The following is a 46,857-nucleotide window of genomic DNA, read 5'->3' on the forward strand; positions in this document are numbered from 1 at the left end:
GCTGGGCGACCTGGGCGGGCGTGAACTATCTGGGCAGGTACTTCACCCTCGGCGTCATCTTCGTCATGCTCGCCTTCGGTATCCGGGCCCTGCATCTGACGCCGCGCGGCGATTCCTTCCGCGCCTGGGGTTTGTGTGTACTGCTGGCCGGCGGCGGCACCGTACTGATGGACCGCTGGCTCCCGGACTCCCCGTATTGGCTCCCGTTCGCCATCGGCCTCGGCGCACTCATCCATATCGTCGGCGACTGCCTCACCGACCGCGGCTGCCCCCTGCTGTGGCCGTTGAAGCCCCGCCTGGCCGTCCCGATCATCTCCCGCACCGGGAACAAGGTGGAGACGTGGGTGCTCACACCGGCGATGGGCCTGGTAACGATCGCTCTGTTCTACCTCTACGCAGTGCCCCAATAGTCTCGAGAGCAGGTTTCCCGAACCCGCATACCGCGACATGATCGCACTATGACATCGCCCCGGATAACCGTGACGCTCCCTTCGGCGCAGGTCGACGAGCTACGAAACATCACCGACAATGTGTCCGGCTACGTCGCGGCAGCTGTGGACCGGCAGATCCGGCACGACCTGCTGGCCGAAGACCTTCGCCGATACGAGGAGGAGCACGGCCTCTTCACCGACGAAGAGCTACGTTCGGCGCGAGCAGAACTCTACGGCGACGCCACGGACAGCACCGTGGCCTGAACGGGCCGATCGCCACGGTTGTCCTCGATTCCGAAGGTGATCCAGGTGGCTCTCGCGGGATCGCGCGTCAGCCGAACTTTTGTCATAGCCTTCAAGCATGACCGAGGCAGCGGAGGACCGGTATCTCCCACAAACAGGGTTCGCGGCCAAGCTCAATTGGCTGCGGGCCGGGGTGCTGGGCGCCAACGACGGGATCGTGTCGACCGCGGGCCTGGTGGTGGGTGTCGCGGCGGCTGCGTCCAGTACCAGCGCCATCGTCACCGCCGGAATCGCGGGGATCAGCGCGGGAGCCATATCCATGGCCGTCGGCGAGTACGTCTCGGTGAGCACTCAGCGTGATGCGGAGGCGGCCCTGCTCGCGCAGGAATACCGGGAACTGGAGGAGGACCCCGCAGACGAACTGGCCGAGCTCACCGCGATCTATCACGCGAAGGGCCTGTCCGCCGAGACCGCCCGGCAGGTGGCCGAGGAGCTGACCGCCTACGACGCGTTCGCCGCCCACGCCGAGGCCGAGCTCGGTTTGAATCCCGACGAGCTGACCAATCCGTGGCATGCGGCGTTCTCGTCGGCGGTGGCCTTCACCCTGGGTGCGCTGCTGCCACTGCTGGCGATCCTGCTGCCGCCTACCACGGCGCGGATCCCGGTCACCATGGTCGCGGTGCTGCTCGCGCTGGCGCTGACGGGTTCGGTGAGCGCCTGGCTCGGCGGCAGCAACCGGGTGCGGGCGGTGGCCCGCGTAGTGCTCGGCGGAGCGCTGGCCATGGCAGTCACCTACGGTATCGGGCAGCTGGCCGGTATCGCCGGCATTTGACAGGTATCCGAGATACGTTGCCCCGGTGCGGGTTTTATTTGAAGTGAACCAGCGACAATTCGCATATTTTGCTGTACTTGGCGGGTGAGTTCTCTGTTCGCCGTACTGCCGGCGGCCGCGCTCGATTCGGCCCAGCAGGCATACGAGCGGTATCTGTCCCTGGTAGAAGCACCCGAGCCCGGCCCACCGGAGCGGGCGGTGGGTGTGGTGTGCACCCTGATCCACCGCTCCGGAACAGGTTTGCGGGTCCACCGCCGCCCCGAGGCGCGCGGTGCGCTGCTGGAAGCCACCGTCCGGGACCGATTCGATTGCCTGCGCGCCCTGCTGGCGCTCACCGCCGACCGTGACCTGGCTGTCCTGGATGTCGCGACCCGCCGCCTCTACAATCCGCGCGGGGCCACCCGGATACAGGTAACCACAGGGAATTTCACCCTCCCCTACCTCACCGAGAGCATTCTCGACGAGATCCTGGAGACACCTCCGGACCCGCGCGACGCCGCCCTTCAGGTGACCCGCGCCCCGATGTGCCATATCCGGGCCCGCCGTCTGCCGGATGAGATCTTCGAACTCGAACACCGGGATCTCGATGCGTTCTTCCAGCTCTACACCGATAGCGCACCGCTGGTCCGCAAGACGATCTGGGCGTGGGCCATCCGCGACCCGTGGTGGCAGCAGGCCATTGCCTGGCAGCCTGTCGATACTGCCGGCGCGCGGCGTGGACGGCCGGTACCGGAGGACGATATCGACGCGGTGCTGGCCGAGTTACGTCAGATGGCCGACGAACCACCCCCGGAGCTCGGTGCCCTGGGACTGCTGTCCACTCTCGGAGATCTGGACAGCCGGACGCAGGCCATCCTCGACCGGCCGGAACCGGATGGCCCGGCACAGCAGTGATCCACCGGGCAGGCACAACGCGACCGGCCGCACAGTGCGATACCGGGCCACCGCTCGGAAAACGAACCCGCCGCAACGGGACCACGGTGCCCGAACCCGGGCGCTGTGGTGATTGCGCGGTGCGGTAGCGCCGGCGCGGCGAGCCGGCGCAAACTACCTCAGCCCGACTCGGACCTGCACGGAGTCCTCGTCGGTACTCGCCAGCGCCTGCTCGATCAAGCTACTGATGTTCACCTGCGGCGCAGTGTTGCCCAGACTCTCCGCGAGCGGAGCCAGACCGGGTTGCAGGGCGGCGAGTTCGGGGCCGATTTCGTCGAGTACGGTGCGCAGGCGCTCCAGTAGCGGGACGACCCCGCCGTCCGCCAGGTACTTCTCCGGCGACCCCTCGGCTCCGGTGACCCTGCCGACCGATTCCACGAAATCGTCGAGGACTTCGGCGAACCTGGTGAATTCGGTGGCGGCCGCAGAGGTGGCGGGTCCCGCCCATGCGGCGTCGGCGGCGGCGGTTTCGAAGTTGTCGAGCAATTCGGCGATCCGCGGTTCGCGGGACATGATGGCCGCGGCCAGCAGGTCGGCGGCGCGGGTGATTTCCGGGATCACCGCGTCGGTGCCGTGCAGGGCCTCGCTCATGGTGCGAACCAGCGAGCCCATCGTGGCCGGGTCGAGCTGGTTCATGGTCCGGGTCACCATACGGGCGGCCTCAGGGATGGACAGCGGGCTGTGAATATCTTCCGATTCCAGCCGCTGCCCGTCGGATATATAAGGCCCGGCACCGGTTTTCGGCGCGAACTGCACATAGGGTTCGCCGAGCGCGGACAGGTGCTCGATAGTGACGACGCTGTCGGCGGGCAGCCGGTGCGAATCCTGCACCCGGAAACCGACTTCCACGCCGCCGGCGACGCGGTCGACCGCGGTCACGCGGCCGACTTCGATACCGGTGAGCAGGACCGGTGAGCCGACGCCCAGACCGCCGGAATCCTCGAGGACCAGGGAGGCGTTCAGGTAGTCGCGGAACGGGTCGGCGCGCACCACACCGAAAGTCAGATAGCTCGCGCCGAGCACCGTAACGGCCGCGATACCGCCCAGCGACACCAATGGACCCAGTTTCATCGGACGGCTCCGATCATGCGCAGGGTTTCGATGATCCGGTTCACCTGATCGCCGGTGGACAGTCCCGGTGTGCGGACGGCACTGATATCGACCTTCGGGCCGTTCTCCACGAAGGGGATGATCTTGTCCCGTAGCAGCGCGACCAGCATGTTCAGATTCGAGGGTTGCCGCAGATCCAGCGGTCCCCCGGTGGCCAGCGGGACGAACGCCGCCGCGGCCGCACCTCCGGATTGCGCCAGCGGCGCCAGCCAGCTCAACGACTGTCCCACCGGGCCCAGGCCGCCGAAGATTTCGGTCACCCCGGCGATCGACGCCGTCGCGTCGTTCATCTGCTGCACCGATTCGGGACGCAGGATATTGTCCAGCTCGTCCTGGATCCCGTGCATGACCTCCGCGTTCTCGGCCACACCGTTGAGCAGCAGATCCACCTGGTCCAGATGTGCGGCCAAGTCCACCGCATCCGTGGCCAGCACCTGCGCGATCTGCTGGGTTTGCGCCGGGTCCTGCGGCAGCACCGAATTGATCCGGTGGACGATGTCCTGCAGATCCCCGACCGCGCCGCTGTTGACGAAGAAGGCGATCGCGGCCATCGTGTCCTCCAGTTGGACCGGTGGTTTCGTGCGGTCACGGGTGATGGTGTCTCCCGGGGACAGCAGTGTGTCGTAGCCGTCGGGCGGGGTGGTCAGCGCAACGTGGATATCGCCGAGCACGGTGTTCTGGCGCAGCTCCGCGATGGTGGTGGCCGGGAGTTCGACTTCGTCGCCGACCTCGATATCCACCACCACGTAGCCGGTGGCCGTCCCGTCGCCGGGCACCACCTCGACCTGTTCCACGTTGCCGACCTGCGCACCGTTGGCGATGACCTTCGCCCGCGCGGGCAGATTCAAGACATTGGCGAATTCGATACGCAGCGGATAACTCCCGCCGGTGACCGTGGCACCGGGAACCGGGATATCGGAGGGGTCGAATGCGCATCCGGAGACGGCCAGGGACGCGGCGAGTCCGCAGACCGCCAATCCGCGCCGCAGCCGGGTGCGATCGAAGGTGATGCGCCGCGCCGGATCGAAAAAAATTCTCGGTGTCATCGCGCACCCGCCGATCCCAGTACCAGCCGCACCAGATCCAGGTCCACCATGCCGTCGGCCGCCCCGGCGCAGCGGCCGGGCGAGAGCGCGTTCACCGCGGCGCACACTTGTTCCGCGTGCTGCTGCGGTATCGCGATCCGGGGCGGTGCATAGGTGAGGCCGGGCGCACCGGTCGCCGGATCGGCGACGGTGCGCAGCGCCGAGGTCAGTACCGGTGTGGTGGCGACGATCTCGCTCAGTGACCCCACGTTGGCGCGCAGTAGTTTCACCAGCGGCACCAGATTGTCCAGACCGGCCAGCAACGGGTCCGCCAGGATCACCGACAGATCGTTGAGCATCGGCAGGATTTCGTGCAGCCCGTCGAACAGCTCGATCCCCGGCGTGAGCAGCTCCGCATGCGACATCTCCAGTGTCGGCGCCAACCGGGTGAGCATGAGTTTCAGATCACCCCAGTGCTCGGCGACCTTGTTCGACACCGAGGCGTAGGCGTCGAAGATACCGGCCAGATGGGCGATATCGGCGTCCGGGGATTCCAGGACCCGGCCCAGCTGGTTGATGAGATCGTTGAGCTGCGGGCCGGTGCCGGCCGAGGCCGAATCCAGTGCGTCCAGGCCGCCCGCCAGTACATTCGGCCGGTTCTCGGTTCCGCCGATCTGATCGGAGAGCTCGGCCAGCGCGGTCACGGTCTGGGTGAGACTCTTCGGCGTCAGAGTGTTGGTGAGGCACTGCCCCGGATCGTGCTCGTCGGCGGTGTTCGCGCCCGGCAGCACCGCCAGTTCCCGGTCGGCGACCACGGTGTCCGACACGGTGGTAGCACCCGCGCCGGCGTACACCGGATGGTCGGCGTCGACCTCGAAATCGACGCGCACCTTCGCGCCGGCCGGCGCGATCCGGGTCACCGAACCGACCGTGATACCCCGCATCGACACCTGGTTGCCCTGGTACAGGCCGATACTGTCGGGCATGACAGCGCAATAAGCGCGGGTCTGTTTGAACGGTTCGACCGCGATCACATAGGCAGCGGACACCAGGAGCACCAGTACCACCGCTCCCGCGATCGACATCAGGGCCGGCGAGGCGAGTGCCCGTTTCAGCATCAGCACACCTTCCCGGGCAGCGGAACGCAGACAACGGCACCGGGATCCAGGCCGGGTGCGGTCACCGTGGTTCCCGACTGATCGACCTGCACACCGCCGGGCCCGGCCAGTTCGCGCAGTTTCGCACTCAGGCTCTGCGCCGCGTCGATCATCGGTTCCAGCTGGTTGCCGTACTCCTGGAGCCGCGGCAGAGCGTCGGCGAGCTGCTGCACCTTCGGTTTCAGTGTCTGATCCCAGCTCGGAGCCAGAGCCGTGACCCGCTGCACCACCGAGCTGAGCAAGCCCAGGGCCTGACGAAGTTCGGCGCGTTTGTCCAGCAGCACTGTCTCCATCAGAGTGACGTTGTCCATCAACCGGCCCAGATCGGTTTTCGCGCCGTCGTACATGGTCACGTATTCGTCGGCGGTCGCGATGGCGTTCGATACCTGGGTGCGCTGACGTTCGATGGCGTCGAGATAGCTGCCGACGGTGTCCAGCACGCTGCGCAGCGTTTCCGGTGCGCCGTCGATGGAGGTGTCGAGTGCGGCGAGGTTACGGCGCAGGGTGTCGCCGTCGGTTTCCCGCAGCGGCGCCGTGGCGTCCTGGAAGGTTTCCATCAGGCTGTACGGCAGGCGTACGCGGTCGGCGGGAATCGGGTGGTCGCCCAGTGGGGTGTCCCCGGCCGGGAACAGGGCGACGTAGTGGCCGCCGACCAGCGTGAGCATGCGGATATCCAGCGAACTCCGGTCGCCGACGAAAACATCGCGGTCCACGGTGAACCGCATCAGCACCCGATCCGGTTCCAGCTCGAGGGATTCCACCTCCCCCACCGGGACCCCGGCCAACCGGATATCGTCGCCGGCCCGCACCGACTGTGCCTCACTGAGTTCGGCGGTGTAGGTGTGCTTTCCCAGCGGGATCACATACAGCGCGCCGACCGCCACACCCAGCACCGCCACCGTGCAGATACCGGCGATCCCCAACCGCAGTTGTCTACGCAGATTCGTGGGTTCGTCGGTGATCGAGTGGTGCCGATCGAACCAGCGACCCGATGCCGACTTCAACCGGCCGAAGCTCATCCGTTGCATATCGCCACCTGCTGCCCACCGATCAGGACTCGCACCGGGGCCGGAACCTCGGCATCGCCCTTACTGCACTCCGGCCGGAAACCCGACGGGGTCCGCGGGAGCGCGGTATCCACCGCGGCCAGCAAACCGGGCAGCCGGCCGAACGTGTCGAGAGCCTGCTGCGGGTCCGGGAACAGGTTGCGGATCATCGCATCGATATCGGGGCCCATCTCCGGGCTCAGCCCCAGCGCGGCCAGCAGGCGATCCACCGGTTCCAGGACCGACGGCGCGCTCATCGCGAAATCCGCGAGCCCGCCGACATTGCGTTGCAGCGCCTCGAAGATATCGGTCAGCCGGGCCAGCAACGGCACCAGGTGATACAGCCGGCCGCCCACCCGTTCGGCGAGGTCGGACATGTTGCGCACCACGGTCCCGATGAGATGCTGGCGGTCCTCGACGTATTCGCTGAGTGTGCCGATAGCGTCCAGCGCCGGGCCGATTCCCGCGCCGTCGCCCTCGATCACCGCGAGCATGCTCTCGGTGAACTGGTTGATCGCTTCGGGCGACAAGGTCGCCAGGACCGGTTGCAGGCCGTTGAACAGGCTGGTCACGTCGAACGACGGAATGGTCTGCTGCGGCCCGATATCGGTGCCGCCGGCAAGCCGGGCCCCCGGGGCCGGCTGCTGCTGTAGGTCGATATAGCGCTGGCCGGTCAGATTCTGGTAGCGGATGGCGAGGATGCTGTTGTCGTAGACGGGAGTGTCGGTGGTGACGGTGAGCCGGATCTTCGCCCGGTCGCCATCCAGCGTCACGGCTTCGACTTTGCCGACCTGCACACCGAACATCCGCACATCGTCACCGGTTTTCAATCCGTTGGCGTCGGTGAACAGGGCGTGGTGGGTTTCGGTCTCGCCGTCCACCGGCCGTTCGATGGCCCCGATCACCAGGGCCAGCACCAACGCCATCACGCCGGCGAACAGGGCCAGCCGCCAGGCGGCGCGCCGCGCGGTCATCGCCGACCTCCCTCGACCCCGTCCACTTCGACCTCGAGGTCGAGCACCGGCCCGTCGGGCCCCTCCTTGAACGCGACCCCCAGCCGAGTGAGCAGGGTGCGCAGATCGGCGGCCGACTGCTGCGGGTCCGGCACGGCCAGGGCCAGCAGGTTCAGCGTGGGCGCGAGCATATCGGTGTATCCGGACAGCTGGCTCGCGCTGTTCATCGTGGCGGTCAGGGCGGGCAGGATATCGCCGGTCAGGGCCTTCACCCCGGCGTCGAAATCGGCCCGGTTCGTGCGCAGTACGTCGATATCCACGATCTGGTCCAGTACCTCGATGGTGGCGCCGGCGAACTGGCCGCCGCCCTCGAACGCCGGACCCAGCTGCCCCACCAGTTCGTTCGCCGGCATCGATTGGTGTTCGGCGATCACCCGGCCGGCCGTGATCAGCGCCTCCGCCAGCGGGGTGAACGCCTTGACATCCGCCGCGGCCTGGGAGATCACGCGCGCCATATCGGCGGTGAGCACGGTGCCGCTGGTCTGCGACATACTGCGCAGCAGGGCGCCCATGGTGGCGTCGTATACGTCGGCGGCCCGCCGGCCGGTCAGATCCACCACCGCACCGGAACGCAGCGGCGTACCACCGCCTCCGGGCCGTAGTTCGATCTCGCTGATACCGAAGAGGTTGGCCGGTGCGTAGTCCACCACCATGCTGTCGTCGATCCCGTGTAACCGGTTCTCGTCGAGAGAAAGGCTGATCCGCTGGGTGCCGCGGCCCGCCGGCGCGATATCGGTGACCTCCCCGACCTGCACGCCGTCCACCCGCACCAGCGTTCCGGTAACCACTCCGTCGCCGATCTGCTCGGTGCGCAACGCGACCCGCAGCCCGTCGTCGGAGGTGATCGACCGGTAGCCGTAGCCCGCGAGGGTGACGACCGTGAGCACCGCGACGACCAGTACGCCGACCCGCCGCGCACTACGCGGACCAGCGGCGACCCCGGGCATTCCGTACTTCGGCATCTGTCCCTATCCCGTGAAGCTGATCGCCGAGTCGAATCCCCACAGCACGATCGTCAGGACCATGTCGAGGGCGATGATGGCAACGAAACTGGCACGGACCGCACGGCCCGAGGCGATACCGACACCTTCGGGTCCACCGGTGGCGAAGAATCCGTAATAGCTGTGCACGCAGATCACCACGATGCCGAACACCGCGACCTTCACGGTGGCCGCGATGATGTCGAATCCCGCGATGAACTGGAAGAAGTAATGGTCGTAGACGCCGGCGGACTGCCCGTGTACCAGGGTGATCAGGCCGCGGCAGGCGAAGTAGGAGCCGATCAGCGCGATCAGGAAGGTCGGCACGATGGCAATGGCGCCGGCGATCACTCGGGTGGTCACCACGAACGGCACCGACCGCAGGCCCAGTGCCTCGATGGCATCGATCTCCTCGGAGATCCGCATCGATCCGATTTCCGCGGTGATCCGGCAGCCGGCCTGCGCGGCAAAACCCACTGCGGCGGCGATCGGCGCCAATTCACGTGTGGTCGCGAAGGCCGACACGATCCCGGTGACCGGCCCCATGCCGAGCATGTCGAGGGTGGCGAAGGATTCGACCCCGATCGACGCGCCGATCACGAGTCCCAGCACGATCATCATGGGCACCGTTCCGCCGCCGACGATGACCGAACCACGCCCCCACGTCATATTCGTGATGATCCGCAGTGTTTCGCCGCGGTAGCGGCGCAGTGCCAGCGGAATCGACGACAGCACCTGCCAGCAGAACACGGCGGCGAATCCCAGCGAATCCACCGCGCCCAGAATCCGGCTGCCGCGGCGGAAGTAGCGCGCGAGGAATCCGAGCCCCTTCGGGGCGTACGAGGTCGCGGCCATCACGCCAGCCTGGTGGGCAGGAACATGGCGGTCACCTGGGTCATGACCAGATTGACGATCACGATCGCGACGATCGAGAGGACCACTGCGGCGTTCACGGCATCGGCGACCCCGCGCGGCCCACCTTTTGCTTCCAGCCCGCGCTGGCAGGCGATGATCACCACGAGGAAGCCGAAGATCACCGCCTTGAGCAGCGAAACCCAGACATCGGCGGCGGTGGTGAACGATCCGAAAGCGGCCCAGTACGAGCCGGGTGTGACACCCTGACCGCCGATCGCCACCAGATAACCGGCGACGATCCCGACGAAGATCACCAGAATGTTCAGCAGCGGCGCGACCAGCAGCATCGCCACCATGCGCGGGATCACCAGCCGGTGCACCGGGCTGATCCCCATGGTGCTCAGGGCATCGATCTCCTCGCGGATCGTGCGGGCACCCAGATCGGCCGCGATCGCCGCCGCCCCGGCGCCGCCGAGCAGAAAGCCGGTGGCCAAGGGCGCGCCCTGTTTGATCACACCGAGGCCGCCGGTGGCACCGATCAGCGAATCGGCACCGAGGTTGTGGATCAGGTTGCCGACCTGAACGGACACGATCACGCCGAACGGCACCGCCATCAGGATGGCAGGCAACGCGGTGACCGTCACCAACCGCCATGCCTGCACCAGCATTTCCTGCCATTGGAAGTGGCCGCGGGCCAGGTCCGAGACCGCGCCGCCGACCGATTCCCGGGCCATTCCGACGCCCCGGCCGAAGGTCCTTACCGAGGACACGATGGTGCCCGAGAAGTTCTTACCGACGATTTCCCGCGCGGTTTCGGTGCGGCGGGTGGGTTGCGGTTCGGTGGAGCCGGAGGGCCGGTCCGTATCGATCGCCGCGGGTTGGCTCTCGGGAGTCATTGCCGAGATCCGTATACCGCCACGAGGGCACGCAATGTTGCGAAGTTCATGCGCTCAATCTCTCCGGTCCGGCATCGATGCCAATGGAGAGCAAGCTAATCGTTACGGGAGGTGACAAACAAATTTGCGGCAGTGTGACAGTGGACACGGAAAAATGCCGTTTCGCATGGCAGGTAATCGATTGTGTGTCGTGCCACTCGACACGACACACTGAATGAGAACAGGTTCTACCAGAATTTACACCCTGCAAACTCAGGCAATCACATACGCCGGTAATTCGCCCCGCACCCGCGCTCGGGCGGCCCCGGGAACCGATCGAGCGGAACATTCGACCGATACGCACACAATGGGCGACAATTCCCCCGTGCGAACTCAGTTCACCAACGAGCTCGTCGCGTTGACCGCGGATCTGACCCAGATGTGCCGCATCACCCACGAGGCGGCCGAACGTATGACCGCCGCCCTCGCCGGGGCAGACCTCACCGCGACCTACGAGGTCTTCGCCCTCGACGAACGCCTACAAACCATGCACGGCGCCTGCGAGGCCCGCACCGTCGTCCTACTGGCACTCCAGGCGCCGGTGGCGCGCGATCTGCGCCATGTTGTCACCGCCATCCAGATCGCCGGTGAATTGTCCCGGATCGGCCACCTTTTCAGCCGGGTTGCCGATCAGGTGTACCTGAGCCATCCCGAACCCGTCGCCGTCGCACCGATTCTCGACCCACTCTGCGCCATGGCGGAACTCGCCGCCGCGGCCACCGAACAGGCCGAGCGTGCGGTAACGAGCGGCCGGTCCAGCGTGGTCGACGAGGACGCCGCCGCGGCCATGCGGACACTGAACCGGAAGCTGCACACTGCACTCTCGAACACCGGCGATCCGACCGATACCGCCATCGCGCTCGCCCTGGCCGGACACCGGCTGGCGAGTAGCCTGGAGCACACCGACCGAATAGCGCGATTGATCCATTTCCTCGATACCGGCATCCCGCCGACCGCCCAGATCATCCCCGACGACGAGGCAGCGAGCTGAACCGAGCGGTAACCCACCCCCGGTTGGCTCCCAAACTTGGGAATTCCCTATGCTTTTCACGAACCACCGGCCGGTGCACACCAGCCTTCGGTGATTTACCACCACATCACACCACAAAACAGCCGGAAACCTTCCGGCCCACAGACGTCACGACGAGCACATCCGGTGCGCCGGCGACCACGGGGCTCCCCCTCATCAAGCCCCGCGGGCGGCGGCGCGGTACCCGGTCCGGACAACCGGGCCGCGAATCGCACCGGGACGCAAGCTCTCGTTCGTGACAGGCCCACTCCCGAGTCGGCGCCGGCACGGCGACTCGGGGGTGGTGCCGTGGATAGGCTATGCCGAATCTCACACCCGAGAGTAGCTTCAGGTTAGCTGGGCGAGGGGGTAGCTTGACGCTCGGCACATCCCGGCACCTCGGCAAGGAATTTCGTTGAAGCCCACAACATATGAACAATCGGGCGTTTCGCCCATCGGCGCCCGATTCGCGGAGGTGGCACGGTGAAATCGCTGCTGTCCGCACTGCCCGCCCCGGTTCGCAGATTCGCGACCGTCGCGGTACCGATCCTGATCGTGATCATCCTGGCCGGCGGCTATTTCCTCGAAGGACGCGACAGCACAACCGATCCCGCCGCCGGCGCGGCGGACGCCCCGAGCGCCGCGGCCGCCGACGTACAGTCCGCATTGGACCGTCTCCCCGTCGAGACCGAGGCCGCTATGGCCGGCTACAGCCGGGAGAAGTTCCCGCACTGGGACAACGCCGACGCCGAACACGGTTTCGGCACCGAATTCGCCCAGTACAGCAAATGCACCACCCGCGAGGTGATGATGCTGCGCGACGCCACCGGCGAGGTGACCCTGGACCCGAAGACCTGCGATCTGAAAATCGGCAAGGGCGGCGGCTGGCAGGACACCTACGGCGTCATGGATGCCAAGACCGGACAGCTGAAACCGTACAAATTCATCACCGAATCATCCGGTGTGGACGCTGAACATATCGTCCCACTCGCCGAAGCCTGGCGGTCCGGCGCCAAGGGCCTGGACACCGATACCCGGCGCCGCATCGCCAACGACGCGCAGAATCTCATCGCCTCCGATCCCTCCGCGAACCGCTCCAAAGGCGATCAGGACCCTGCCGACTATCTGCCGCCGGGAAGTTTCCGGTGTGGATATATCTCGCACTACGTGCAGGTCAAGCTAAAGTACGGACTGAGCGTCGACAAGGACGAGCAGACCGCACTCCGCACCGCCGTGGACGATTGCGTAGAACGAGGTGAGTTCAAATAGCCGAAGTCATCGAGTTGCCGAGTAAGACATCGGTCATGACCCGGGAAGCCGGGACGATATCCGGTGCCCTGGATATCACCCTCGACCCCGGCGGTTACGGTCTGGTCCGCTACCGCGAAACCGAGCAGTGGTACACGATCGGCAATCTCGATGACACCCCACCGCGCACCTGGAATTCGTGCACCGAACTGGCGGACGCGATCGCGAAAACCAGCGGGACCCGCGACGCCGCGGGCAACACGGTTCCGTTCGAGTGCTGAGGCGGCGGAGGTCATTCCCCTCCGCCGCCACCTCCACCCCCACCACAGCCGCTGCTTCCGCTGCAGCCACCGCCCCCGCCACCGACGAACCAGGAGCCGGCGCCCGCGCCCGCCGACCACTTCTTGGCGCGCAACGGCGCCCGGTTCCGCCGATATCTGCGCACCGCGGCCGTAATCGCCAGCACCACCGACACCACGAGAAGCCATGCCCCCGTGGCCGGGCCGACGGTATCCATCAGGATGAAGCCCATCAAGGCGGTGGCCACCACCAGAAGAACGAGCACGGTACCTCCCCGGAAAGAACGGCCCCTCGTAGAGAGATTAGTCGGTACCGACGGCGAAAGTCATTCCCCGCCACCTCCGCCGCCCCCACCACCACACCCCGCGCCCCATCTGCGGCCGCTGTCTCCGCCGCCGACGTCGCCGGCGAACCAGGAGCCGGCGCCCGCACCGCCCGCGAACGCCGACCACGACCTGGCCCGCCGGGACCTGCGGCGGGGCCGATACCGGCCCACGGCAGCCACCACCAGCATCGCGGCGACCGCGAACAGGCCGAGGCTCGCAGCGAATCCGAAGATTTCCCGAACAAGTAGCCCCAGCCCCAGCAATACAGCTGCCAAAGCCGTCCGGACGAGCACGGCACCTCCCCGAATCCACAGCGTATTGCAGTCGATCCAACGTATCGCCACGATCTGACCGGACCCGCCGATACCTGCGGTACGCACGATGTCTACACGTGTGCCTCCCAATCGATGCGGTAGCGCTGTTCGGTGCCGGCCAATTTCTCCGGGTTCATCGTCCGGGCCATGATCGGCATGATGAGCTGCATCATCTTGCGTGCGACGGGTCCGGGGGTCTTGCTGTGGTTGATCTTGGCGGCGCGAGCTGCCACCCCTTCCACCCGGGAGCGGCGTAACCGCTCGTAGGTCGCGAAAGCGGTGTCGGGATCGGGTAGATCGCGTAGGCAGCGGGCCAGCTGGATGGCGCTCTCGATCGCGAGCGAAGCGCCCTGCCCGGAACTGTTGGACGGAGCGTGCACCGCATCGCCGATCAACACCATGCGGTCCCGGTACCAGTGCGGTACGGGCGGCATGATGTGCAGCGCACCGGTGATTTCCAGCTGTTCCGGAGTGGTCGCCCGGGCGAGCGGGCCGCCCGGATGGTCCTCGCCGTAGGTGTCACGCAGGATCTCCAGCCAACGCTCCGGTGCGGTATCGCGCGCCTCGGTCAGCGAAAGATATTCCGCGCTCGGCAGATTCGCGCCCCAGCCGATGCGGCCGTCACCGAGCGGCCAATACAGGTAATAGGCACGTTTCCCGTAGGCGAAGACGATCGTTTCCGCCGGTGTCGCGATATCGCATCCGACCGTGGCACCGAAACCGAGCATCCCGGTGAAATCCGGGCCCGGGGCGGAGGGGTCGATCAGGCGGCGCACGGTGGACCGGATTCCGTCGGCCCCGACCAGTACGTCGGCGGTGGCGGTACTGCCGTCGGCGAACCGCGCGGTGACCCCCTCCGCTGTGTGGTCGGCCGCCACCAGGCGTTTGCCGTATTCGACCGGAACCCCGGCCGCCGCGGCCCGGTCGTGCAGCACCCGATGCAGTTCACCGCGATCGACCAACTGCAGTGGCGGCTGGTCCGGGAGGCTGGGTGCGGGCAGCAGTTTGCCGCCGACCGACAGGCACATCCGGGGTACCGGCACGGCGATATCGCGAACCGCGTCGCCGGCACCGATCACGTCCAGCGCGGCCACACCGTTGGGCGCCAGGGCCAGCCCGCTGCCGATCGTGAAGGCCGGCCCCGGATAGGACTCGTAGACATGGGCGTCGATGCCCGCTTTGCGCAGTGCGGTGGCCGCCACCGGCCCCGCAATCCCACCGCCGATCACCAGGGCGGTTTCTGTTCTGGACACAGGAGTACTCCTCGAGAGATGCAGAGTCGCCGGCACCGCCCGGTGGCGGCGCCGTACGTCACCGAACCGCCCTGCGTCCCGCCTCCCGGTTATCCTGTGTTCTGCCAAACTCGCGGCCGGGTGTGCGTTGTGCGGGCACGGTCCGAGACGGTGATCCGGTCTCGATGGTGGTGTTGGCGCACCACCATCGGGCCCGGTGTATGAATCAGTGGCCGGTATCAGCTCCTTCCACGTATTCGCGGGCACGCGCGGTATCCACGCCGCCGCGGCTGTGCCATGACTGCCATTCCGCCTGGCCGGGGAAGGTTCCGTCGAGAAGTTCGGCACGCAGGGCGCGAGTCCATTCGGCCTCGGCCTCCAGAACGGCCAGACCGTACTCCGATTCGATGAGGAACAGGCGCGGTAGCTTCGCGGAGAGGTCGGCGAATTCCTTCTTCACCTGCGCGATCTGCTCTCGCAGCACAGCAAGCCGGCGGCCCAGCAGCTCGGCCACCTCACCGGGCGGCAACACAGCAAGGATCGATAGACCGGCGACGTAGCGGCCGCGTTCGGGCTCCGGTTCGGCGATCAGTTCCCGAGTCCAGTCCACGAGTTCGGCCCGGCCGGCGTCGGTGATCCGGTATATCACTCGTTCGGGCCGTGTCCCCGCGCGCTCACTGCCTACCACCTCGAGGAAACCGGCCTTGGCCAGGTTCTGCACCACCGTGTACAGCGACCCCCATTTGATGTCCATGTCCTGGTCTTTGCCGTACTCACGTAGCCGCGCCGCGATCTGGTACCGGTGCATGGCCTCGTCCTGCATGACCGCGAGCACGGCCAGCGCCAGCAGATTGCCCACCTTGCGCTTCTTCGCCATACACCCTCCTTACTCGTCTACGAATATACGCACACGAGTATGAGGAGACAAGGAAACCCTTCCGGCACCGACATCGGAAACCGGACAGAAACGGTGCGCGTGAACGACCGGGAGACTCAGGAACTCGTCGAGTCCCGACGGCGCTCGTAGAGCGCGTCCGTGACGAGGCCCAGGAGGTGTTCGGGCCGGTCGGAGTCGGAGCCACGGGAGGTGGTCAAAGCGATGCCCACGATGAGCTGGACGACATCGCGGGCGTGGACATCGGCGCGCACGCTGCCCGCGTGCTGGGCATGGGCCACGACCGCATGGGCGGCTTCGTGAATCCTGGCGTGACAGTCGAACCCCAGGTCGACCGGCTCGGTCAGTGCGGCGCCCCCTAGGCCGTGGTCGGCTCGCGCGTGGGTAAGGAAGGCTCGCAACCATTCGCGGAGCGCGTTGTCCGGGTCGGTTGTCGACATCAGTTCCTCCGCCCGCGCGCCCAGTGCTTCGATGCGTTCGCGGAGTACGGCGGCCAACAGTGCCTGCCGGTTGGGGAAGTGCCGGTAGAGCGTGCCTGGCCCGACCTTCGCGCGACGGGCGATCTCGTTGAGCGAGGCGTCCGGCCCTTCCTCGGCGAACGTCTCAGCGGCGGCGCTCAACATGCGCTCATAGTTGCGCTGTGCGTCGGCTCGCATACCTACCCTTGTCATCCGGAGAAGTTCTCCGTATCGTACCTCGAGAAAATCGGAGAACCTCTCCGGAAAGGTCTGGGAGAAACTGTGACGGAACGACAACTGGGCAGCGTCGGAATCTGGACGTTCGCGTTCGAGAGCCAGCCCGCCGGGCGAGTCCGCGAGGCGGCGGCCGAACTCGAGGAACTCGGTTACGGCACACTGTGGTTCGGTGAGGCGTTCGGCCGGGAAGCGATGGGGCAGGCGTGGCTGCTACTCACCGCGACCGAGCGCATTACGGTCGCCGCGGGGATCGCCAATATCGCCTTCCGTGATCCGATCGCGATGGCGACCGCGGAACGCACTCTCGGCGACGCGTTTCCCGGTCGCTTCCTGCTCGGACTCGGCGGTCACCGGGTCGGTGGGCAAACCGGCATGGTCGATGGCTACCCGATGCCTGCGATCGGGAACCGGCCGTTGGCGGTGATGGGTGACTATCTGGATGCGATGGACGCCGTACCGCACCACGGCCCCGTTCCCGGCCCCGCGCCGCGCCGCGTACTCGCCGCGCTCGGACCGAAGATGCTCGGACTGGCCGCCGAACGTACCTGGGGCGCACATCCCTACTTCGTCCCCGTCGAACACACCGCGCTCGCGCGCGAAATCATGGGTCCGTACGCGGTCCTGGCCGTCGAGCAGGCCGTGGTCTTGGACACCGACCGGACCCGCGCACGTGCGCTGGCCCGGGCACATGTCGCCGGATATGTCGAGGCGGCGCCGCATCAGCAGGCGAATGTGCGGCGACTGGGCTTCGGCGACGCCGATATCGTCGGCGGCCCGAGTGATCGTCTTGTCGACGCGATCGTCGCCTACGGTGATGTCGACGCTATCGAGCGGCGGGTACGCGAGCACCTCGCGGCCGGCGCCGACCATGTATGTCTCCAGGTGCTGACTGCCACCCCTGCCGAGCTGCCGATGCCGGAATGGCGCGAGCTTGCGGGCCTGGGGGCCGCCGTGACTGCGTGAATGCGACACGGCTTCGAGATTTACGGAGCCATCCCGTCCAGAAAAAGACGTCGCGCCGGCTCGCCGGTAGCTCCTCGGCGCCGGATCGGGCGAAAATGCTCCTCACCCCCGTAGGGCAGGTCAGACAAGTTCCAGCACATGAGGTGGGGCTGCCTGGCGCCACGAATCGCGGATTATCGCCCGCAATTCGTCGTGATCGTCGAGAGCGGACAGCCGCACCCGGACCCACGCATTCCCCGCTTCGTGACCCGCAATCCAGAACTTGGCAGGTTCGGCGACCACCAGTTCGTCGCGGTCGACAATCGGGCAGCGCACCGCCATCGAAGTCTCGTCTTCGGGCAGAGTGAGGAACAACCGGCGCTCCACCCGGAAGATCGGCATCCCCCAGGCGAACTCCTCGCTGGTTTCCGGCAGCGAAAGAGCGTAGGCGCGTGCATCATCCCCGGAAGCAGTCATGAACGAATTGTGCCCCGGCGCACCGACAGACGTGACCGCACCGGGCGCGAATTCAGGCGCCCGCGACGGCACCCGCGAGCTCGACCCCGGCCCGATCGAGCTGGTGCAGGGCCGATTCCACCGTCGCCGGGGCGACGCCCGCGGTCAGGCCGAGCAGAACCCGGGTGGTCAACCCGGCCCCGACCGCGTCCAAGGCGGTGGCCCGGACGCAGTGGTCGGTGGCGATCCCGGCGATATCCACCGAGGTGATGCCGTGGGCACGCAACCATTCGGTGAGTGGTGTGCCGTCGGACGCGGCCCCCTCGAACCCCGAGTAGGCGGCCGAATACTCCCCCTTCGAGAAAACTTCCTGCACGGCACCGGTCTCGAAATCCGGATGGAATTCCGCACCGGGCGTTCCGACTCGGCAGTGCGGTGGCCAGCTGTCCACGAAATCCGGGGACTCGGAGAAATGCGCGCCCGGATCGATGTGGTGGTCTCGCGTAGCCACCACCGCGTCGTAGTCGGCGTCGCGCAGATATTCGCTGATCAACCCAGCGACACGGGCCCCACCGGTCACCGCGAGGGAACCGCCCTCGCAGAAATCGTTCTGCACATCCACCACGATCAGCGCACGTTTCATAGTGTCAGTTTCCTCCGCACCGGGCGGTCAGGCCACAAAGGTGGTGGAGACCGCCGGGTCGCCGTCGGACAGTTTGAGGCCCTCCCACGGCAAACTCACCAGACCGCGGGCCACCAAGCCACGGGATTCGACGAGCGTCGGATGGTCGAGCACCTCGCCGCCGCCGACCAGTGGAACCATCAGATCACGGACCTCGAGAGCACCGGGGTCCGGCGGATCGCCTGCCGCCCGGTAGACGATCTCCTCCACAATCGTCCCGGTGGGCCGGGCCAGTCGTATCGCCCGTTTCGCCCCACCCCGCGACTCCTTGTGGCTGGACCTCTTGGCCACTGGCAAACCCTCGACCTCGACCAGCTTGTACACCATGCCGGCGGTCGGGGCACCCGAACCGGTGACCAGCTGGGTACCGACGCCATAGGCATCCACGGGTTCTGCGCGCAGCGCCGCGATCGCATATTCGTCCAGATCGCCGGAGACCACGATACGGGTGTTCACCGCGCCCAGTTCATCCAGTTGCTGCCGGACCTGCCGGGCGAGCACGCCCAGATCACCGGAATCGATTCGCACCGCCCCCAGCTCCGGTCCGGCCACCTGCACCGCGAGCTCGACACCGCGGGTGATGTCGAAGGTATCGACCAGCAGTGTCGTTCCCGGGCCGAACGCCGCCACCTGACTGCGGAACGCTTCCACCTCATGCTCCCCGTCGGGTCCGCTGTGCACGAGAGTGAACGCGTGCGCGCTGGTGCCGGCACCCGGCACTCCGTAGCGGCGTACGGCCTCCAGATTCGAGGTCGCGTGGAAACCGGCCAGATAGGCCGCGCGGGCGCTGGCCGGTGCGGCCAGTTCGTGCGTGCGCCGCGACCCCATCTCGATCATGCGGCGCCCGCCCGCGGCGCTCACCATCCGGGCGGCCGCGGACGCGATCGCGCTGTCGTGGTTGAGGACCGACAACACCAAGGTCTCCAGTACGACGCATTCGGCGAAGGTCCCCGTCACCGACAGGATCGGTGATCCCGGGAAATACAGTTCCCCTTCGGGGTAGCCGTCGATATCGCCGGTGAAACGGTAATTCCGCAACCAGTCGATGGTGGCGGTGTCCAGGAACCCGGCGGCGATCTCCAGCTCCGCTTCGCCGAACCGGAAGCGGGTCAGGGCATCGAGGAAACGACCGGTCCCGGCCACCACGCCGTAGCGGCGGCCGTGTGGCAAACGCCGGGCGAACACCTCGAAGGTGCAGCGCCGCACCGCGGAACCGTCGGCCAGCGCGGCCGCCAGCATCGTGAGCTCGTATTGGTCGGTGAGCAGCGCGCTGCTGCCGGCGGTATCGCGCGGGTCCACGGTTGTCCACTGTAAACAGGCGCGGCCACCGATCAGGTGAACCACCCGCCACGCCCGGGACGAAGAGCAATCCGGCACCCGCTTTCCAGGGTGTACCGCGCGGACCTTCGCCGGGCCAGACGCAGCCGTATTGTTCCTGCTCCGGGTGTTGTGAATTACTCCGCGAGTCGTACCCTTGGTTTCATGGCCCTGTGCAACACAGCACCCCGCTCCCGGACGATCGAGGTCCGCGTAGGCGCCGCCGGCGCTACGTTGTCGGCGGCTCAGGCAACCCCCGAGGCCGTGGAAGCCACCGAGATCCTGGAGGCCGAGGACCGCCCATGGGTCACCGTGGTGTGGGACGATCCGGTCAACCTGATGCACTACGTCGCTTATATCTTCCAGAAGCTGTTCGGCTACAGCAAAGCCAAGGCGACCGAGCTGATGCTCAAAGTGCACAACGAGGGCAGAGCCGTCGTATCGTCCGGTTCGCGGGACAAAATGGAACAGGATGTCCGCAGGTTGCACGCGGCCGGACTGTGGGCGACCATGCAACGAGACGACTGATCGGACGGTTACCGTAGCGACGTGCGTAAATGGAGCCGGAAGAACTCATTGGGCGGTCTCAAGCTGCGGTCGGAGCTGGACGCGCGCGAAGCGAGCGTGCTGCGCTCGCTGGTCGGCGCGGTCTCCGGCCTGCTCGGTGAGCGCGCGTCGTCCGCCCCCGAGGACGAGCTCGCCGCACTCACCGGTCTGCGCAGCGGGAACACCCTCCCGCCGGACGATCCCCGGCTGGCCCGGCTGCTCCCCGATTTCCATCGTGCCGAACCCGGCTCCCCCGACGCCGATCGCGCCGATCTCAACAGCGCCCTGCGGGGATTGCACGAACCGGAGATCATCGACGAGAAACTGGCGGCCGCGGGCGTCGTCCTGCGCACCGTGCCGGAGGACGGCGGCAAGATCGCACTGACACCGGAGGAAGCGGACGCCTGGCTCGCCGCCCTCACCGATATCCGGCTGGCCCTGGGCGTGGTCCTGGAAATCGACGCCGACACCCCCGAACAGTTCCCGCCCGACGACCCCCGCGCCCCGCATCTGGACGTCTATCACTGGCTCACCTGGATGCAGGACTCCCTATTGCAGGCAATGGCCCCGTGACCGGCGCACCCGGACCGCTCAACGCGCTCACCGATATCGCCGGCCTGCTGGTCGGCCACCACCACGTCCTCGACCCCGACGCCACCCGGGGTTCCGGCGCCGCCACCGGCAGCACGGTGGTCCGCGCGCCGGGCGGGGCGGTCGCCGCGGTGGATGTGCGCGGTGGCGGCCCCGGCACCCGGGAAACCGATCTGCTCGACCCCGCCAATACCGTGCGGCACGCGCACGCGATCCTGCTCACCGGTGGAAGTGCCTACGGCCTGGCCGCCGCGGACGGTGTGATGCGCTGGCTGGAGGAACACGGCGAGGGCATCCCGATGGACCCGGCCGACCCCACCCGTGTGGTGCCGATCGTGCCGGGCGCCGTGATCTTCGATCTGCCGGTCGGCGATTGGTCCACCCGCCCGACTGCCGAGTTCGGCTATCACGCCGCGGAAGCAGCCGGACCCGATTTCCTGCGCGGGTCCGTCGGCGCGGGAGCCGGCGCGCAGGCCGGCGCGCTCAAAGGCGGTATCGGCAGCGCGAGTATCCGCTTCACCGACGGTATCGCCGCCGGCGTCACTGTCGGCGCGCTCGTGGTCGCGAACCCGGTCGGATCGGTTTTCGACCCCCGCACCGGGCTGCCGTGGGGTGTCGGCACCGACGGACCCGAGTTCGCCGGGTTCCGGCCGGCCACACCGGAACAGCTGGCCGCGGCCAATGCGCTCCCGGTGAAGAGCACCGTCCTCAACACCACGATCGGCGTGGTCGCCACGGACGCACCGCTCGACACTCTGGGCTGCCGCCGCCTCGCCACCACCGCGCACGATGGTTTGGCGCGGGCCGTACGACCGGCGCATTCCCCTCTCGACGGCGATACGTTCTTCGCTCTGGCCACCGGCACGGCGACACCCCCGGACCTTCCTGCCCTTCCGGCGACCTTCCCCGGCGACCTCCCGCTGCTCGACGAGTTGTGCACGGCCGCCGCGGTCTGCGTGGAGCGGGCGGTGGTCGACGCGATCCGTTCGGCAGTATCGGTGGCGGGTATCCCGTCCTACAGCGAGCTGTTCGGCAGCTGAACTCCAGGACTCGGGAATAGGCGAATATCGTCGACGGTTGTCGGCTGTGATGGGTCGGCGAGAGCCGAGACGATGTGTGGAGAGGTTCGATTGTGCTCGTGATCAGGGCCGACCTGGTGGATGCGATGGTTGCGCACGCCCGTGCCGACCATCCCGACGAAGCCTGCGGCATCATCGCGGGGCCCGAGGGAGCCGACCGTCCCGAGCGGTTCGTGGCGATGATCAACGCCGAGCGTTCCCCGACGTTCTACCGGTTCGACTCCGGTGAGCAGCTGAAGGTGTGGCGGGCGATGGACGACGCCGACGAGGAACCGGTGGTGATCTACCACTCACACACCGCCACCGAGGCCTATCCCAGCCGCACCGATATCTCCTTCGCCTCCGAGCCCGGCGCGCACTACGTCCTGATCTCGACCCGCGACCCGGAGCAGCACGAGTTGCGCAGCTACCGGATCCTCGACGGCGAAGTCACCGAGGAACCGGTGCGGATCGTCGCCGCCTACGAAACCGCCTGACCCCCACAATTTCCGACCGACTTCCGAGAAGACAACAAGCGAGGAGCACCCATGCCGGTCACCGTGTCCATCCCGACGATCATGCGCGCCCACACCGGGGGCGAGAAGCGCGTCGAGGCCAAGGGGTCCACGCTTGCCGCGGTGATCGAGGATCTGGAGGCCAACCATCCGGGTCTGGCCGAGCGCCTGCTCAACGAGGGCAAGCTGAACCGCTACGTCAATATCTATGTCGACGACGAGGATGTCCGGTTCTCCGGCGGCCTCGGCACCGCCGTGGGCGAAGGTGCGACGGTGACGATTCTGCCGGCCGTCGCGGGCGGGGCCTGACGGTCCGGTGGCACGCTACGAATCCCTGATCGCGACGCTGGGCAATACGCCGCTGGTCGGTCTGCGCAATCTCTCCCCACAGTGGGAGGGTGAGCTGCCGGTGCGGTTGTGGGCCAAGCTCGAGGACCGCAACCCCACCGGGTCCATCAAGGACCGCCCGGCTTTGCGCATGATCGAGCAGGCCGAAGCCGACGGCCGGCTCACCCCCGGCTGCACCATCCTGGAACCCACCAGCGGCAACACCGGCATCTCGCTGGCCATGGCGGCGAAGCTCAAGGGCTACCGCCTGGTGTGCGTGATGCCGGAGAACACTTCGGTGGAGCGGCGGCAGCTGCTCACCATGTTCGGCGCCGAGATCATCGATTCCCCCGCCGCGGGCGGTTCGAACCAGGCCGTGGCCAAGGCCAAGGAGATCGCCGCGGCGAACCCCGACTGGGTGATGCTCTACCAGTACGGCAACCCTGCGAACGCCCTCGCCCATTACGAGACCACCGGCCCGGAGATCCTCGCCGACCTACCGGAGATCACCCATTTCGTGGCCGGTCTGGGCACCACCGGCACGCTGATGGGTACCGGGCGGTTCCTGCGGGAGAAGGTCGCGGGTATCCAGATCGTCGCTGCCGAACCCCGGTACGGGGAGCTGGTCTACGGACTGCGCAATATCGACGAGGGCTTCATCCCGGAGCTGTACGACGAATCGGTGCTCACCAGCCGGTTCTCCGTCGGCCCCTACGATGCAGTCCGCCGGACCCGCGAGCTGGTGCTGGAAGAGGGCATCTTCGCCGGAATTTCCACCGGCGCGATCCTGCACGCGGCACTGGGCGTGGCGCGAAAGGTCGCCGCGGCCGGTGAACGAGCAGATATCGCTTTCGTCGTCGCCGACGGGGGCTGGAAATACCTGTCCACCGGCGCCTACGACGGCACCCTCGAGGAGGCCGAGGAACGCCTCGAAGGCCAGCTCTGGGCTTGAGTTCTACGGCGCGTCCGGCCTGCGGGTTCCGGCCCTCGGTTCCCGGCCGCCCGCCGGGATAGCCGACATCCCCGACCGAGACCGAGGGCACCGACTCGCACAGCCGAGTGCGGCGCCACGAACCCAGTACCCTCGAGGTAGGCGCGCGGAGCGGCTTCGGTGCGCCGAGGAGGAGGATCGTCATGACCGGTGGCGCACCCCTGGGCGCTTCGTTCGACCCCGATCGTATTTCCGCGCTCCGGCCGGCACCCGGTGGTGGAACGGGCGCCCCTGCCGGCCGGCCCCGGTTCACCACCGGACGAGCCTTCGGTCGGGCCGCGGTGGTGATGGCCGCGTTCGTCGTGCTGCTGTATCTGATCGAATCGGTGGATTCGATCATCGACTACTGCATCGACTGCACCGGGGGGATCGAACCGCGCGCCGTCGACGGCCTGGACGGCATCCTGTTCGCTCCGCTGCTGCACGGCAGCTGGGACCATCTGATCGGCAATACACTGCCGGTACTGATCCTGGGTTTCCTGACACTGGCCACCGGTATCGGCCGCGGGCTGGCCGCCACCGCGATCATCTGGGTCGTCGCGGGCGTGGGCACCTGGCTCACCGGCGGCGCGAACACCGTGCACATCGGCGCGTCATCGCTGGTCTTCGGCTGGCTCACCTATCTGATCTGCCGCGGCTGGTTCGCCCGCCGGATCGGACAGATCGTTCTCGGCGTGGTGATACTCGTCTTCTACGGCTCCCTACTGTGGGGCGTTCTCCCAGGTCAAGACGGAATCTCCTGGCAGGGGCACCTTTTCGGCGCAATGGGTGGACTGATCGCCGGCTGGGTACTCTCCACTGATGAACGTCGACACCGCCGGCAACTGCGCACCGGGACAACCGTTCCACCCCGGTGACCGTGAATGCGGCCAGGATTTTCGGGGGATGCAGTCTTGAATCGGGAAACATCGTGGCAGCATGGGAGCATGCGCCTCACGGTCCTCGGGTGCTCGGGCAGCGTGTCCGGCCCGGATTCCCCAGCGTCGGGTTACCTGCTCACCGGCCCGGATATGTCCCCGGTGGTCATCGATTTCGGTCCCGGGATCCTCGGCGCGCTGCAGCGATACGCCGATCCGGGCGAGGTCGAAATCTTCCTCACCCATCTCCACGCCGACCACTGCCTGGATCTGCCGGGGCTGCTGGTCTGGCGGCGCTACCACCCGACGCCGCCCGCCGGGCAGGCCATCGTCCGAGGTCCGTCGGACGCGCCGGTACGGATAGGTAACGCTTCCGCCGAAGTCGGCGGCGAATGCGACGACTGGTCCGATGTGATCGATTTCCGTCCGTGGGGCGAGGGAGAAACGGTCGAGTTCGGCCCCGGCCACACCATCACCGCGCGCCGCATGGTCCATCCACCGGAGTCATACGGCCTGCGGATCGTCACCGCCACCGGGCGCACCTTCGTCTATACCGGCGATACTGCCGTCTGCTCGGCCGTTCAGGAACTGGCCCAGGGCGCAGATGTCCTCATGGCCGAGGCCTCCTGGACCCACGATCCGGCGAATCGTCCCGAGGGCATCCATCTTTCGGGTACCGAAGCCGGCCGGATCGCGGCCGCGGCGGGGGCCGGGGAACTGCTTCTCACCCATATCCCGCCGTGGACTTCCCGGGAAGACGTCATCGCCGAAGCGAAGGCCGAATTCACCGGCCCCGTGCACGCCGTGACACCGGGCGAGACCTTCGAGCTGTAAAACGCCCGCGCCCGCGGCGCCGCATCGCGCCACGACCCGCGCGGATACGCACACGAGCTCCCCACTACGCTGAGCCCGTGTCGAGACGAGCCGATGGCAGGGCGGACGACGAGCTCCGCGAGGTACGGATAACCCGAGGTTTCACCACGCATCCGGCCGGTTCGGTGCTGGTCGAGTTCGGGCAGACGCGAGTGATGTGCACGGCCAGCGTCACCGAGGGCGTACCGCCGTGGCGGCGCGATTCCGGTTCGGGCTGGCTCACTGCCGAGTACGCGATGCTGCCGGCCGCCACTCATACCCGCAGCGGCCGGGAATCGGTCAAGGGGAAGGTCGGCGGGCGTACCCAGGAGATCAGCCGGTTGGTCGGCCGGTCCCTGCGTGCCTGTATCGACCTGGCGGCCATCGGCGAGAACACCATCGCCGTCGACTGCGATGTCCTGCAGGCCGACGGCGGCACCCGCACCGCCGCCATCACCGGCGCCTATGTCGCGCTGGCCGATGCCGTCACCTACCTCGGTGCAGCGGGCGGGCTGGCCGATCCGCAGCCCATTTCCTGCGGAATCGCCGCGGTCAGCGTCGGGGTCGTGGACGGCCGGGTCCGGCTGGATCTGCCGTACGAGGAGGATTCGCGCGCCGAGGTCGATATGAACGTTGTCGCCACCGATACCGGCACCCTGGTGGAAATCCAGGGCACCGGTGAAGGCGCGACTTTCCCGCGTTCCACCCTCGACAAGCTCCTGGACTCCGCGCTGGCCGGCTGCGAGCAACTGTTCGCGGTGCAGAAAGAAGCCCTGGCACTGCCCTATCCGGGTGTGCTGCCCGAAGCTCCGGAACCGGCGAAGAAGAAGTAGATGACCCGTCGCGTTCTGCTCGCCAGCCGCAACGCCAAGAAACTGGACGAGCTGCGCCGCATCCTGGACGAGGCCGGCGTCGCCGGGCTCGACATCGCCGGGCTCGACGATGTCCCGGAATACCCGGAGGCGCCCGAAATCGGAGCGACCTTCGAGGAGAATGCGCTGGCCAAGGCACGTGACGGGGCTCGGGCGACCGGATTGCCGTGTATCGCCGACGATTCCGGAATCGCCGTGGACGCGTTGAACGGGATGCCGGGGGTCCTGTCGGCCCGCTGGGCCGGGCGCCACGGCGACGATGCCGCGAACAACGCCTTGCTGCTCGCACAGCTCGCCGATGTCCCCGGCGATCGCCGCGGCGCGTACTTCGTCTCGGCGTGCGCGCTGGTGCTACCGGACGGCGCGGAGACCGTGGTGCGCGGCGAATGGCCCGGAACCATCGCGTACGCACCGCAGGGTGAGGGCGGCTTCGGCTATGACCCGCTGTTCCATCCGGAAGGCGGTGAGCTCAGCGCCGCTCAGCTCACCCCCGCTCAGAAGGACGCGGCCTCGCATCGCGGCCGCGCGCTGACCGAACTACTGCCCGCGCTCGCCCGGCTGGCCGACTGAGCGGAGAACGCCGCCCGATCAGACTCCGAAGTCGCGTTTGACCTGCTGAGTGTTGCGGTGCTCGACGAAGAACGACAGCAGCGGGATCGTGCCCGCCAGCAAAGTGCCGATGGTGCGCTTGATCGGCCAGCGCACTTTGACGGCGAGGTCGGCGGTGAGGATCAGGTAGATGAAGTACGCCCAGCCGTGCACCAGCGCGATCCACGACGGGGTGTCCACGCCGAACCCGTATTGCGCGATCATCTCGGCGGTGAGCAGCAGCAGCCACAGGCCGGTGATCCACGCGAGCGCACGGTAGCGCAGGAGCGCGCCCGCGATCTTGCGGTCTCCGGCGGGCCGGGCCGGCTCGGCGGCGACGGTGGTTTTCTCGCTGGCGGTCAACCGGCGCTCCTCTCGGGATCGCGGGCTTCGCTGCCCGCTTGGTCGCCGGCGTTCAACCGGGCGAGGTAGCTGTTGTATTCGGCGAGCACCGGGTCGGTGTCGCGGGCGGCTCGCGGCCGTTCCGGCAGAAAGCCCGCCGGGATCTCGCGCGGTTCCCGGACAGCGGTGGTGCCACGGCGGCCGGACCGTGCCGGTCCGTCGTTGCCGGCCGTTTCGGCATCGGTAGCTGTCGTTGTTCCCGCTTCGCCGACTGTGCCCGGCGAGCCCGTGGCCCGGTCCGGGGATTCGCCGTCGACAGCATCCGGCGCCCCGGCTTCCTGCTCCAACCGCACGAAGCGGAAGTAGGCGAAGAGCGCGAAGGCGCCGAACAGTGGCCACTGCATGGCATAGCCGAGGTTCTGCGCTGTCCCGCTGGCCGAGGAGAACCGCTCCATCTGCCACCAGCCCAACGCCAGCGCGGCCACCGCGAGCACAACCGCCAGGACGATCAGAGCCGGGCGGTGCACGGTCGGGCGGGGGGTTTCGGGCACGGCTACCACGGTACCCGTCTACTACATCGGCCGTAGTGTGAGGTGCACGTCGCGTGGCCGGCCGTCGGCGCCGGTCAGAGCTCGTAGACGACCCCGGTCATCCGCTCCGACTCTTCCCACAACCGCCGCCACAGGCCCGTGTTCTTCGACAACCTGGTCGACGGGGAGGCCGCCACCGGGCCCTGGGACTGGAACAGCCGGGTCGGGCCCCAGTAGGTCTGCGGATCGGCATCCGGCGTCGTCGCCGCGAACAATGTGGAATGCGCCGCCTTCGCCGGGGCGTGCCCGACCAGCCGGATCACCGGTTTACTGACCAGATCCAGCGGCGTTTCGGTGCGGGTGAACAGTTCGGTGGCCGATACCCCGGGATGTACCCCGTAGGACCGTTTCGGTGAGCCGGCCGCCGCCAGCCGGCGCTGCAGTTCGCGCGCGAACATCAGGTTGGACAGTTTGGCCTGCGCATAGGCGAGGTTTCGCTGGTAACGACGGTTTTCGTAGTTCAGGTCGTCGACCCACAGTTTGGGTGTCTGCTTGTGGGCGATGCTGGCGAGGGTCACGACCCGGTCGCGCATCCGGTCCAGCAGCAAACCGGTGAGGGCGAAGTGCCCGAGGTGGTTCACTCCGAACTGCGTTTCGAAACCGTCCACGGTGCGCGAGAACGGTACGTTCATCAGACCCGCGTTGTTGACCAGCACGTCGAATTCGCCGGTGGCCTCCGCGAATTCGCGGATCGAGGACATATCGGCCAGGTCGAGCCGGCGGACCTGGAGATCGCCGCCGATGGTATCGGCGGCCTCGCGGGCCTTCTCGGTATTGCGGCAGGCCATCACCACGGTGGCCCCTTTACCGGCCAGGACCTTGGTGGTCTCGGCACCGAGACCACCGTTGGCTCCGGTGACGACATAAGTACGCCCACGCTGGTCGGGCATCTGATCGGGTTTCCATGCCATGATCCGACCTTACTGCCGAGTAAGATCACTGTGAAGGGCGACACCCGCCACTCGACACCGCGACGGACCGCACGGTTCGCGACTGCGCGCACGGGTGTCGGTGGGGCGCAGTAGGCTGCCCGAGTGCCCGAACTCCCGCCCGTATCGACCCTGCTGGCGAACGCCGTAACCGCACTCGGCGGCAAGGAGCGCCCTGGTCAGATGACCATGGTGGCCGCGGTGGACGACGCCATCGACACCAAACGCCATCTCGCGGTCCAGGCCGGTACGGGCACCGGAAAATCCCTCGCCTATCTGGTACCCAGCCTGCGGCACGCGGTCCGGACCGGACGCACGGTGGTGGTCTCCACCGCCACCATCGCCCTACAGCGGCAGCTGGTGGACCGGGATCTGCCCCGGCTGGCCCAAGCCCTGGCGAAACCACTCGGGCGGCCACCGGAATTCGCGATCCTCAAGGGCCGCAACAACTATCTCTGCCTGAACAAAATCAACAGCGCTATCCCGGAGGAGCCGGCCGAAGCCGAATTGTTCGACGCTTTCGCGGTCTCGCGGCTCGGCCGCGAGGTCAAACGGCTCAACGAATGGGCCTCCGACACCGAAACCGGCGACCGCGACGAACTGGCCCCCGGTGTCAGCGACCGCGCCTGGCGGCAGGTCAGCGTCTCGTCGCGCGAATGCCTGGGTAAATCCCGCTGCCCGTTCGGTCAGGATTGTTTCGCCGAGCGCGCCCGCGCCGAATCCGCGCAGGCCGATGTGGTCGTCACCAATCACGCGCTGCTGGCCATCGACGCCATCAGCGGTATCCAGGTACTACCGGAACACGATGTGGTGGTCGTTGACGAGGCACACGAACTGGTCGACCGGGTCACCGGCGTCGCCACCGCCGAACTGTCGGCGACGGCCATCAGTGCCGCCGCCAGGCGCTGTGCCAAACTCATCGACGAGCAGGAGGTCGATCGGCTCGAGGCGGCCGCCGAAGCCTGGCACAGCGCCCTCGAGGATCTCGGCCCGAGCCGCTGGGAGGCACTACCCGACGGGATCGGCCAGGTGCTCGCCCTGATCCGGGATGCCGCATGGAACGCGCGTACCGCGCTCAACCCCCAGGGTTCCGCCGCGCCGGGTTCCGATCCCGAGGCCGCCGCCGGCCGGAACATGGCCGTGGCCGCGGTCGAGGAGGTCCACGACAGCGCAGTCCGTGCCCTCACCGCTTTCGACGAACCCGATCCGGCCGCGCGCCGCGATGTGGTGTGGTTGTCGGCCGCCGAGATCCGCGATGTCACCCGCCGCTCGCTGCATATGGCACCGCTGGCCGTCGGCGGATTGCTACGAAGCCAGTTGTTCGGAACGGCCACGGTCATCCTGACCTCGGCGACCCTGCAGATCGGCGGCACGTTCGACGGCCTGGCCCGCACCTGGGGGCTGCCGCCCGAATCCGGCGGCAAGGTCGACCCGGTGCAGGCCAACGGCGCCGAGGCCCCCGCGGATACCGATACCGTCCGCTGGTCCTCGCTGGATGTGGGCTCGCCGTTCGACCACGCGAAATCCGGGATTCTCTACGTCGCGAAACATCTGCCCGCCCCCGGCCGGGACGGCCTGCCCCCGGCCTATCTCGACGAGATCGAACGGCTGGTGTCGGCCGCGGGCGGGCGAACGCTGGGACTCTTCTCGTCCATGCGCGCCGCGAAATCGGCCACGGAAGCCCTGCGTTCCCGGCTGAACACACCGATCCTGTGCCAGGGAGAAGATTCCACCGGCGCCTTGGTACGCAAATTCGCCGACGACCCGGAAACCTCGCTGTTCGGCACCCTTTCCCTGTGGCAAGGGGTCGATGTTCCCGGCCCGTCGCTGAGCCTGGTGATCCTGGACCGGATCCCGTTCCCCCGCCCCGATGATCCGCTCCTGGCGGCCCGTCAGCGCGCGGTCGAATCCCGTGGTGGTAACGGCTTTCTCACGATCGCCGCCAGTCACGCCGCCCTCCTGCTGGCCCAGGGCACCGGGCGGCTGTTGCGCAGCGTCGACGATCGCGGCGTGGTGGCCATCCTCGACCCACGTCTGGCCACCGCCCGCTATGGCGGTTACCTCCGCGCCTCGCTGCCCCCGTACTGGGAAACCGCGGACCCGGAAGTGGTGTTGAAGGCCCTGCACCGCTTGGACGCCGCCGCGACGGTCTGACTCCGCCAACAGGACCAGTCACCACATCGGCAATCGTCCGCCTACAACACCGCTTTGGTGATCAGGGTGAGACCGGCTGCCGCCACCGCGGTGACCACCGAAACCGCGCCCCACGTCAGCCCGGTCCGCGCCCAGGCGCGGCCGTGGTCCACCGAGAAACGTCCGGGCCCGGTGAACGCGACCGCCAAGGCGACCACCGCGAACAGCAAACCCATCTCGTAGCCGCCGAGCAGGCCTTTACTGAAACCCGTGTCGATGATGACGATTCCGGTACCCAATACGATCGCCGCCGCCAGCGGGGTGAATGCACCCAGCGCGAGCAGCAGCCCGCCTGCGAATTCGCTCAGTCCGGCTACCGTGCCGAACACTGTGCCGGGCTCGAATCCCATCTTCTCGAACCCCGCGTTGTTCGCCGCCAGCCCCTCGCCGCCGAACCAGCCGAACAGCTTCTGCGCACCGTGGGCGGCGAACAACAGACCGAAAACCAGCCGCAGAATCAGCAGGCCGGTGTCACCGGATATCGAACCACCCCGGATGGTGGTGTCGGCGGTGCGTTCGAATGTCGTATCGGCAGTCATGGGAACCCCTCGTTGTCGCAGTTGCCCAGCCGAGGAGACGAACGAGCAAGCCCGGTCAACGCGGTCAGGTTAGCCTAACCTTCCCACGTTTCGGGCTATTCCGCGAGCAGGAAGAAGTACGCGAGGAAGACCACCGTCAGCACCCACATCACCGGATGCACTTCCCGAAACCGGCCGCGCGCCACCATCACTACGGGATAGAAGATCATCCCCATGGCGAGACCGTTGGCGATCGAATACGTCAGCGGCATCATGATGATCGTGATGAACGCGGGAACCGCGAACTCCAAACGGCTCCAGTCGATATCGCCGAGCGAACGCGCCATGAGCACCCCGACCACGATCAGCGCCGCCGCCGTCACCGCACCCGAACCCGCCACCACCACGAATATCGGGAAGAAGAACATGGCCACCGCGAACCAGGCGGCGGTCACCACCGCGGTGAGCCCGGTCCGGCCGCCGGCCGAGACACCTGCCGTCGATTCCACATAGGCCGTGGTGGTAGATGTTCCGATCACCGCACCCGCCATCGTGCCCACCGCATCGGCCGACAGCGCACTCGACGCCCGGGGCAGCTCGCCCTTCGCATTCAGCAGGCCCGCCTGGTTCGCCACCCCGATCAGCGTGCCGGAAGCATCGAAGAAATCCACGAACAACATGGTCAGCACCACCACCGCCATCTGTGCGGTGAACGCGTCGGGCAGATGGATAAGCGCCTGTCCGAAGGTCTGATCGAGGCCCTGCGGCATGGACACCACCCCGTCGGGGATATCCACCAGGCCGGTGAGCATGCCGATGACCGCCGTCGCGACGATGCCGTACAGCACCGCGCCGTGCCAGCCACGGACGAGGAAGACGACGGTGAGTACGAGCCCGAACAACGCCAGCACCGTAGCGCCCTGAGTGAAATCACCGAGCCCGACCAAGGTCGCCGGATCGTCCACCACGATGCCCGCGTTCTTCAGCCCCAGGAACGCCACAAAGGCCCCCACACCGGCAGCGACGGCCAGTTTCAACTGCAACGGGATCGCGTTCAGGATCTTCTCGCGGATCTTGGTGACCGCGAGAACGAAGAAGATCACACCGGACAGCAGCGTCCCCGATAACGCCACCTGCCACGGGATCCCCATTCCGAGCACCACCGAATAGGCGAAGAACGCGTTCAAGCCCATCCCGGGGGCGAGCGCGATCGGATACCGCGCCCACAATCCCATCACCAGCGAACCCACCACTGCCGCCACCGCGGTCGCGGTGAACACCGCCTGCGTGGGAATACCCTGCGCGCCGAGGTCGCCCTGATCGCCGAGGATGGAGGGGTTGACCGCCAGCACGTAGCACATTGCCAGGAACGTCACGGTCCCCGCCATCAACTCGCGTCGCACGGTCGAGCCGTGGATCCCGATTCCGAAGAACGAATCGACCCGTCCACGAGTCCGGGTCAGAAGACCTGTGACCATGGCATCTCCAGTCGGCTGACGAAACTCCGTCCCGGCGGTTGCCGCCCACCCCGGTGCGGTTGGACGCAGGTCAGCGCCAGTGGAACGGTATCGGAAACTTGTTACGAACCGAAGTCGCACCACCCCGGCGGCCGCCGTCGGCAACTCCGGCGCGCAACGGCGACGGCCGCAGCCGGAGCGTGCATACTCCGAACCCTGTGACGCCCGGCCACACTCGTGTTCCGGGGACAAACACGAAGGTTCGTGCGCGGCCCGAATCCGACCACGATGGCGGGCCCGAGTCCGGTGCACGCTACGACGAGCCCGGTGCCCGACCGCCCGGCGACGCCACCGGCCCCGGCGAGGCACTACCGGACTCACGCCGCGTCACCGGACGCAGCTCATGCGTTCGCGACCAAACCCAGCTCCTCGGGCGAGGACAACAGTTCGTGGGCGGGTAGCACGCGGACCGTATAGCCGATCGAGCCCGGCAACAGTATCGGCGTTTCGACCGTGAACACCTCCACGGTCGATTCCGGTGTCTCCCGGCCGGTCGAGGACATCGAGGCGAAGGTGGTGTCGAACAACTCGTCGTCGGCCGAGACCCGGCCCAGCACCGCCTGCACCACCACATCCTGCGGCTCCAGCCCGCCCAGGTCCACGCGCGCGGTCAGCGACAGAAGTGCACCGGGCACCGGGGTGTCGGGCAGACCTGTTGCGTCGGCCTGGAGCACTCGCACCCGCGACCAGGCGTGCCCCACCCGGTTCCGGTATTCCGCGATCTCCCGCGCTCCACGCAGCCCCGATTCGGTGACCCGCCGGTACGCTGCCGCGGCCGGGACGTAGTACTGCTGCGCGTAGTCGCGCACCATCCGGTCGGCCTGCACTTCGGGGCCGAGGGCGCGCAGGGTGTGGCGCACCATCTCCAGCCAGCGCACCGGCAAACCGTGCGTATCGCGTTCGTAGAACCGAGGGACGACGGTGCGCTCCATCAGTTCGTAGAGCGCGGTGGCCTCCAGATCGTCGCGGCGTTCTTCGCCGACACCGTCGGCGGACGGGATGGCCCAGCCGTTCTCACCGTCGAACATCTCGTCCCACCAGCCGTCCCGGATCGACAGGTTCAGGCCCCCGTTGAGCGCCGATTTCATACCCGAGGTTCCACAGGCCTCGAGGGGGCGCAGGGGATTGTTCAGCCACACATCACAACCCCAGTACAGGTACCGGGCCATGGACATGTCGTAATCGGGCAGGAAAACGATCCGGTGCCGGACGGCCGGGTCGTCGGCGAAACGCACCACCTGCTGGATGAGCGCTTTACCACCTTCGTCGGCGGGGTGGCTCTTACCCGCCACCACCAGCTGCACCGGACGGTCCGGGTCCAGGAGCAGCGCGCGCAGCCGTTGCGGGTCGCGCAGCATGAGCGTCAGCCGCTTGTAGGTGGGCACCCGGCGGGCGAATCCGACGGTGAGCACCTGCGGGTCGAAAACACCGTCCACCCACGATAATTCCGCTTCTGCGGCACCACGCTGCAACCACGATGCACGCAGCCGTCGGCGCACCTCCGCGACCAGGGCCGCGCGCAGGGTGCTGCGGGTCTCCCACAGCCGCTCCGGCGCCAAGTCGCCGAGCTTCGCCCACCCGCCGGGACCGTCCGGATCATCCAGCTGCTCGACCCATTCCCGCGCCGCCCAGGTGGGCGCGTGTACACCGTTGGTCACCGATCCGATCGGCACCTCGGCGGTATCGAAACCGGGCCACAGCGGGTTGAACATCTCCCGGCTCACCTCACCGTGCAGCCGCGACACACCGTTGGCACGCTGCGCGAGACGCAACCCCATATGCGCCATGTTGAACACCGCCGGATCGGCTTCGCGGCCCAGCCCGACGATACGGTCCACACCTATACCGGGCAGCAGCGGCGAATCCGCCTCACCGGCCGATCCCCCGAAATACCGGTGCACCAGCGATACCGGGAACCGGTCGATACCGGCGGGAACCGGGGTGTGGGTGGTGAAGACCGTCCCCGCCCGCACCGCAGCCAGCGCGGTATCGAAATCGTGCCCGGCGGCGAGATATTCGCGAATCCGTTCGAGCCCGAGGAACCCCGCGTGCCCCTCGTTCATATGGAAGACCTCCGGATCCGGGAGACCGGCCGCCGCGGTGTAGGCCCGCACCGCCCGCACGCCGCCGATACCGGCCAGTATCTCCTGTTCGATCCGGTGGTCCTGGTCGCCGCTGTAGAGCCGGTCGGTGACAGCGCGCAGATCCGGGTCGTTGGCGGCGATATCGGAATCCAGCAGCAGCAGCGGAACCCGGCCCACCTGCGCGATCCACACCCGCGCCGCCAGGACCCGCCGGTCCGGCATCGCCACATGCACCAGGACCGGCGAACCGTCCGCCGTCAACGGCCGCAGCGGCAAACTCTGCGGGTCCAGCGCCGGATACCGTTCGACCTGCCAACCGTCGGCGCTCAGCGATTGCCGGAAATACCCCGACCGGTAGAGCAGCCCGACCGCGATCAGCGGAAGGCCCAGATCCGACGCCGCCTTCAGATGATCTCCGGCCAGGATCCCGAGACCACCGGAATAGTTCGGCAGCACCTCGCTGACCCCGAATTCCATCGAGAAGTACGCGATTGCCCGCACCCCGAAATCCGCCCCGGGCCGATCCAGGTAGTCCCGCAGATCCGCGGCCGCCGCATCCAGCGACGCGCAATACCCGGTATCGTCCGCGAGCTCGTCGAGCCGCGGGGCCGGCACCTCTTGCAGCATCCGCACCGGATCGTGCCCTATCGCCGCCCACCGCAGGGGGTCCAGTGCGGCGAATACATCCTGCGTCGGGCCATGCCACGACCAGCGCAGATTGGTTGACAACTCGCCCAGCGCGGCCAAACGCTCCGGCAGATGGGCGCGGACGGTGAACCGACGCAGTGCCTTCATGCTGTAATTCTGGCGCCGCCTCCGTCGGCGCGGGTTTCGGCCCCCCTCGGTCCCTGCTTTCGGGCCAAAACGTCCAAGGGCCTCGTAAGACTCGGCACCCCCGGTCACGTTCGGCCGGAGCAGTTGCGGATCTGCCGCGGTCACCTGACCCTCTTTCCACCGCAGAATCGACGCCAAGGGGCCCCGAATCGGTGCTGCCGAAGGCGGCGCAAATATTGTGGTGTGGATGACCGGCCGCATCGCCATCGATGACACCGCCCCGCATATCCCCGGAGGGTATCCGGCGAAGGCGGTGGTCGGGGAAGTGTTCCCGGTGCGGGCCGTCGTGTGGCGCGAGGGTCACGGTTGCGTCGGCGCAAGCCTGGCGGTCCGCGCACCGGGATCGACGCGGTCCGTCCGGGTCCCGATGACTCCCGACTACGAACCCGACGTGTTCAACGGCGTCTTCACCCCCGACCGGCCCGGGGTTTGGCATTACCGGGTGGAGGGCTGGGCCGATTCGATCGCGACCTGGCGGTCTGCGCTCGAGGCGAAACTGGCGGTCGGACAGAGTGCACCCGATCTGGCCAACGATCTGGAGATCGGGGCGCGCCTGTTCGACCGGGCGGCGCAGGCGGTCGGTAAGAAACAGTTCGAGCGGTTGCGGGCGGCGGCGACGGCACTGCGCAGCACCGAACCGCTGCCCGCCCGGGTCGCGCCCGCGTTCACCGACGAAGTGGCCGAGATCCTGCGGGCGAATCCGCTACGGGATCTGGTGACGCGCGGCCCGCAATTCTCGGTGCTGGTGGAACGGCCACGCGCCCTCACCGGCGCCTGGTACGAATTCTTTCCCCGCTCGACCGGCGGCCGCGATTCCGGCGGCACCCCCGTCCACGGCACCTTCGCCACCGCGGCCGCCGAATTGCCTCGCATCGCCGCGATGGGTTTCGATGTGGTCTACCTGCCACCGATCCATCCGATCGGCCGGGTGAATCGCAAGGGCCGCAACAACGCCCTCAGCGCCGGTCCCGGCGACGTGGGGTCCCCGTGGGCCATCGGCGCGGCCGAGGGCGGGCACGATGCCTTCCACCCGCAGCTCGGTACCGAAGCCGATTTCGTCGCCTTCGTCCGCGCCGCCGCCGATCTGAACCTCGAGGTGGCCCTCGATCTGGCCCTGCAGTGCGCACCCGATCACCCGTGGGTCACCACGCACCCCGAATGGTTCACCACCCTGCCGGACGGCACGATCGCCTACGCCGAGAACCCGCCGAAGAAGTACCAGGACATCTATCCGGTCGATTTCGACAACGATCCCGACGGCCTCTACGCCGAGGTCCTGCGGGTGGTGCGGTATTGGATCGGGCTGGGGGTGAAGATCTTCCGGGTCGACAATCCGCACACCAAACCGGCGGATTTCTGGGAATGGCTGATCGGCGCGGTCCGCCGTACCGAACCGGATGTGGTGCTGCTGTCGGAAGCATTCACCTATCCGGCCCGCCTGTACGGCTTGGCACGGCGCGGTTTCAGCCAGTCGTACACCTATTTCACCTGGCGCACCCATAAGCACGAGCTGTCCGAGTTCGGCCACGAACTCGCCGCGAAAGCCGACGAGGCGCGCCCCAACCTTTTCGTCAACACCCCGGATATCCTGCACGAAAGTCTCCAGCACGGCGGTCCGGGCATGTTCGCGATCCGCGCCGTGCTCGCCGCCACCCTCGCACCGAGCTGGGGCGTCTATTCCGGCTTCGAGCTCTACGAACACCAACCTGTGCGCCCAGGCAGCGAGGAGTACCTGGATTCGGAGAAGTACGAACTACGCCCACGCCCGTTCGCGGCGGCCCGTGCCCGCGGCGAATCCCTGGAGCCCTGGCTGACCAGGCTCAACGAGATCCGCCGCCGCCATCCGGCGCTCCGGCAGCTGCGCTGCCTGCATTTCCACCACATCGACAACGACAACCTGCTGGCGTATTCGAAGATCGACCCGGCCACCGGGGATGCCGTCCTGGTGGTGGTGAATCTGAACCCGTTCACCGCCGAGCAGGGGATGCTCTCCCTGGATCTGCCCGCCGTCGGCCGCGAATGGCACGACCATCCGGTGGTCCACGACGAAATCACTGGCGAGGAGTACCACTGGGCGCAGACCAACTACGTCCGATTGGACCCCGCACGCGCGGTCGCGCACGTCATCGCCTTACCGCCGGTCCCGCATCATGCCCGCGCCGGCCTCGCCTACCGGCGGTCACTGCGGTGAACCGGCGCGATCTGCTGCTGCTGGCCGCGGGCAGCCATCCCGATCCGCATACCGTGCTCGGCGCCCATCCGGCCCCGGACGGCACCATCGTGCGGGTTTTGCGGCCGGAAGCGGAATCGGTATCGATCCGGGTCGCCGGCGCCGACCATCGGCTGACTGCGCTCGGCCACGGTGTTTTCGGCGGCACCCTCCCCTACCCGAGTCTGCTGGACTACCGGGTCGTGACCGCCTACCCGCACCACCCGACCACGGTGCTCGCCGACGGCTACCGCCATCTGCCGACCCTCGGTGACCTCGACCTGCATCTGATCGGCGAAGGACGCCATCAGCGGTTGTGGGAAGTTCTCGGTGCGCATCCCCGCCGTTATCCGGGCTCGGACGGCGAGGTCACCGGGGTGTCGTTCGCGGTGTGGGCCCCCAATGCCCGCGGCGTCGTCGTTTTCGGCGATTTCGATCACTGGCAGGGCGGTACCTGGCCGATGCGTGCCCTCGGCAGTTCGGGTGTCTGGGAGGTTTTCGTCCCCGGCGCCGCACCTGGTGATCGCTACAAATACCGCGTGCACGGTGCCGACGGCCGCGTCGCCGACCATGCCGACCCCCTCGCGTTCGCCACCGAACTCCCGCCGGCCACCGCGTCCGTCGTCACGGCGACCCGGCACAGCTGGACCGATCAGCGCTGGCTCACCGACAGAGCCCACACGGATCCGGCGCGGGCGCCGCTGAGTGTGTTCGAAATACATCTCGCCTCGTGGCGGCCGGGTCTGGGCTACCGCGAACTCGCCGAACAGCTCAGCGAATATGTGCGGCGCCTCGGCTTCACCCATGTGGAGCTGCTGCCGATGGCGGAGCATCCATTCGGCGGCTCGTGGGGGTATCAGGTGACCTCCTACTACGCACCCACCGCACGGTTCGGCAGCCCGGACGATTTCCGTGCCTTCGTCGACCGGATGCATGCCGACGGGATCGGCGTCATCCTCGACTGGGTACCGGGGCATTTCCCCCGAGACGCCTGGGCGTTGGCCCGATTCGACGGCACCCCACTCTACGAGCACGCCGATCCCCGCCGCGGTGAACAGCCCGCGTGGGGAACCTACGTTTTCGACTACGGCCGCCCGGAGGTCCGCAACTTCCTGGTCGCCAATGCCCGCTATTGGGTCGAGGAGTTCCATATCGACGGGCTGCGGGTCGACGCGGTCGCCGCCATGCTCTACCTGGACTACGGGCGCCCCGACGGTGGGTGGGAGCCCAATATCCACGGTGGCCGGGAGAACCTGGAGGCGGTCGGCTTCCTCGCCGAACTGAACGAGAGCCTGCACGGCTCGTATCCGGGTGTGCTGACGATCGCCGAGGAATCCACCACCTGGCCCGGGGTCACCCGGGCGACCGAGGTCGGCGGCCTGGGTTTCAGCATGAAATGGAATATGGGCTGGATGCACGACACGCTCGGTTATCTGAGCCGCGACCCCGTGCACCGCGCCTGGCACCACAACGAGATCACCTTCTCGTTGATGTACGCGTGGAGCGAGAACTACGTGCTGCCCATCAGTCACGACGAGGTTGTGCACGGCAAGGGCACCCTGTGGACCCGGATGCCCGGCGACGAGTTCGCCAAGGCCGGCGGCGTCCGCGCGCTACTCGCCTACATGTGGGCCCATCCCGGTAAACAGCTGCTGTTCATGGGGCAGGAGTTCGGCCATTACCGCGAATGGTGGCACGATCACAGCCTCGACTGGCACGAACTGGACAACCCACTGCACCGCGGTATCCAGCTCCTGGTCGCCGACCTCAACCGCGGCTACCGTCAACAGCCGGCCCTGTGGAGCCAGGACACCACCCCTGGCGGCCATTCCTGGATCAGCAGCGACGACCGCGACACCAATGTGCTGGCCTTCCTGCGGCACGCCGCCGACGGCGGCGTGGTCGCCTGTATCTGCAACTTCTCCGGAAACACTCACACCGATTATCGGATCGGGCTGCCGTTGCCCGGCGACTGGCTCGAAATCCTGAACACCGATGCTTTCGAGTACGGCGGAACCGGCGCCGGCAACCTCGGCGTCGTCCACGCCGAGCCCGTCCCTCTGCACGACCGCCCCGCATCCGCCGGGGTAACCGTAGGCCCGCTCAGCGTCATCTGGCTGGTCCCGCAGCGCTGACCGGATCAACGCACCCGAACCGCGCGGCAACCGCCGATGTCAGTAGAGGGCAGTCGCCAGTTTGCGGCGCGCCGCGACGACGAAGGGCTCCGACTGGTCGAACAGCTCGAACAGTTCCACCAGCCGGGTGCGCACCGTGGTCCGCTCATCGCCCGACGTCCGTTTGATCAGGCCGATCAACCGGTCGAACGCCGCCTCGGGCTGCTGCTGGAACATCTCCACATCGGCGGCGTCCAGTGCGGCCGCCACATTGCCCGGATCCGCGTCCGCGGTCGCGATCGCCGTTTCGGGCAGCTGCTGGGCCCGCCCGAGGAACTTCACCTGACGCAGTGCGGCCTTGGCTTCGGCGTTGGCCGGTTCCTGGGAAAGGATCGATTCGTAGGCCGATTCCGCACCCGGGAAATCGCCCTGCTCCAGTAGCGCTTCCGCAGTAGCGAATCGGGGGTCGGCGGCCGGCTCCGGTGCTTCGCCGTCCGGATCGGCTTCGAGCTTGCCCTCCACCGCTTGGACCACGGCGGCAAGCCACTGCCGGACCTGCTCCTCGGGTTGCCCACCCTGGAAATCCGCGAGCGGCTGACCGCCCGCGACGGCGACCACCGTGGGAATGCCCTGGACGCCGAATGCCTGCGCGATCCGCATATTGTTCTCGGCTTCGACGGCGGCCAGGTCCCAGGTGTCGTTCGCCTCGCCCAGGAGCCGCTCCAGCAGCTGCACCAGTTCGATGCTGCCGGGGCTGCGCTGCGAATACAGCACCACCACGACGGGCACCTGCATGGAGCGGCGCAGAACTTTGGTCTCGAAATCCGCCTCGGTGACCGTATGGTCACCGGTCGCGGCCGGCGCACCTGCGGGCGGCTGTTTCAGGGCGGACAGATCCACCGCCCCGGACATGGCGGCGGCTGCGGCTGGTGAAGGACGGCGTGGTGCTGGTCGAGTCACGGGTTCCAGTCTGTCACGACGAGGCAGCGAGGGTCTTCGGGGACTCGGTGCCGGACACGCCCTGCTGGTCGATTTTGCCGGTGCGCACGGCCCATACCTCGAACAGCACGGTGAAGAACGGCGGGATGCTGGACAGCAGCGCCAGCACGGTGGTCTTCCAGTTCCATTCGTACTCACGCGCGGTCAGCAGCGCGACCAGCAGGAACAGAACGAATACGCCGCCGTGCACCGGGCCGAAGATCTTCACGCCGATCTCGTTGCCCTCTTCCGGAAGGTATTTGAACGCCATTCCGGTCAACAGGCCCAGCCAGGACAGCGCCTCCAGCACGGCGAAGAAACGGAACCTGCCGGCGGTGGTGCGCAGACCAAGAAAGTTCATGCGCACCATTGTGCCCTAACCACTACGCCGTGTCGTAGTCGAACCGGTCACACCGGTCATACCGGACGCTCAGACCCGGACGATCAGCGCATCGCCCTGACCACCGCCACCGCACAGCGCCGCCGCCCCGACCCCGCCGCCGCGCCGCTTCAGCTCCAGCGCCAGATGCAGCACGATCCGCGCACCCGACATCCCGAGCGGATGCCCGACAGCGATGGCGCCACCGTTCACATTGACTATCGCCGGGTCGATCCCGAGCTTGCGGGTGGAGGCGATACCCACTGCCGCGAACGCTTCGTTGATCTCCACCAGATCCAGGTCGGCCGGGGCGATCCCCTCTTTGACACATGCCTTGGCGATTGCATTGGCCGGCTGATCCTGCAGCGTCGAGTCCGGCCCGGCCACCACGCCGGCGGCACCGATCTCGGCGATCCAGCTCAACCCCAGCTCCTGCGCCTTCGTCTTGCTCATCACCACGACCGCCGCCGCGCCGTCGGAGATCTGCGACGCCGAACCCGCCGTGATGGTGCCGTTCTTGCTGAACGAGGGCCGCAGCTTCGACAGCGACTCCGCGGTCGTATCGGCGCGGATACCTTCGTCCTGCCGGAACAGCACCGGGTCACCCTTACGCTGCGGCACCTCGACCGGCACCACCTCGTTGTCGAACACCCCGTTCTTCCACGCGGCGGCCGCCCGCTGATGTGAGGTCGCCGCGAAGGCATCCTGATCGGCGCGAGTGACCGGGTCGGTCTCGTTACGCTGCTCGGTAAGCGCACCCATCGCCTGATCGGTGAAGATATCGTGCAGGCCGTCGTAGGCCATATGGTCGCGCAGGGTCACATCGCCGTACTTGAATCCCTCCCGGCTCTTCTCGAGCATATGGGGAGCGCGGCTCATCGATTCCTGGCCACCGGCGACCACGATCTCGTACTCCCCCGCACGAATCAGCTGGTCCGCCAGCGCGATGGCGTTGATACCGGACAGGCACACCTTGTTCAGGGTGAGTGCCGGAACATCCATCGGGATACCGCCGGCGACGGCGGCCTGCCGCGCCGGGATCTGTCCCGCGCCCGCGGTGAGCACCTGCCCCATGATCACGTAGTCGACCTGGTCGCCCCGTACACCGGCCTTCTCCAGCGCACCGGCGATGGCGACACCGCCGAGGGCCGAGCCGCTGAAATCCTTCAGGCCGCCCAGCAGCCGGCCGACCGGGGTGCGTGCACCGGCGACGATCACGGAGTTGGTCACGACAAGCCTCCTGTAATTCTGGAGCCGCTCCGCGGCTCGAGGTCGGGGCCCTGTGCCAGAAACCGGGCCACCACCTGCCGGTTCGAAGTGAACCGGACCGATGCGCTACTCGGGAGTAACGCATCGTGCGGACGACTCCACGGTAACCCGCGGGTAGTCCCATACCGCCCGCAGGGATACACAGATCACCGTGCAGATTTGAAGGCGGTTGCCATCAGTTAAACGGATCCAGGTGGGTACGCACCGCCGCGCTGCCGGAACGCGCTACGTTCGAAGGGTGAGCACCGCTACCCCGTCATCAGAGTTCATTCCCGCCGACTACGTCGTCGCAGTCGATCACGTCGGCATCGCCGTGCCCGATCTGGACACAGCCGTGGCCTGGTACGCCGAGAACCTCGGCCTGGTCGAAACCCACCGCGAGGTCAACGACGAACAGGGCGTCCAGGAAGCGATGCTGTCCGCTCCCGCCGCCGAGGACGATTCGACTGCTCTACAGTTGCTGGCACCGCTCGACGCGACCTCCACCATCGCGAAATTCATCGACCGCAGCGGACCGGGCTTGCAGCAGTTGGCTTTCCGGGTCACCGATATCGACGCTGTTTCCGCATATCTACGCGATCGCGGAGTGCGTTTACTGTACGAGGCGCCGCGGCGTGGCACCGCCGATTCCCGCATCAATTTCGTCCACCCGAAGGATGCTGGCGGTGTGCTGGTCGAGTTGGTCGAGCCGGACCCGAATGTTACGCACTAGTATCGTAATCGGACCGTTAGGCGTACCTCCGATAACATTCCCGGTCGGCTCACCATGCGCCGGTCTCAGGCTGTAGTTTGTTGGCCATGTCGTCACCCGAGTCCGATCGCAATCGCTTCGTTGCGCTGCCCTTCACCGTCGTGCGCAAGGGTTATGCGCAAGACGAGGTACGTAACTATTTCGACCGTTTCGATGCCGAGTTGCGGGTCACCGCCACCGACCGCGATGCCGCTGCCGCCCAGGCCCGCAACCTCGCCAGTCAGCTGGAGGATGCCCGCGACGAAATCGACGAGCTCCGTAAGGAAGTCGACCGGCTGTCCGTCCCGCCGACCACCGCGGAAGGGATGAGCGATCGCATCTCCCGGATGCTGCGATTGGCTTCCGACGAGGCCTCCGAGGTCCGCGCGCTGGCGCAGGCCGAGGCCGCGGAGATGGTTTCCATCGCCGAGCAGCAGGCCACGGAGATGCGCGGTAAGTACGAATCGCTGCTCGCCGAAACCAAAGAGAAGCGCGAAGCCCTCGAAATCGAGTACGAGCAGACCCTCGCGAACGCCCGTACCGAATCCTCGAAGATCATCGAAGCCTCCCAGGCCGAGGCCGAGCGCCTGGCCAAGGAGTCCGACGCCAAGCGCAAGGCCACGCAGCAGGACTTCGAGGTCACCATGGCCGAGCGTCGCACCAAGCTGACCCGCGCCATGGAGGAGCTGGAGGCCACCAGCCGCGCCGAGGCCGCCCAGCGGATCAAGGACGCCACCGACGAGGCCAACCGTCTCATCACCTCCGCCACCCAGACCTCCGAGCGCAAGATCGCGCACGCCAAGGAACTGGCCGAGGAGATGCGCGTCCTGCGTGGTCGCGTCCTGGCCCAGCTGCTCGGTATTCGTGGCCAGCTCGATTCGGTGCCCGCCATGCTGGCCGCCGTCAACCGGGAGAGCGAACTCCTCGACGGGGTGCCCGAACAGTCGCGTAAATCGATCGGCAGTGGGCAGAACAAGTCGGTATCCGGCCGCAATAGCCAGAAGGCCATCCCCGAGGTGAACGCCGAAGACGAGTCGGAAGACATCGTCGACGAAGAGCGCGAAAACGCCGACATCAGCAACTAGAGCTCCAGCTGCTGTCGGAACGTGTACGGCGACACGACAAATCATTCCGAAGGCCGCCCCCACGGGGGCGGCCTTCCTCATATCCGACAGTCATATGTGCAGCGTCTTGCACAGTGAGAACAAGTCCCCCTCGATGCAGCCCGCCGGCTGGGCAAACTGCACCGTAGGCGGTCGAACCGCCCTGAACTTCGTCTGCGACAAACGGGGCCCGCGTCCGAGACCCGCCACCCGCAGCGAACCGCGCCCCGCGATTCCGGCGGTACTCGACGTTCACCATGAAGCGACCGCCCTGCCCTGTCGGACCTGCCCGACCGGGCAGGAGTCACCCGCGGGCCGGGACAGCCGGCCGGGCTGCACGCGCGCCTGCTCGACAGGCCGCGACATCAACTATGCGGCACGGACCGAGATCGAACAGTCGGCCACCGATTCTGTGTCGGCACTGCCATGCAGGCTGTGGTCCGTCCAGCGAGCTAAGACCACCGCCTGGTGATACCGCGGGTACCCCGGCCGTTCCAGCAACCCCGATGCCAATGCCGGCGATCGGTCTCTCCGCCACCCACCGGCCAGGCCACTACGTGGGCGACCCCCGGCATGACCTCATGATCGCAGCCAGGGCAGCGATACCGCTTCAACGCCCGGGCGCCCGGCACCGTCCGCACCACGTACTCATCGCCGTCGGGTCCGGCTTCGGTCCGGCGGTAGACATCGCCCAGCCCGGTGCCCAACCGTTGCGGCTGCGCCCCGTAACGCTCGCTGCGCGGTTTTCGTCGTGGCATGGCTTCCAGCTTAGAAGAGCCGGAATTCGTTGCTCTCGGTCCCGCGCAGAGCGTTGTAATCGAGGATCAGGCAGCGGATACCGCGATCCTCGGCCAACGTCCGCGCCTGCGGTTTGATCTGCTGCGCCGCGAACACCCCGGCCACCGGTGACAGCAGCGGATCCCGGTTCAGCAACTCCAGGTAGCGCGTCAGTTGCTCGACCCCGTCGATCTCGCCCCGCCGTTTGATCTCCACCGCGACCGTCCGCCGGTCCGCGTCCCGGCACAGCAGATCCACCGGCCCGATGGCAGTCATGTACTCGCGACGGATAAGGCTGAACCCCGCACCGAGAGTTTCCACATGCTCGGCCAGCAGCTCCTGCAGATGCGCCTCGACCCCGTCCTTGACCAGCCCCGGGTCCACCCCGAGTTCATGGCTGGAATCATGCTCGATCTCCTCGATCCCGATGCGCAACTCTTCCCCCGCCTTGTTGCTCACCACCCACAGCTCCTTGAACTGCCCCGCCGCCGCATCCGGCTCCCGTTCCTCCAGCCAGCACGGCGGGCTCATCCAGTTCAACGGCTTATAGGACCCCCCATCGGAATGCACCAGCACCGACCCATCCGCCTTCATCATCAACAGCCGGCGAGCCATCGGCAGATGAGCGGTCAACCGCCCCACATAGTCGACCTGGCACCGAGCAATCACGAGTCGCATCCGGCAGAGTCTAGGCCCTACCGGAGCCGGCCCCGGAACGGCGCCTCGACCGGCTCTGAGCAAACGAGCCGCAGGGTTCAACGATACCGGCATCAGCAGCGGTCATTCGAGACGATGACCGACAGCCGGATACCCCATAGGCCCGGAAGCATGCTTGCGCGGCTACACGCCACCCGCAGGACCGGACGTCAGTCCGAGCACTTACGACAACCGCGCACCACCCTGGCAACAGAGCTGGGCCGCTCCAGCCGGGCGTTCACCGCCGGGACGCTCCGACCCCGGACTGCCCGGAATATCCGCCCACCGGCGCGGGCCTGCCGAATGCCGGGCCACTATACCCACTGTTTCGCGGCCAACCAAATGAATGAGCCAAAGAGCCCATCCTCCGAACACCCCCTGAACGCACTCTAGGGGCCCACAAAAGTGGGCCCCTAGAGGGA

50 protein-coding genes (1 of these 50 running past the window's edge) are annotated in these 46,857 nt (G+C 67.3%); 23 read left to right on the forward strand and 27 right to left on the reverse strand.

The window, feature by feature from the left end; all coding sequences use genetic code 11:
- The 4 genes from NS6_RS19805 to NS6_RS19820 all read left to right on the forward strand — a co-directional run.
- Window positions 1–410, forward strand: partial view of a metal-dependent hydrolase gene (locus NS6_RS19805; protein WP_068043829.1) — the 3' portion only. 295 nt of this gene lie to the left of the window's left edge; the window shows 410 of its 705 coding nt (coding positions 296–705); the start codon falls outside the window, past its left edge; its stop codon occupies window positions 408–410.
- Between the two features lie 48 nt (window positions 411–458).
- A complete protein-coding gene (locus tag NS6_RS19810; RefSeq protein ID WP_068043831.1) occupies window positions 459–695 on the forward strand; it encodes a type II toxin-antitoxin system CcdA family antitoxin in 237 nt (78 codons plus the stop codon).
- Window positions 696–792: 97 nt separating this feature from the next.
- Window positions 793–1,506, forward strand: coding sequence for a VIT1/CCC1 transporter family protein (locus NS6_RS19815; RefSeq protein ID WP_068043833.1), 714 nt, complete (start codon window positions 793–795; stop codon window positions 1,504–1,506).
- Window positions 1,507–1,590: 84 nt separating this feature from the next.
- On the forward strand, window positions 1,591–2,400 hold the full coding sequence (locus NS6_RS19820; RefSeq protein WP_068043835.1) for a hypothetical protein: 810 nt from the start codon (window positions 1,591–1,593) through the stop codon (window positions 2,398–2,400).
- A gap of 153 nt (window positions 2,401–2,553) precedes the next feature.
- Here NS6_RS19820 and NS6_RS19825 read toward each other — a convergent pair whose 3' ends face one another.
- From NS6_RS19825 to NS6_RS19860, 8 genes are read right to left on the reverse strand one after another with little or no spacing between them, the layout of a single operon-like run.
- Window positions 2,554–3,510 carry an MlaD family protein gene (locus NS6_RS19825; protein ID WP_068043837.1) on the reverse strand — a complete coding sequence of 319 codons (957 nt, stop codon included), beginning with the start codon at window positions 3,508–3,510 and terminating at the stop codon, window positions 2,554–2,556.
- Window positions 3,507–4,595 carry an MlaD family protein gene (locus tag NS6_RS19830; RefSeq protein ID WP_084471221.1) on the reverse strand — a complete coding sequence of 363 codons (1,089 nt, stop codon included), beginning with the start codon at window positions 4,593–4,595 and terminating at the stop codon, window positions 3,507–3,509. The genes NS6_RS19825 and NS6_RS19830 overlap by 4 nt, the downstream gene beginning before the upstream one ends.
- On the reverse strand, window positions 4,592–5,692 hold the full coding sequence (locus NS6_RS19835; protein WP_068043989.1) for an MlaD family protein: 1,101 nt from the start codon (window positions 5,690–5,692) through the stop codon (window positions 4,592–4,594). Before NS6_RS19835 ends, NS6_RS19830 begins: the two co-directional genes overlap by 4 nt.
- Window positions 5,692–6,759, reverse strand: a complete 1,068-nt coding sequence (locus NS6_RS19840) for an MCE family protein (RefSeq protein WP_245669423.1) — start codon at window positions 6,757–6,759, stop codon at window positions 5,692–5,694. The genes NS6_RS19835 and NS6_RS19840 overlap by 1 nt, the downstream gene beginning before the upstream one ends.
- The gene (locus NS6_RS19845) at window positions 6,747–7,751 is read right to left on the reverse strand and encodes an MlaD family protein (protein ID WP_068043841.1); all 1,005 of its coding nucleotides are present in this window, start codon (window positions 7,749–7,751) and stop codon (window positions 6,747–6,749) included. The genes NS6_RS19840 and NS6_RS19845 overlap by 13 nt, the downstream gene beginning before the upstream one ends.
- Window positions 7,748–8,752 carry an MlaD family protein gene (locus tag NS6_RS19850; RefSeq protein ID WP_068043843.1) on the reverse strand — a complete coding sequence of 335 codons (1,005 nt, stop codon included), beginning with the start codon at window positions 8,750–8,752 and terminating at the stop codon, window positions 7,748–7,750. Before NS6_RS19850 ends, NS6_RS19845 begins: the two co-directional genes overlap by 4 nt.
- A 6-nt stretch (window positions 8,753–8,758) precedes the next feature.
- A complete protein-coding gene (locus NS6_RS19855) occupies window positions 8,759–9,625 on the reverse strand; it encodes an MlaE family ABC transporter permease (RefSeq protein ID WP_068043845.1) in 867 nt (288 codons plus the stop codon).
- On the reverse strand, window positions 9,625–10,521 hold the full coding sequence (locus tag NS6_RS19860; RefSeq protein ID WP_084471222.1) for an ABC transporter permease: 897 nt from the start codon (window positions 10,519–10,521) through the stop codon (window positions 9,625–9,627). Before NS6_RS19860 ends, NS6_RS19855 begins: the two co-directional genes overlap by 1 nt.
- Before the next feature lie 364 nt (window positions 10,522–10,885).
- Here NS6_RS19860 and NS6_RS19865 point away from each other — a divergent pair, with 364 nt between their 5' ends.
- The 3 genes from NS6_RS19865 (at window position 10,886) to NS6_RS19875 (ending at window position 13,098) form a co-directional block, all read left to right on the forward strand.
- On the forward strand, window positions 10,886–11,551 hold the full coding sequence (locus tag NS6_RS19865) for a phosphate signaling complex PhoU family protein (protein WP_245669424.1): 666 nt from the start codon (window positions 10,886–10,888) through the stop codon (window positions 11,549–11,551).
- A 501-nt stretch (window positions 11,552–12,052) separates the two neighbouring features.
- Window positions 12,053–12,838 carry an HNH endonuclease family protein gene (locus NS6_RS19870; protein ID WP_068043849.1) on the forward strand — a complete coding sequence of 262 codons (786 nt, stop codon included), beginning with the start codon at window positions 12,053–12,055 and terminating at the stop codon, window positions 12,836–12,838.
- Window positions 12,839–12,873: 35 nt separating this feature from the next.
- A complete protein-coding gene (locus NS6_RS19875) occupies window positions 12,874–13,098 on the forward strand; it encodes a hypothetical protein (protein ID WP_084471223.1) in 225 nt (74 codons plus the stop codon).
- An 11-nt stretch (window positions 13,099–13,109) separates the two neighbouring features.
- Here the strand turns inward: NS6_RS19875 and NS6_RS19880 are convergent, their stop codons facing one another.
- The 5 genes from NS6_RS19880 to NS6_RS19900 form a co-directional block, all read right to left on the reverse strand.
- Window positions 13,110–13,382 carry a hypothetical protein gene (locus NS6_RS19880; protein WP_068043854.1) on the reverse strand — a complete coding sequence of 91 codons (273 nt, stop codon included), beginning with the start codon at window positions 13,380–13,382 and terminating at the stop codon, window positions 13,110–13,112.
- 60 nt (window positions 13,383–13,442) lie between these two features.
- The gene (locus tag NS6_RS35480; protein ID WP_068043856.1) at window positions 13,443–13,823 is read right to left on the reverse strand and encodes a hypothetical protein; all 381 of its coding nucleotides are present in this window, start codon (window positions 13,821–13,823) and stop codon (window positions 13,443–13,445) included.
- Between the two features lie 5 nt (window positions 13,824–13,828).
- Window positions 13,829–15,010 carry an FAD-dependent monooxygenase gene (locus tag NS6_RS19890; RefSeq protein ID WP_068043859.1) on the reverse strand — a complete coding sequence of 394 codons (1,182 nt, stop codon included), beginning with the start codon at window positions 15,008–15,010 and terminating at the stop codon, window positions 13,829–13,831.
- Between the two features lie 205 nt (window positions 15,011–15,215).
- Window positions 15,216–15,866, reverse strand: a complete 651-nt coding sequence (locus NS6_RS19895; protein ID WP_068043860.1) for a PadR family transcriptional regulator — start codon at window positions 15,864–15,866, stop codon at window positions 15,216–15,218.
- A 116-nt stretch (window positions 15,867–15,982) separates the two neighbouring features.
- Window positions 15,983–16,555: a TetR/AcrR family transcriptional regulator gene (locus NS6_RS19900; RefSeq protein WP_068043862.1), complete on the reverse strand. Its 573-nt coding sequence runs from the start codon at window positions 16,553–16,555 to the stop codon at window positions 15,983–15,985.
- Window positions 16,556–16,624: 69 nt separating this feature from the next.
- Between NS6_RS19900 and NS6_RS19905 the strand changes: the two genes are divergently transcribed.
- Window positions 16,625–17,542 (forward strand): TIGR03620 family F420-dependent LLM class oxidoreductase, encoded by a 918-nt coding sequence (locus NS6_RS19905; RefSeq protein ID WP_068043864.1) that lies wholly within the window; start codon window positions 16,625–16,627, stop codon window positions 17,540–17,542.
- A gap of 120 nt (window positions 17,543–17,662) precedes the next feature.
- On the opposite strand, the gene NS6_RS19910 is transcribed toward NS6_RS19905, so the two are convergent.
- The 3 genes from NS6_RS19910 to NS6_RS19920 are packed head-to-tail and all read right to left on the reverse strand — an operon-like array spanning window position 17,663 to window position 19,958.
- Window positions 17,663–17,998 carry an MmcQ/YjbR family DNA-binding protein gene (locus NS6_RS19910; RefSeq protein ID WP_068043992.1) on the reverse strand — a complete coding sequence of 112 codons (336 nt, stop codon included), beginning with the start codon at window positions 17,996–17,998 and terminating at the stop codon, window positions 17,663–17,665.
- 52 nt (window positions 17,999–18,050) lie between these two features.
- A complete protein-coding gene (locus NS6_RS19915) occupies window positions 18,051–18,620 on the reverse strand; it encodes a nicotinamidase (RefSeq protein WP_068043866.1) in 570 nt (189 codons plus the stop codon).
- Between the two features lie 27 nt (window positions 18,621–18,647).
- Window positions 18,648–19,958, reverse strand: a complete 1,311-nt coding sequence (locus tag NS6_RS19920) for a nicotinate phosphoribosyltransferase (RefSeq protein ID WP_068043869.1) — start codon at window positions 19,956–19,958, stop codon at window positions 18,648–18,650.
- Window positions 19,959–20,141: 183 nt separating this feature from the next.
- On the opposite strand from NS6_RS19920, the gene clpS reads away from it, so the two are divergent.
- From clpS to rdgB, 10 genes are all read left to right on the forward strand, one after another.
- The gene (clpS, locus tag NS6_RS19925; RefSeq protein WP_068043871.1) at window positions 20,142–20,504 is read left to right on the forward strand and encodes an ATP-dependent Clp protease adapter ClpS; all 363 of its coding nucleotides are present in this window, start codon (window positions 20,142–20,144) and stop codon (window positions 20,502–20,504) included.
- Between the two features lie 21 nt (window positions 20,505–20,525).
- Complete coding sequence (gene aosR, locus NS6_RS19930) at window positions 20,526–21,095, forward strand: oxidative stress transcriptional regulator AosR (RefSeq protein ID WP_068043873.1); 570 nt, start codon at window positions 20,526–20,528, stop codon at window positions 21,093–21,095.
- Entirely contained in the window at window positions 21,092–22,153 is a 1,062-nt protein-coding gene (locus tag NS6_RS19935; protein ID WP_068043875.1) for a P1 family peptidase, read from the forward strand. The genes aosR and NS6_RS19935 overlap by 4 nt, the downstream gene beginning before the upstream one ends.
- Window positions 22,154–22,245: 92 nt before the next feature.
- A complete protein-coding gene (locus tag NS6_RS19940; RefSeq protein ID WP_068043877.1) occupies window positions 22,246–22,668 on the forward strand; it encodes a M67 family metallopeptidase in 423 nt (140 codons plus the stop codon).
- A 51-nt stretch (window positions 22,669–22,719) separates the two neighbouring features.
- Window positions 22,720–22,995, forward strand: coding sequence for a MoaD/ThiS family protein (locus NS6_RS19945; RefSeq protein WP_068043879.1), 276 nt, complete (start codon window positions 22,720–22,722; stop codon window positions 22,993–22,995).
- A gap of 7 nt (window positions 22,996–23,002) precedes the next feature.
- On the forward strand, window positions 23,003–23,965 hold the full coding sequence (locus NS6_RS19950; protein ID WP_068043881.1) for a PLP-dependent cysteine synthase family protein: 963 nt from the start codon (window positions 23,003–23,005) through the stop codon (window positions 23,963–23,965).
- A 182-nt stretch (window positions 23,966–24,147) separates the two neighbouring features.
- A complete protein-coding gene (locus tag NS6_RS19955; RefSeq protein ID WP_084471224.1) occupies window positions 24,148–24,861 on the forward strand; it encodes a rhomboid family intramembrane serine protease in 714 nt (237 codons plus the stop codon).
- A gap of 69 nt (window positions 24,862–24,930) precedes the next feature.
- Entirely contained in the window at window positions 24,931–25,695 is a 765-nt protein-coding gene (locus NS6_RS19960) for a cyclic nucleotide-degrading phosphodiesterase (RefSeq protein ID WP_068043883.1), read from the forward strand.
- Between the two features lie 77 nt (window positions 25,696–25,772).
- Entirely contained in the window at window positions 25,773–26,546 is a 774-nt protein-coding gene (gene rph, locus NS6_RS19965) for a ribonuclease PH (protein ID WP_068043884.1), read from the forward strand.
- Window positions 26,547–27,155 (forward strand): RdgB/HAM1 family non-canonical purine NTP pyrophosphatase, encoded by a 609-nt coding sequence (rdgB, locus tag NS6_RS19970; RefSeq protein WP_068043887.1) that lies wholly within the window; start codon window positions 26,547–26,549, stop codon window positions 27,153–27,155.
- 18 nt (window positions 27,156–27,173) lie between these two features.
- Here rdgB and NS6_RS19975 read toward each other — a convergent pair whose 3' ends face one another.
- From NS6_RS19975 to NS6_RS19985, 3 genes are all read right to left on the reverse strand, one after another.
- Window positions 27,174–27,536, reverse strand: coding sequence for a DUF3817 domain-containing protein (locus NS6_RS19975; RefSeq protein ID WP_068043889.1), 363 nt, complete (start codon window positions 27,534–27,536; stop codon window positions 27,174–27,176).
- Window positions 27,533–28,066, reverse strand: coding sequence for a transcriptional regulator (locus tag NS6_RS36355; protein ID WP_307648014.1), 534 nt, complete (start codon window positions 28,064–28,066; stop codon window positions 27,533–27,535). The genes NS6_RS19975 and NS6_RS36355 overlap by 4 nt, the downstream gene beginning before the upstream one ends.
- 74 nt (window positions 28,067–28,140) lie before the next feature.
- Entirely contained in the window at window positions 28,141–29,016 is an 876-nt protein-coding gene (locus tag NS6_RS19985) for an oxidoreductase (RefSeq protein WP_068043891.1), read from the reverse strand.
- Between the two features lie 123 nt (window positions 29,017–29,139).
- Between NS6_RS19985 and NS6_RS19990 the strand changes: the two genes are divergently transcribed.
- Entirely contained in the window at window positions 29,140–31,188 is a 2,049-nt protein-coding gene (locus NS6_RS19990) for an ATP-dependent DNA helicase (protein WP_068043892.1), read from the forward strand.
- A gap of 41 nt (window positions 31,189–31,229) precedes the next feature.
- On the opposite strand, the gene NS6_RS19995 is transcribed toward NS6_RS19990, so the two are convergent.
- From NS6_RS19995 to glgP, 3 genes are all read right to left on the reverse strand, one after another.
- Window positions 31,230–31,766 (reverse strand): DoxX family protein, encoded by a 537-nt coding sequence (locus NS6_RS19995; protein ID WP_068043894.1) that lies wholly within the window; start codon window positions 31,764–31,766, stop codon window positions 31,230–31,232.
- Between the two features lie 95 nt (window positions 31,767–31,861).
- The gene (locus tag NS6_RS20000) at window positions 31,862–33,223 is read right to left on the reverse strand and encodes an NCS2 family permease (protein WP_068043896.1); all 1,362 of its coding nucleotides are present in this window, start codon (window positions 33,221–33,223) and stop codon (window positions 31,862–31,864) included.
- Window positions 33,224–33,603: 380 nt separating this feature from the next.
- Complete coding sequence (gene glgP / locus NS6_RS20005; protein WP_174552612.1) at window positions 33,604–36,141, reverse strand: alpha-glucan family phosphorylase; 2,538 nt, start codon at window positions 36,139–36,141, stop codon at window positions 33,604–33,606.
- A gap of 226 nt (window positions 36,142–36,367) precedes the next feature.
- Here glgP and NS6_RS35960 point away from each other — a divergent pair, with 226 nt between their 5' ends.
- Entirely contained in the window at window positions 36,368–38,371 is a 2,004-nt protein-coding gene (locus NS6_RS35960) for an alpha-1,4-glucan--maltose-1-phosphate maltosyltransferase (RefSeq protein ID WP_068043898.1), read from the forward strand.
- Window positions 38,368–40,524 carry a 1,4-alpha-glucan branching protein GlgB gene (glgB, locus tag NS6_RS20015; protein ID WP_068043901.1) on the forward strand — a complete coding sequence of 719 codons (2,157 nt, stop codon included), beginning with the start codon at window positions 38,368–38,370 and terminating at the stop codon, window positions 40,522–40,524. Before NS6_RS35960 ends, glgB begins: the two co-directional genes overlap by 4 nt.
- Before the next feature lie 39 nt (window positions 40,525–40,563).
- On the opposite strand, the gene NS6_RS20020 is transcribed toward glgB, so the two are convergent.
- From NS6_RS20020 to NS6_RS20030, 3 genes are all read right to left on the reverse strand, one after another.
- Complete coding sequence (locus NS6_RS20020) at window positions 40,564–41,415, reverse strand: tetratricopeptide repeat protein (protein ID WP_068043903.1); 852 nt, start codon at window positions 41,413–41,415, stop codon at window positions 40,564–40,566.
- A gap of 61 nt (window positions 41,416–41,476) precedes the next feature.
- A complete protein-coding gene (locus NS6_RS20025) occupies window positions 41,477–41,842 on the reverse strand; it encodes a DUF3817 domain-containing protein (RefSeq protein ID WP_245669425.1) in 366 nt (121 codons plus the stop codon).
- Window positions 41,843–41,911: 69 nt separating this feature from the next.
- Entirely contained in the window at window positions 41,912–43,090 is a 1,179-nt protein-coding gene (locus tag NS6_RS20030) for an acetyl-CoA C-acetyltransferase (protein ID WP_068043908.1), read from the reverse strand.
- 277 nt (window positions 43,091–43,367) lie between these two features.
- Here NS6_RS20030 and mce point away from each other — a divergent pair, with 277 nt between their 5' ends.
- Both mce and NS6_RS20040 read left to right on the forward strand, forming a co-directional pair.
- Window positions 43,368–43,841: a methylmalonyl-CoA epimerase gene (gene mce / locus NS6_RS20035; protein WP_062979335.1), complete on the forward strand. Its 474-nt coding sequence runs from the start codon at window positions 43,368–43,370 to the stop codon at window positions 43,839–43,841.
- Window positions 43,842–43,927: 86 nt separating this feature from the next.
- On the forward strand, window positions 43,928–44,944 hold the full coding sequence (locus NS6_RS20040) for a coiled-coil domain-containing protein (protein ID WP_068043910.1): 1,017 nt from the start codon (window positions 43,928–43,930) through the stop codon (window positions 44,942–44,944).
- 470 nt (window positions 44,945–45,414) lie between these two features.
- Here NS6_RS20040 and NS6_RS34095 read toward each other — a convergent pair whose 3' ends face one another.
- Together NS6_RS34095 and nucS are read right to left on the reverse strand one after the other, a co-directional pair.
- The gene (locus NS6_RS34095; RefSeq protein WP_084471227.1) at window positions 45,415–45,720 is read right to left on the reverse strand and encodes an Rv1322 family protein; all 306 of its coding nucleotides are present in this window, start codon (window positions 45,718–45,720) and stop codon (window positions 45,415–45,417) included.
- 10 nt (window positions 45,721–45,730) lie between these two features.
- Entirely contained in the window at window positions 45,731–46,417 is a 687-nt protein-coding gene (gene nucS, locus NS6_RS20045; protein WP_068043912.1) for an endonuclease NucS, read from the reverse strand.
- Window positions 46,418–46,857: the final 440 nt, after the last annotated feature.

The sequence above is a fragment of the Nocardia speluncae NBRC 108251 genome (assembly GCF_001613245.1).
Classification (GTDB): domain Bacteria; phylum Actinomycetota; class Actinomycetes; order Mycobacteriales; family Mycobacteriaceae; genus Nocardia; species Nocardia speluncae.

Excerpts from the sequence above, each read along its gene's own strand:
- NS6_RS19810 (WP_068043831.1), top strand. The coding sequence starts at position 459 with ATGACATCGCCCCGGATAACCGTGACGCTCCCTTCGGCGCAGGTCGAC.
- NS6_RS19815 (WP_068043833.1), top strand. The coding sequence starts at position 793 with ATGACCGAGGCAGCGGAGGACCGGTATCTCCCACAAACAGGGTTCGCG.
- NS6_RS19825 (WP_068043837.1), bottom strand. The coding sequence starts at position 3,510 with ATGAAACTGGGTCCATTGGTGTCGCTGGGCGGTATCGCGGCCGTTACG.
- NS6_RS19830 (WP_084471221.1), bottom strand. The coding sequence starts at position 4,595 with ATGACACCGAGAATTTTTTTCGATCCGGCGCGGCGCATCACCTTCGAT.
- NS6_RS19835 (WP_068043989.1), bottom strand. The coding sequence starts at position 5,692 with ATGCTGAAACGGGCACTCGCCTCGCCGGCCCTGATGTCGATCGCGGGA.
- NS6_RS19840 (WP_245669423.1), bottom strand. The coding sequence starts at position 6,759 with ATGCAACGGATGAGCTTCGGCCGGTTGAAGTCGGCATCGGGTCGCTGG.
- NS6_RS19845 (WP_068043841.1), bottom strand. The coding sequence starts at position 7,751 with ATGACCGCGCGGCGCGCCGCCTGGCGGCTGGCCCTGTTCGCCGGCGTG.
- NS6_RS19850 (WP_068043843.1), bottom strand. The coding sequence starts at position 8,752 with ATGCCGAAGTACGGAATGCCCGGGGTCGCCGCTGGTCCGCGTAGTGCG.
- NS6_RS19855 (WP_068043845.1), bottom strand. The coding sequence starts at position 9,625 with ATGGCCGCGACCTCGTACGCCCCGAAGGGGCTCGGATTCCTCGCGCGC.
- NS6_RS19860 (WP_084471222.1), bottom strand. The coding sequence starts at position 10,521 with ATGACTCCCGAGAGCCAACCCGCGGCGATCGATACGGACCGGCCCTCC.
- NS6_RS19875 (WP_084471223.1), top strand. The coding sequence starts at position 12,874 with ATGACCCGGGAAGCCGGGACGATATCCGGTGCCCTGGATATCACCCTC.
- NS6_RS19895 (WP_068043860.1), bottom strand. The coding sequence starts at position 15,866 with ATGGCGAAGAAGCGCAAGGTGGGCAATCTGCTGGCGCTGGCCGTGCTC.
- NS6_RS19900 (WP_068043862.1), bottom strand. The coding sequence starts at position 16,555 with ATGACAAGGGTAGGTATGCGAGCCGACGCACAGCGCAACTATGAGCGC.
- NS6_RS19910 (WP_068043992.1), bottom strand. The coding sequence starts at position 17,998 with ATGACTGCTTCCGGGGATGATGCACGCGCCTACGCTCTTTCGCTGCCG.
- NS6_RS19915 (WP_068043866.1), bottom strand. The coding sequence starts at position 18,620 with ATGAAACGTGCGCTGATCGTGGTGGATGTGCAGAACGATTTCTGCGAG.
- clpS (WP_068043871.1), top strand. The coding sequence starts at position 20,142 with ATGGCCCTGTGCAACACAGCACCCCGCTCCCGGACGATCGAGGTCCGC.
- NS6_RS19945 (WP_068043879.1), top strand. The coding sequence starts at position 22,720 with ATGCCGGTCACCGTGTCCATCCCGACGATCATGCGCGCCCACACCGGG.
- NS6_RS19955 (WP_084471224.1), top strand. The coding sequence starts at position 24,148 with ATGACCGGTGGCGCACCCCTGGGCGCTTCGTTCGACCCCGATCGTATT.
- NS6_RS19960 (WP_068043883.1), top strand. The coding sequence starts at position 24,931 with ATGCGCCTCACGGTCCTCGGGTGCTCGGGCAGCGTGTCCGGCCCGGAT.
- rdgB (WP_068043887.1), top strand. The coding sequence starts at position 26,547 with ATGACCCGTCGCGTTCTGCTCGCCAGCCGCAACGCCAAGAAACTGGAC.
- NS6_RS19985 (WP_068043891.1), bottom strand. The coding sequence starts at position 29,016 with ATGGCATGGAAACCCGATCAGATGCCCGACCAGCGTGGGCGTACTTAT.
- NS6_RS19995 (WP_068043894.1), bottom strand. The coding sequence starts at position 31,766 with ATGACTGCCGATACGACATTCGAACGCACCGCCGACACCACCATCCGG.
- NS6_RS20000 (WP_068043896.1), bottom strand. The coding sequence starts at position 33,223 with ATGGTCACAGGTCTTCTGACCCGGACTCGTGGACGGGTCGATTCGTTC.
- glgP (WP_174552612.1), bottom strand. The coding sequence starts at position 36,141 with ATGAAGGCACTGCGTCGGTTCACCGTCCGCGCCCATCTGCCGGAGCGT.
- NS6_RS35960 (WP_068043898.1), top strand. The coding sequence starts at position 36,368 with ATGACCGGCCGCATCGCCATCGATGACACCGCCCCGCATATCCCCGGA.
- NS6_RS20020 (WP_068043903.1), bottom strand. The coding sequence starts at position 41,415 with ATGTCCGGGGCGGTGGATCTGTCCGCCCTGAAACAGCCGCCCGCAGGT.
- NS6_RS20025 (WP_245669425.1), bottom strand. The coding sequence starts at position 41,842 with ATGAACTTTCTTGGTCTGCGCACCACCGCCGGCAGGTTCCGTTTCTTC.
- NS6_RS20040 (WP_068043910.1), top strand. The coding sequence starts at position 43,928 with ATGTCGTCACCCGAGTCCGATCGCAATCGCTTCGTTGCGCTGCCCTTC.
- NS6_RS34095 (WP_084471227.1), bottom strand. The coding sequence starts at position 45,720 with ATGCCACGACGAAAACCGCGCAGCGAGCGTTACGGGGCGCAGCCGCAA.
- nucS (WP_068043912.1), bottom strand. The coding sequence starts at position 46,417 with ATGCGACTCGTGATTGCTCGGTGCCAGGTCGACTATGTGGGGCGGTTG.